Source organism: Halobacillus salinarum (genome assembly GCF_022919095.1).
GTDB classification, from domain to species: domain Bacteria; phylum Bacillota; class Bacilli; order Bacillales; family Halobacillaceae; genus Halobacillus_B; species Halobacillus_B salinarum.
In genome coordinates this window covers 631,983-689,653 of sequence record NZ_CP095073.1, presented here as the reverse complement: position 1 = coordinate 689,653, position 57,671 = coordinate 631,983, and the positions used below count along the sequence as shown (strand labels likewise).

The window sequence follows — 57,671 nt, the reverse complement described above, 5'->3', positions numbered from 1 at the left end:
TGAGGAGCCAGCCCTACATCGTAGGCTTCTGCCATCGTGGCGATTTTTTTGCATTCTGTGATGCCGCCTGCGTGAGAAAGGTCAGGCTGAATCACGTCAACATACCCTTCAGCAAGTACCTTTTTAAAATCCCAACGTGAAAACATCCGCTCCCCTGTAGCGATTGGAATCGAGGTATGAGAAGCAATTTCTTTTAAAGCTTCGTTGTTCTCAGGTAAAACGGGCTCCTCGATAAACATCGGTCTGTAGACTTCTAATTCTTTCGCCAGAATCTTAGCCATAGGTTTATGCACACGGCCATGAAAATCGATGCCTATGCCTACATCTTTTCCTACTGCGTTTCGGACTGCATCCACTCTCTCCAACGTTTCATCCACTTTTTTGTAAGAATCGATATACTGCAGCTCTTCTGTACCATTCATCTTTACCGCACGAAAGCCTCGTTCAACCGCTTCCTTGGCTGCACTGCCTACATCTGAAGGACGATCGCCTCCAATCCAGGAATATACATCAATAGAATCACGGCACTTTCCTCCCATTAGATCGGAAACCGGTGCTTGATAATACTTGCCTTTTATATCCCATAACGCCTGGTCAATTCCAGCAATCGCGCTCATATGGATCGGCCCGCCACGGTAAAATCCTGAGCGGTAGAGAACATTCCAGTGGTCTTCGATAGGCAGAGGATCTTTGCCGATTAAGTAATCTTTCAGCTCATGAACAGCGGCTTCAACTGTAGCGGCTCTGCCTTCGACGACAGGTTCACCCCATCCTTCTAATCCCTCATCTGTTGTTATTTTTAAAAACAGCCACCTCGGGGTACTACAAAAGTTTCAATGTTCGTAATCTTCATGACTGCTGCTCCTCTCTTGCCATTTTTACATTCGCTGTAAACTGTTTTGCGAGAGTCGTAATACCAGCAAAATCCTGTTGTTCCAGTAAACGCTTATTCACGAGTGATCCACCTGCCCCTACAGCCGTGGCTCCGTTCTTAATAAAATCACCCGCATTCTCCGCGGTTACACCACCGGTCGGAATCATCGGGATGTGTCCGAGCGGTCCCTGTAAATCTTTGATATAGGATGGTCCTCCTATGGAAGCAGGAAAAATTTTAACGACGTCAGCTCCCAGTTTATAAGCTTCTACAATCTCAGAAGGCGTCATTACTCCTGGAATAGAGATGACCCCGTAACTATTCGCCATTTGGATGAGGTCTTCATTATAGTTAGGAGAGAAAACAAATTCTGCACCGGCTTGAATGGCAGTACGAGCGGTTTCCGCGTCCAATACCGTTCCTGCACCAACGAGCACGTCTTTGCCTAAACGTTCTTTCGCCTTACGCATTTGGGTAAACGCTTGCTCCGTATCCACGGTAAGTTCCAGTGTTTTCACTCCCCCTTCGACCAGGGCATCTACCAATGGGAGAATATCTTCCGGGCGCGGCTTTCGAATCACAGCTACCACTCCAGATTGCTCGAGCTGCAATAGTTTACTAGCTTTTTCCATAAATAACCCCTCCTCTTTACCTTTCTACATCTGTGCGCGTGTTTTCAGAGTCAATAAATTGATCAAGCTGTGTTCTTGTAGGTACACCTTCCACATCACCATTCATTTGTACAACGAAAGCTCCGACAGCATTTCCTCGTTCAGCTGCTTCTCTTATCGAACCGCCTTCTAGTAAGCGGCTGATCACTCCAGCGGCAAATCCATCTCCTGCACCAATCGGATCGACGACCTGTTTGACAGGGAAGCCTTCCACTTTACCTGACTCGTTTGCAGAATAATAAAAAGCCCCTTCCGCGCCGAGCTTCGTAATGATCGTTTGTTCTTCGTTCGTTAAAAGTGTTTGTGCCGCTTTTTCATAATCTTCTTCACCCGTTAAAAAGTACGATTCTTCGATTCCCGGCAGAATGTAATCAGATAGCGTGGCCATTTCCATCAGTGTCTTTCGTGCTTTGTCTTTGTTCTTCCAAAGCTTAAAACGAAGATTAGGATCAAATACAATTTTCAAACCATTTGCTTTTGCCTGACGGATTGCGTGAAAGATCGTTTCCTGACAGGAGTCGCTTAAAGCTGGAGTTATACCAGTCAAGTGTAAAAACTTTGCCGAAGATAAATAATTCTCATTGATGTCGGCGGGATGAAGCAAACTTGCGGCAGATTGATGACGATAATAATAAACGTTTACTTCTTCAGCCGATAGCTTTTCCTTAAAATATACGGCGGTCGGAGCTTGATTCGTAAATGTAACGGCGCTCGTATCTACGCCTTCCCCTCTAATAAACTTCCGCACATACCTGCCGAAAGGATCGTCTCCCAGTTTACTGATCCACCCTGCTTTAAATCCTAACCGGGAAAGGGCAATTGCCACATTGGACTCAGCTCCACCAATCTGTTTCTGCATCTGGTTGACATACTCTAAGGGGAGTTGGTCAGATGAGCTGAACAACACCATCGTTTCCCCTATGGTTACTACATCTAATGACTTCATCTGCATCCCTGCTTTCTTAGAATTTTTCCCTTTCTATCAAAAACCCCTTGCTGAAAAAAGCAAGGGATTTTTCTTCATTATAAGGGAGGGTGAGGATTCATTCCATTTATTCGGCAAAGCTGATCAGCCATAGAGAGAGCTCTGGTATAAATGTAATCATTAGGAGTGAAAACAACATGGCAAAGAAATAAGGAAGGATCGCTTTTGATAGTTGTTCAATAGACAATCCTGATATTCCTGAACCAACGAATAAATTAACCCCAAGGGGAGGAGTGATAAACCCAATCGCTAAATTCACGACCATAATGATACCAAAATGGATAGGGTCGTAGCCGAGATTGACGGCAATAGGAAGCAGTATTGGAGTTAAAATAATAATAGCTGCCAACGTATCCATAAAACAGCCGACAATGAGCAGCAATACAGTAATCAATAGAATGATAACTATTTCATTCTCAGAGATAGACAGCAGTAGATTCGCTACTTGCGTAGGAATTTGTTCGATTGTTAATAGCCGACCAAAGGCTGTCGCAGAACCGACGATGATTAATACTGTCGCCGTCGTTAAGGAAGCATCTGCTAGCAGCTTAGGTAAATCCTTGATCGCCAGTTCGCGATATAGAAACAACCCGGCGATCATGCCATAGACTACAGCAATAACCGCTGCTTCTGTCGGTGTAAATATTCCGCCATAGATTCCTCCAAGAATGACAACAGGGATAACCAGCGCCCATTTAGCTTCCCAGAAAGTTTTACCAATGTTGGCTAAAGAGGTTTTTTGTTCAGACCCTTTGTAGTTGTGCTTCTTGGAATAGAAGTATGCCCACACCATGAGAGAAAGGCCGACAAGGATTCCAGGGATAATGCCGGCAATGAACATATCACCGATTGAGGCACCGCCGACTACTCCATAAATAACCATCGGAATACTCGGAGGGATAATAACCCCAATTGATCCTGCGGCAGCTACTGTCGCGGTAGCAAACTTTTTATCATAGCCTTGTTTTACCATGGCAGGAATCATGATGCCGCCAATGGCAGCTACTGTTGCAGGTCCTGAACCGGAAATTGCCGCAAAGAACATACAAGTGACGATGGTTGCCATCGCAAATCCGCCCGTCTTATTCCCTACTAATGCGTTAGCGAAGTTAAATAAACGTTCTGAAATACCGCCTTTTCCCATGATTTCTCCAGCAAGGATAAAGAACGGAACAGCCATTAATGGAAAGCTGTCAACAGAAGTTACTAATTCCTTCATCAGGAACGGAAGCGGAATGCCCCCTGAATAAAATAAAGTAAACAATGTGGAAAGACCTAAAGCTATCCCAATTGGAACACTTAAAAGCAGGAGAATGGCGAAGGAACCAAAAAGTACTAATGTTGTCATGATTCATCCTCCTCCCCTTCTTGCTTCAAAATTCGTTCGCGTTCGTCTGCGATCTCCACTTCTTTTTTCCCAATCAGCATTTTAAATTGGGCAATAAGATTTTGGATAAGCCGGATCGCAGACAAGCCAAATCCTATAGGTGTTGCCATATACACAGCCCCCATCGGGATGTGAAGGGCTGGCGATTTCTGTCCAAAACTTAAAAGCTGGCTTGCAATATCAAAACCGTAGTACATAACAAAAAAGCAAAACACTAAGAATAATAGATTTGCAAGCATTGCAACGACCAGTTTTCCTTTTTCTTTTAAAAGAAGCAGCCCGACTTCCACTTTAATATGGCGCTGTTTTTTCACTCCGTAGCTAATGCCTATGTACACTAACCAAATGAAACAGTATCTCCCTAACTCCTCAGACCAAGACAAGGAATTCCCAGAGACACGCATCACGACTTGGAGAAAAATAACCCCGACCATTACAGAAGAGAAAAGGACGAGCAGTACCTCTTCCAGTCTTCGATCTATGGCTCGAATGATGTTCATAATTTCACCTCAACTGACCCTTATAATAAAATCATTAAATAGAAAGAGCGATACGTTGCAAACATGCCTTTGCAACGTACCCTCCTCTAAATCTTGTGTTCTTACTTCGTAGACTCTTCGGCCTCTTCAACCGCTTTATACACTTTTTCTACTGTTTCTTCACCAATTTCACTCTTGTACTTATCAATGACAGGCTGAACGGCTTTCTTCATTTCTTCGCGTGCTTCAGGAGTAATCTCTGTATATTTCATGCCTTCGTCTTGAAGTTTCTTTAGATACTTTTCGTTTGCTTCACGATTCAATTTACGCTCATATTTACCTGCTTCTACTGCAGCATCCTTCACAATTTTCTGCTGCTCATCTGTTAATCCATCATAGAAGGATTTGCTCATTAGGAAAACAAATGGGCTGTAAATATGGTGTGTGTTGGAAACGTATTTCTGAACTTCATAGAACTTCTGAAGATAAATCGTAGCATAAGGATTTTCCTGTCCGTCCACTGTCCCTTGCTGCATGGCAGTAAATAATTCGGTAAATGCCATTGGTGTCGGGTTAGCCCCTAATTTTTTAAACGCATCAAGGTGAAGGTCATTTTCCATTGTACGAAGTTTCAAGCCTTGGAAATCGTCCATTGTCTTAATTGGATGCTTGCTGTTCGTTACGTCACGGAAACCATTTTCCCAATAAGCAAGCCCTACTAAATTCTGGCTTTCCAATTTCTTAAGAATGCCCTGACCTACTTTACCGTCAAGCACCTTATCGGCTACTTCTTCACTCGGGAACAAGAATGGAATATCGAAAACACTGAATTCTGGTACGAAGTTCGCAAGTGGTGCTGTAGAAGGAATCGTTACTTCCTGAGTACCAAGCTGCAGGGCTTCCGTCATAGAACGGTCATCACCAAGCTGTCCGCTGTGATACGTTTCGACTTTGATTTTGCCATCTGTTTTCTCTTCAACGATCTCTTTAAATTTTAATAGTCCTTTATATTGCGGGTGCTTATCATTAAGACCAATTCCAGCTTTGATCACTTTTGCATCCCCGCTGGATGAGTCACCGCCATCTGAACCTCCGCTTGCATCTGAATCACTGTTACCGCAAGCCGCGAGCATAGCAATTAACAAAACTGTAGATAATAGCATTAAAATTTTTTTCATGAATGAAAGCTCCTTTTTATTAATTTAAGATTTTACGACAGCATGGCCGCCGAATTCATTCCTTAAAGCCGCAACTACTTTTCCTGAGAAGGTGTCATCTTCCTGAGAACGATACCGCATCATCAGTGACATTGCGATCACTGGGGCCGCTAATTCAAGCTCCACCGCGGTTTCAACAGTCCACTTGCCTTCCCCGGAGGAATTCATCACTCCCCGAATATCCGCAAGCTTCGCATCCTTGGAAAACGCGTGCTCCATCAGTTCCATCAGCCAGGAACGGATGACTGAGCCATTGTTCCATACTTTTGAGACCGCTTCATAATCATATTCAAAAGGACTCTTATCCAAGATTTCATAGCCTTCTGCAATGGATTGCATCATCCCGTACTCAATGCCGTTATGTACCATTTTCAAGAAATGGCCGCTGCCGGGTGGACCTGAATAGAGGTAACCGCTTTCAACCGCTGTGTCAAAAAAAAGCTGTTCAATGGCCTTAAATTCATCGGCATCTCCGCCGATCATGTAACAGGCTCCATTTCTCGCTCCATCCGTGCCTCCACTCGTACCTACGTCGAAGAAATAAATGCCGTTTCTTTGAAACATCTCTGCATGCTGAAGGCTATTCTTGTAATTTGAATTGCCTCCATCAATGACACGATCTCCCGCTTCTAATAAACGAGAAAGCTTCTCCAGAACTTTAGCAGTGATGTCACCTGCTGGGACCATTACCCAAATCGTCCGCGGCGCTTTCAGCTGATTGACGAGGTCTTCTAAATCTTGAGCCTGATGTGCTCCTTTTGCAGTCATCTGGGCTGACCGTTCCATGTTCACGTCATTTACGTGGACGCTGTGTCCGTTGTCAAGAAGATTTAATCCCAGGTTATATCCCATCTTCCCGAGCCCAATTAACCCTACTTGCATCTCTCAACCCCCTTTTTCCGCCTCAGCAACTCTTTGAAATATTTTTTCTATGTTTCCGATTATACAAGAATTATTTTTTAATACAAGCGTTTTCAAGAAAAAATTTTCACTCTTTTTCGCTTTGTATTGAAATTATTTTCATATACAATAGAGATAACTTGTTAAAGGTAAATAGGAGGAAAATGTATGGCAGATGCTCCGACAAAACACGTAATTAACCGGATAAGGTCTTCTTACAGTCAATTTAGTGAAAAGGAAAAATTGATTGCCGATTATATACTGGAAAATAAAGATGAAATCGTTCATTCGACAATTAATCAAGTGGCCGACGATTTAATGGTCGCGGACGCAACGGTTTTCAGGTTTTGCAAGCGTCTTGGTTTTAAAGGCTATCAAGCAATGAAAATCGCCTTAGCATCAGAAACCGTGAACCCTATTAAAGATATCCATGAAACCATTACTGAAAATGATTCTGAACTGGACATCTCAGAAAAAGTCTTCCAAGCTAATATACGGGCGCTCGAAGCCTCAAGGGATATTCAAAACCAGGATACCCTTGAAAGTGCGTTGAGCTACTTACTTGAAGCTGAACGTGTGTTTTTTTATGGCAGCGGTGGCTCTGGGATCGTTGCCCTCGATGCTCAGCACAAGTTCATCCGTACAGGAATGTCAACTCACGCTTTTGCAGATAACCACCTGCAGTTAATGTCCGCTTCCCAGCTGACGCCTAAAGATCTAGCCGTTATTATTTCCCATACAGGCTCAAACAAAGATGCACTTGATCTGGTTGACGTAGCTAGAGAAAACGGGGCCAAGACGATCGCAATTACCAATTTCGCTAAGTCCCCGCTGACGAAGCTCGTAGATATTTCCCTGTTTACAGTCGCTCAGGAAACCGAATTTCGCTCTGAAGCGTTAACATCGAGAATTGCAGAACTATCGTTAATCGATTCTTTGTTTGTCAGTTACAGCATGAAAACAAAAAACCAATCACAAACGTCCATTCAGAAAATGAGGAAAGCCATTTCCAGGAAGCGTGTATGAAGATAAGGAGGAAATTATGAAGGCCTATGTTATCGGATTAGATTTGGGCACGACCAGTGCTAAATCCATTATTTTTGATCGAAAAGGAAATGTAGTAGCAGAGCATGAAGTCGGCTACCCACTTCATCATCCAGAAGTAGGGTACGCAGAACAAGATCCGCTCGTCATTGAATCCGCAGCTCTTGATGCGATAAAAGGAAGCCTTGCTTCATCCACGGTTTCGAATGAGGAGATTGCCGCCGTAGGAATATCAACAGCCATGCACTCCTTGATATGTATGGATGAAGCCGGTAAACCATTATCCCCTTCCATCATATGGGCAGATGCCAGAAGCGCTAAAGAAGCCGCTGCTTTGAAGAAAAACCGCAGTGATATTTATTTACGAACAGGGACTCCATTACACCCGATGTCCCCTTTATCTAAGCTTGTCTGGATGGACAACCATGACTATGAGCCAGCAGAAAAAGCTGACTTCTTCGTATCAATCAAAGAATTTCTCATCTACCGCTGGTTTAATGAAAAGGTAGTCGATTTTTCCATTGCGGCAGCGACAGGACTGTTTGATATTCATAGTCACGAATGGGATGAGGAGGCATTAAAGCTTGCTTCCATCGAGCAAACACAGTTGTTTACTCCGGTACCTCCGACGTACAGGTTAGACGGTTTATCGAGAGAAAAGGCTTTAGAATCAGGTCTGCTTCCAGAGACCCCGTTTATTATCGGTGCCAGCGACGGGCCGCTTGCCAATCTCGGCATCGGGGCGATTCAGCCAGGAGAGACCGCTATCACTATAGGTACAAGCGGTGCCATCCGCCAATTTTCAAGTGAGCCGCTGTTAAACGACAGTCAGGAGATATTCTCATACAGTTTTACTGAAGATCTATGGATTACAGGAGGTCCTTCAAACAATGGAGGTCTTGTACTTACCTGGCTTCAGCAGCTTTGGCAGAACGGCAGTCATGAAATGGATATTGAAAAATTGAGTGAATTGGCAGATAAAGTGGCTCCAGGAGCCAACAACCTTTTGTTTCTTCCATACTTGAATGGAGAACGAGCACCGTTCTGGAACGCTGAGGCAAAAGGCTCTTTTATCGGTCTTACACCTACCCACAAAAAAGAACACATGACTCGTGCTGCGATGGAGGGCGTTCACTTTTCAATTTTGCACATCGCCAAGGCACTTGAAAGACTAGGCAATCAGCACACGAAAATCTTTGCGAGCGGAGGCTTTGCCAGATCTTCCCTTTGGGTGCAAATGCTCGCTGATATCTTTAACCAGACGATTCATATTCCTCAAAGCCACCAAAGTTCTGCCTGGGGAGCAGCCTGGCTTGCCTTATACGGGATCGGGGAAGTGGACAGCCTGGAAGATATTAAAAATTCTATTCCAATGGATAATTATTACCAGCCGATTAAGGACAATCATACGAAGTACAGAGCGCTCTTCCCTATTTACGAGACAGCATCCGGGCAGATGCAGGATGTTTTCTCCAAACTGCATCAGCTTGATTAAATTAAGAAAACCCACCGAGTAATCGATGGGTTTTTTTAATCTTTTTCAGTTACATATTTTAGGTAGTATTCAAAGATTAGGTCTGCCAGCATGACGAGGGAAGAACGAGCAGATACGTCATAGCCTTCATAGGATGCCTTTTTCACCGGTGCGCTTACGGCTTGTCTGGCAATGGTGTAAAGAGTGCTTGTTGGATCGTTGGTAACAGCAACTGTTGAAATGTTGAGATGGTCAAGCTTGTCTGCTGCTTTCAACAGCGTATCCGTTTCTCCACTCGAAGAAATAAAAATAACGAGGTCATTTTCCCCAATCCAATTGCTGATTAAATCAATCATATGGGATTCATAAATGTAAGTGGATGACCGATTGACCTGCATTAATCGCTTACTTAAGTATTCTCCGATCATTTTAGTTAATCCTACAGAAAGAATGACGATACGATCTGCTTTCTCCACATTTGCCGCAATCGCTTCTAAGTCCTTCGGATGCAAAAGCTTTAAACTTTCATTTATATCATTACGATAGCGTTCAATGGGATTAGGATCATCAGGAAGAACATCGCCTTCCAATCCTCTTAAAAAATACTTAAATTCAGCAAAACCATCCATTCCAAGTTTATGGCACAAACGGACAATGGTTGTTGTGCTGACATTATTTACTTCTGCCATTTTCGTTAATGGCATCGATTTCGATTCTTCCAGGTGCTGTTCCACATAGTAGAGGACATGCTTTTCTGAATGTGTCAGATTCGGAAGGGAAGTTGAAAATGCATCCACCAGTTTTCCCATATGAGGTACTCCTTTGTCTCCATCTAGCTTGAGTATAGCACGAGTGTATGTACAAATGTACATTTCCTGTACAACCGCGCGCGTCATTCCTATGTTACAACTAAATTAAGCAGATGAAAACACTTACAGACAGGAAAGGGTGAAGGGAATTGAAACTAGCACAAATGACGAACCAAGAATTAATCCGGTTCGACCTTACTGAGACGACTAAAGAAGAAGTTATTTGGAAGCTGGCTCAAGAGCTGTATGAACAGGACCATGTGACTTCCACTAAGGAATTTTATGAAACCGTTCTCGAACGAGAGAAAGTTTCTGCAACTGGCATGGAAGCAGGATTAGCGATTCCCCACGGAAAATCAACGGCCGTAAAAAAAGCAGGCTTTGCTGTAGCAAGACTGGAACAGCCGATTACGGACTGGGAAAGCATCGATCCTAATAATCAAGTGGAACTTGTATTTCTTTTGGCGATTCCTGAAGGGGAGGCAGGTTCGACCCACTTAAGCCTGCTTGCTGAGTTAAGCACGAGACTGATGGATAAAGAGTATTATAACGGTCTGATGAAAGCACGAAACCCTAAGCAATTTATCGATGCTTTAGATCATTATGAGAAAGAACAGAAAGAAGAAAATATTCAAGCCGATTCAAAAACTGTGCTGGCTGTCACTGCTTGTGCAGCAGGAATTGCCCATACTTACATGGCTGCCGAAGCATTGGAACAAGCAGGACGTAAATTAGGCGTGAAAGTCTATTCCGAGAAACAAGGCGCAAACGGCCTGGAAGATGAGCATACGTCAGACAGAATTAAACAAGCCGATGCGGTAATCTTTGCCACAGATATCACTCCTAAAGCGAAAGAACGCTTTAAAGGTCTTCCATTCATTCAAACCCGTGTAGCTGCTCCACTTGAACATGGAGAGGAAATGATTGAGCGTGTGCTGAGCAATCCTGACGGTATTGTAGAAGGAAATGGAAGCGACGAGTCTTCTGTACCCTCTCAAAACAAAACTGGCGTATTGGCAGAAATGGGCCAGGCGATCATGACTGGTATTTCTTATATGATCCCCGTAATCGTAGCCGCCGGTTTAATGATGGGAATTGCGAAACTAGGCGCGATTCCATTTGGACTTGTTAATGAGATTAATGATATCAGCTATGCTACTTCCGATAATGAATTCTTTAAGATTCTACACTACTTAGATAAATTTGGTTTTATGATTTTTCAGTTTATGTACCCGATCTTCGCTGCCTTCACTGCCTATTCCCTTGCTGACCGTGTAGGGATTGTATCCGGATTTATTGGAGGCTTGTTTGCTGCCGGGATCCACTATCGTTTCTGGGGAGTGGAAGATGGTGTTCCATCTGGATTCCTTGGTGCTTTAATCCTCGGTTTGGCAGCCGGGTATATCGCCAAATTTTTAAATCAAAAAATCAAGCTTTCGAAGAATTTCCAAGCGATGAAACCGATGCTGATCATTCCAGCCATCAGTGTATTATCTGTTTTCTTATTAAATTTTTATATCGTTGATCCAGTGTTTGGCGGCCTGAACGAACTGCTTCGCACAACCATTGAATCCGCACAGGAGTCAGGAGCCATCGTATTATCGACGATCATTGCAGCAGCTACAGCCTTTGACTTAGGCGGACCGATCAACAAGGCCGCTGGTGCGATTGCTATAGGTCTTGCCGGTGATCAGATTTTCCCACTGACGCCGCGAGTACTCTCTATCGTCATCCCGCCAATTGGACTAGGGCTGGCTACAGTATTGGACCGGTTTGTAGTGGGGCGCCGTGTATTTGATGAAAACCTGCGTATTACAGGGAACACTTCCATTTTACTTGGACTTATTGCCATTAGTGAAGGAGCTATCCCTTTTATGTTGAGAAATCCAATTATTACGATTCCCATCAATATTTTAGGGGCAATTATTGGATCTGTGACAGCTGTTCTTTTAGGAGCTGTGCAGTGGTATCCGCTTCCTGCGTTTTGGGGATGGCCGCTCGTAGAAAATTTGTGGGCTTATATCATCGGTCTTCTCGCTGGTACTTTATTCATTGCTTTTGCGAATATTTTCATACGATTTACGCTGATCAAACGAGGACGAATCAAAATATAAACAAGCTTATGAGCCAGTTCGGGTCCGCTTCGAACTGGCTGTTACCTTAGGAGGGAGATTTTGGTATGACCAAAAAACGTGTCTATGTGGTTCCCCATTCTCATTGGGACAGGGAATGGTATTTTACAATCGAAGATTCAAATATTCTGCTTGCAGAAAATATGGACCATCTCATCCATTTACTTGAAAATAACGAAGACTATCACGGATATGTGTTTGATGCCCAATTATCGATTGTCGAGGAATATTTAAAAGTCCGCCCGCTTCAATTTCAAAGGCTGAGACAGCTCGTAGAAGCGAAAAGGATTTTTGTGGGACCATGGTACACCCAGGCGGACTCTCTACTGGTCCACAAAGAATCGCTCGTGCGTAACCTCCTTTATGGTGTGAAGGGCAGCAAGCGCCTGGGACATTCGATGAACATCGGCTATCTGCCGGATATTTTCGGCCAAAACCGCTATCTGCCTTCCATTTTCAAAGGGTTCGGAATGGATTATGCCATCCTGCAAAGAGGGCTTTATACGGATGAACTTGACGAGAATTTAAACTTTATCTGGGGATCCCCTGATGGAGCACAAGTACAAGCCAATCTGATTCATTTAGGGTATGGACCGGGGAAATTCCTAAGTTCTGATGAGGAATTCCACAAAGGGCGGCTTCAGCCGATGCTTGAAAAATTAGCTAAGCTCAATCGTGATACAAACCACCTGCTTCTTCCGGCAGGAGGAGACCAGGTGCTGGTCAGAGACCACTTTCCGGAAACCATTAATAAGCTGAACGAAAAAGACGACACATATGAATATGTCTTATCAGATTATGAAACGTACATGAATGAAACATGGAACGATCAATCCTTCGACCACATGATCGAAGGAGAATTATTGGCAACAGAAAACTCTCGTATCCACCGTACAATCAAGTCCCAGCGGTACGATATTAAAAAGTTAAACCATATAGCTGAACACAAAATTATCAATCAGCTGGAGCCCTTGGCACTAATCGGCCAGTCTGTCGGGCTGCGCTATCCGCAGGAATGGCTTGATCTTATGTGGAAAGAACTGTTCGACGTCCACGCGCATGACAGCATTGGAGGCTGTAATTCAGATGATACGAATCAAGATATTGTAAAGAGGCTCGTCAAAGTAAATCGCCAGGCAGACGGTTTAATGAACGTCATAAAAAAACAAATGACTTCTGCCGTCAGCGAATCTCAGCAAATGGAGGATATTCTGTTAATTTTTAATACCTTGCCAAAGCCGCATACGACTTCCGTTTCCACGGTACTATTTACGAGGTCTAAAGAATTTTCGATTCAAACAGTCACTCATGAGACTCTTCCATTTACCATAACAAAGCAGGAATATTTAAGCGGCGGCAAAAAAATCGTAGTCACAGCTGATGGAGATAAAGAAGTAGAAATCCCTGGTTACTACCGTACTGAACTCCTTCTCGCTGAAGTGAAAATCCCTTCTTTAGGTTACACGACTCTTCAAGTTGTGAATGACACTAACCCTTCATACCAGCTGGAACAGTCCGAAGACAGCTCCATTCAAAATGAATTTTTTGAGATCAGCCTGGAAAATGGCAGGCTTAATCTGAAAGAATTGGCTGCTGAATTATCCGTTAATGATTTTATACAGTTTGAAGATACAGCTGATGCAGGAGATTCGTATGATTACTCTCCACTTCCGGGAGATCTTCCTATTTTATCCGGAAAAGCTTCTCTTGAATTTGTAAATAAATCAGAGCATGTGGAAAAAATGGTGATCAAACATCACTTATCACTTCCCCCAGACCTTGAGTCCCGGAAGAATAATGGTCCACATGAGACATTGAGCATTGAAACACATGTCGAGCTGAGGAAAGATGAGCCACTTGTCCGTGTCGAACACAAGCTGGACAATCAAATTAAAGATCATAGAGTTCGTGTACTTCTGAAAACCCCTGTTCATGAACCAAAGGAATCGTTCGGCGACCAGGGTTACAGCTTGATTCACCGATCGACCGAAGAACCTAGATTAAAGGATTGGAGGGAAAATGGTTATAAAGAAGCGCCGGTGCCTATTTACACTATTGAACAGTTCGCGGGTGTCTCTGGGGAAGCAGGAACGATGGCTGCTTTTACAAAAGGGTTAAAAGAATATGAAGTGCTTAAACATGAAGGGCAGCTTGCTTTAACTTTGTATCGCAGTGTCGGCTTGCTCGGACGAGATGATCTGCTCTGGCGTCCTGGCAGGGCTTCAGGAATTAATAATAAAGTCGTCACTACACCAGACGCACAGATGCAGGAGACGATGAGCTTTGAATATGCGCTGTCGCTCAGCGGGAATACAGGAACAGAAACGGAATACTTTGAGTTGGCAGACCGTTATTTGGAGCGTTACGTCACTTATCAGCACCAAAGTTTAAATACTTTTGAAGAACGTCTCGATCGGTTCGAGATTCCTCAGCCGCTGAGCTCCCTGCCCTTAGAATATTCTCTGCTGGCAATTGAAAATAAAGATGTTTTTGTGAGTACTGTGAAAAGAGCCCATGAAAAACCATCCGGAATCATGCGCGTATTTAATCCAACATCCAGCCCGGTAGACTTAAAGCTTTCCACAGAACAACCCTTGTCGTTCGATACCGTAAACTTGGCGGAAGAAAAGACAGAAAAAGACGCAGCACCAATTCTTAGCAAAGGTTACCAAACGATCTGTATTCATTTTGAAGAGGAGAATGGAAAATGAACGAACCATTAATGGAGAAGATCAGGCGACATTTAACTGATATTTATGGCCGCGTGGAAGAAAAAGATGTGGAGTTGTTCAGCCAGCTCGTCGATAAGTGGTCCGAAAAAGATTGGCAGCATCCCGCTGTATTAACTGAAAAAAACGTGTATTTAATTGCTTATGGTGACAGCATTTACGAACAAAACACTCCGACGCTACCAACTCTTCACAAATTTTTATCCGAAGAGGTTGGAAACGCGATTACCGATGTCCATCTGCTTCCTATGTTTCCTTTTACATCAGATGACGGATTTTCTGTTTCTGATTATCGTACGATCCATCCTAAATTAGGAGATTGGAGCCATATCCGTTCCTTTTCAGAGGATTACCGGCTGATGTTTGATTTTGTAGCGAACCACATCTCTCAGGAAAGTGAATGGTTTCAACGCTATTTAGCCAACGATTCTAAGTACAAACACTTTTTCATCCCAAAAGAGGATCATTTTGACGCCAGCCGAGTTGTACGTCCGCGCACGTCTCCCTTGTTTCATGAATATGAAGAAGATGGGGGACAAAAACAGCTTGGACGACCTTCAGTAAAGACCAAGTCGATATAAACTTTAAGCACGTTCCTGCCTTAGCAGAAATGACAGATATTCTGCTGGAATATGCCCATCAAGGAGCAACAAGCATCCGCCTTGATGCGATCGGATTTATTTGGAAGGAATCAGGAACTACTTGCATTCATCTGCCCGAAGCTCATTCCATCATTCAGCTTTGGCACACGATTATCAATGCTTTTCAGCCGAATACTCAACTCATTACAGAAACAAACGTGCCGCACAAAGAAAATATCAGTTACTTTGGCAACGGCTTCAATGAAGCCAACATGGTTTATCAGTTTACGCTGCCGCCATTAGTCTTGTTTAGTTTCATCAACCATAATGCAGGAAAATTGACAAAATGGGCGAAATCAATAGACAAGGTGTCTTCTGAAGCCACCTTCTTCAATTTCCTTGCCAGCCATGACGGGATAGGAATGCGCCCTACTGAAGGGATCTTAAATGACGAAGAAAAACAGCAGCTTGTCGATCAAGTGAAAGCCAACGGCGGAGAAGTGTCATACAAAAGTAATCCTGATGGTTCACAGTCTGTCTATGAGTTAAACATCAATTATTCTCAAGCTTTAGTAAATAACGAGGAAGATGTGACTCTTGAGGATGAAATTAGGAAAACCATTGCTGCTCACTCTATTCTTTTTTCAGTTATCGGAGTACCTGCCATCTACTATCATTCTTTACTTGGTTCTACTAACGACGTTCAAGGGTACAAGGAATCCGGCATACCAAGGAGAATCAATCGTGAAAAACTGGAATATTCCCAACTGAAGGCAGAACTTCATAAGAATGGACGACGAGCAGAAATATTTACCCGCTTGAAACAATTGATCCTCTTACGTCAGAATGAGAGTGCCTTTTCCCCTTATGCTGAACAGGAAATCGTAGAATTAGACGACCGTGTATTTTCATTGATTCGAAAGAATAACAAGACGGGGGAAGAATTGTTTTTCGCTGTCAATACTTCACGGAAAGAAGTGACTGTTCCCCTGCCTTTTAATGGACAGGACCTTGTCAATGATCAAGTGGCAGAGAAAACAATCAAACTCCCACTCTATGGATTTACATGGGTAAAACGTCGGTAATTTTTTGGAGGTGTGATTGAGATGAAGGTAGTTTTAGCTCCTGATTCCTTTAAAGGGTCCCTCTCAGCCCAGGAGGTTTGTGAAGCCATGGAGCAAGGAGTCACAGCAGCCGCCCCAGAAGCCGAAACAATCTTAATACCAATGGCTGATGGTGGAGAAGGTTCAATTGACGCATTAACAAAATGGGTTCATAAAGAAGTGCCAATCGCTGTACACGGACCAGACGGGAGTTTAGTAGATACGAGTTATGTCATTCTCTCCCATGAAGGGAAAGAGGTGGCTTTTGTCGAATGCGCCCGCAGTACAGGGCTTGACCTTATACCTGACGAAGGGCGTGATCCGCTCTTGTATAACTCATTTGGACTTGGAGAGCAAATCCGGTCCGCAGTAGAAAAGGGATATCGCGACATAGTCGTATCTCTGGGAGGCAGTGCAACGACTGACGGTGGAACCGGGTTATTGCAGGCTTTAGGCTACAAGCTCTACAATGCAGATGATAAAGAGCTCGAGTGGGATAGGAATATTCTTCTTGAGGCAGATAAAATCGAAGATACTGATTTGGCGGAGAAGTTGAGTAACTGCCAGATCACGATTGCTTCTGACGTCACAAACCCTTTCCATGGAACTAACGGCGCTGCTTATATTTATGGACCTCAAAAAGGAGCATCAAACGAACAAGTCCAACTCTTGGATGAAGGTCTTGTTCGGTTTTCAAAAGCCATTGAAAAATTTAACGGTAGAAATGTACAGGAAATAGAAGGCGCAGGTGCTGCCGGTGGCCTTGGCGGTGCTCTTACCGGAGTACTTAATGCAAAGATGCAGTCCGGATTCGATGTAATAGCTGAACTTGTCGAATTGGAAAAGTTCATAGATGACTCGGATCTTGTCTTTACAGGAGAAGGCAGTCTTGATGCTCAATCTGCCAACGGAAAGGTTCCTGTTTCCATTGGTTTATTAGCCGAAAAGTACAAAAAGCCTGTATTTGCGCTAGCTGGAAAGGTAGATCTCAATGGAGATTACAAAATGTTGACTGCAGTTTTTTCCATTCAATCGGAACCCTTGGATCTAAAAAAAGCTTTGGAGCCTTCACATAGTAAAAAAGCTTTAACCCACACTTCCGAACAGGTTTTACGTACTTTTTTATCCCGATAAATAAAATCCACGCTGCTCCTGCTTGCAGGAAACGCGTGGATTTTCTCTTATACTTTTTCAGCTCTATCTGGACGAATAGTAACCTGTTCTAAGTGCTCTGCCAACTCTTTCTCTAACTCTTTTCTAACTTTTTTCACTACACTCTTATCTTCATCAATTTTTTTACGATGCTTTCGTACTTCTTCTATCCAATTACGCAAATCGTTAATGTCCCGAATTGTCTTTGGAAACTTTTATAATGGTCAGCTTGTTCTTTATAATCCTCGTTATAAATATCGTGAAGATAACGGTAAATATATCGCAAATATTTGGATTCAATTCTCACACGATGCAGCTCATCAAGAGCATCTTCGGAATCTACGCCTTCGTTAGCGGCAGACTGTTGATAGTCTTCTACTTTTTGATTAAATGCCTCTTCATATTCTTCCAGCCTTTTTGTGACGTCGACAATAAACACGTATTTTCTGAATGTACGGTTTTTAAATTCACTCCATAAATCGAGAAACTCCTGATCAATCACTTCAGGTAATTCTTGTTGCATACGTTTTCGGTGCTTCTCTCTTTTTTTAGCTACTTTTTCTGCAACTTGTTGATACACCTTTGCTTTGTCCTCATCTTCTTCATTGTCTGCACGTTTTTCAAATTCTTCGATCAGCACGTCTCTTTCTCTGACCTTGCCTAAAATTCCATGGGCACGGTGTATTTTGTCCATGAGACCGTGATCGCTTGTCAGCCCAATAAATCCTAACAAAGCGCTGAGCCTACGCCCTTTCACTCTCGCCTGATGAACGTCTTCAGTGTTTTCAAAATTTAAGGAAGCAAGGCATTCCTCTTGGTATTCATAGACCAGCTCGTCCACGAAGCTTGTCCATTCATTAGTGTTCTTTTCCAATCCTTCCTGTAAGCACCCCTCGCATATAAATGCTTGCTTTACAGCAAGCAGGGCATCTGTTGATCCACAAATCTGGCACTGGGCCATCTGATCCTGCAGAACAGCTTTATTTTTTTCAAGTGTTATTTCAAGTTCTTTTCCCTGCTCCCATCCAAGCTTTTGTCTTAGTTCTATTGGTATAAGGAGACGGCCATAGTTATCGAGGGATTTCGTATCCTCAGTCTTGTTACCGGTCTTTGCGACACTAATTCCCCGGCTGTCTTTGAAAACTTCAATTGATAACACTTGATTCATAAAATCAAGCTGATCGCGTATTTCCTTAGGAATAACGATTCTTCCCATTTTATCCACCTGTCTGGTAAATACGTCGCCCAATCACGTCACCACCTTCATTCTTTCTTCTTAATATCTTCACTTCCCTTTCTCGCTCCGTTCCTAACTTCATATTACATGTTTCACAAGGTATTGGTAAGAATAACGTGTGGAGGTGTTAAATATGAAACCCTATTTATGTCCCAATTGTAAGACAAACCGCTCCCGCTTTAATATCATTGAGCAAGTGCCAAAAGCGGTGAAATTAGACCCGCAGTCTGGGAACATCGTTAATGAATACGAGAATGGTCAATTGGATGCGTTTCATATTAGCTATCAGGGGCCTGCGAAAAAGATTCAGTGCGGAGCCTGTGGACTAGTAGAGGATGAAAATACTTTTGTTAAGTTTGCTGAATATGATTCCTCACGTTAGTACATCTATGGTAAGGCGGTCTATCTAAGACCGCCTGTATTTTTTTTAGAATATTATGTAAGTTTTAAGTTAAAATGCCCTTAGATAATTAGGGGGGGTTTGGACATGAAACGATTGCTGTTCGTATTGGCTGTAATTTTTATATCCACCGGATGTCAGAACGAACCTCATAAGGAAATGACGATAAAAGAGGCTAAAACAGAGTGTGGTGGTAGAACACAAGGCTCAGTCATTTGATCAAATTGCTCAAGGAGTTTTAAAGGTTAGTCACATTGATCCAATCGTAGACCTGCTTAGTCAACAGAGACACGAAGATCCCATCACCATTGATATCTTTGACCACGATGGTTCCCATTATCAAAATACTATTGCTTATCAAGACGGGTTATTCGAATTTCATAATACATACAATGGATACAAAGGGGCACCACAGGGTAATTTTTCTTGTAAATACATTGAAAAGCGCGGACCATTGGTTTATTTAAGTTCTTGTATTTCTTAAGACGGCGATGCCATTACTACGATGCTCGGATTCATAGGCACAGAAGAAGCCTTTCAGAAAGCCGAAGCCAACTTATCCAGAAAACCCAGTCCATGATTTTGTTTTTATTAGTCCGTGTTTTTGTACTACTAAGTCCGTAATTTTGTTCAAAATTTTGTCCATAAAAAAGCCGAGTGAATACTCTACTCGGCTTTTTACTTATTCATACTGGAAAGAAAGTCCCCTAATAAATCATCGTCGTTCTCTTCTTTTTCTTCGTTCTTCTCTTGCTGTGTATGCAAATCATTTTGCAGGCTGTCCAAGTTTAAATCGTCCAGCTTATCATCAATATCGCCCCAATCAGCTTCATCCTTTTCTTCAGGAAGGGAGGAAGTTGATTCGTTATGACTGACAGGGGAAGGGGAGGGCTCGTGAGACGCAGCCATTTCTTCCTGTAAGTATAATGCTTCATCGATATCATAGGCATTGCTGTTGAGTGAAGCGAGTAATGAAGTGGCTCTCATAGGATCGAGCATGAGCTGATACAATATACTGCCGATAAGTGCCTCTGAGTGTTCATGCTTGATCCAGTTCCGCTGCTCTTTTGTCAGCTTACGGGGGAGAGGGACTGTAATGGTTTCTTTTTCTCTCGCCAGTGAGTCATTTACCCCTTGCAGGACAAATTGAGCGATTTTACTGGAAAAATTCCGCCGTTCCTTATCTTTTAACTCAGAAAGCTGCCTTAATAGATGATCTGGTGTGTCTGAGGGGACACGAAAGGTAATCGATTGTCCCCGTTCCACACTCTTTTTTGAATTTGGCATCTTATCACCTTACTTCGATGAAGCCGTTTTCTCTTTTGAATCTTTTTTGCTGTCTTTTTCTGTTGTCTTGTAATTTTTGCGAATGAAATCAGAGATCAATTTATAGTAAGCATTAGCCATCATCCAAATGCTTTCATTCTCATCTTCAAAAAACTCAATATTGAATCCGTCCAGCTTATTATTCAAGGTTTTAATATAGTCTTTTAAGACTGCAGAACCTCCACCAACAAAATAGCAGATCTCTGATTGAGAATTTTTCTGCCAAACATTCCGCAGGTAACGGTACTGTTTCTTAGCGAGTTCAAGCAGAATACGATCTGTTATATCGTGCACATTCGTGCGGCTGCCTTTCACCATAATATGGTGGCGGTCGTTATTACGCGTGATAATATCCACTACGTCACGGCGGCTGTCCAATTCCACTCCATGCTTCGTTAAGATTTCATCTCGAATAGCTTCAAGCGATTCAGCCACTCCTAAGTTAAAGCCCTGGGCTTTATCGTCATCGACGTTTCGATTGCGGATTACAGCAATATCTGTAGATAATCCACCAATATCCTGAATGAGGATTTGTTTATCAATCAGTTCTTTGTTGATAATATTCAACTCATTATCCATAACAAGGTTCACATAGGCTGCAAATCCTTCTGGATAGACTTTTACTTCGTCAAATTTTAAATTCACTTTAATTCCTTGATACTTAGGCGTGACAAGGAATTCCACCTGGTGGACAGATCCTAGCAGCTGAGAGCGGTAGCCTACATCTTTGCCTTCCTTGACTTCCCGCAAAGGCAGGCCGGTGCCAAGAATATAATCCGCATCGATCACATTGTTTTTGCTGGAGGCTGCATTCTTGCCTGAAACCGCGTCAAGTGCCAGCGCAGCAAACAGCATAACTAAAGTCTGATCTTCTTCTGACTTATAGCTTCCTGGGTCAAGTTCCGTCGAATTGCTCGTTTTTGTTGCCAGTGTACCTACACGATAAATGGCGTTATTTTCTTTCAAGGCAGGTGAATGCACTCGAATATGTATATTATCGAGTGGATCTTTCTCATCTAATTCTTCTATTCCGATCACTGGTCGATCCTCTAAGTCTCTTGCTATTACGTTTGGAATATATAAATCAGATTCCAGTTTCCCGAAATTCGCTTTGAGCGCATCATTTCCTACGTCAATCGCAGCTATTCTAGCAGTTGTCAATATCATCAAACTCCCTTTGGATTTATTTTGCAAGGACAGATATTGTCTCACATTAGTTTAAATCTATTAAATATTCTATTATTAGTCAATGTGTCTTTTTCCGCATTCTTTTTTGCATACATGCCTTCATTTTTGTGTACTTGCATACAAACACGTACACACATTGATTTAACAACTTGTACACATATTTGTATACATGTACACTAAATTGAACACAAAAGCAGTCATTTTTGTAAACATGTACACATTATTGCAAACACAACAAAAATAAAAGCTACACCGGTTGTGCACCAGTGTAGCCAAAAGTGAAAATTTAACCTTTTCTAATGAATAATACTTTTAAATAATTCCCTTCTTTAAAATGAGGGAGAGTAGGAAAATCAGAAGGGAGGGAAAACTCTTTTTCAATTCTGTATGGACAGCCTGATTGCTGAAAAGCTTGCTTAACGAACTGTTTAAATTTATTCATATTAAATTTACTGCAATTGGTAGAAGCAATGATCATGCCCTGATCTTCAGTGATATCGATCGTTTGCTTTAATAAAGAAGGATAGTCTTTTTCAGCTCGAAACATGTGTTTTTTAGAACGGGCAAAACTAGGGGGATCCAATACAACGATATCAAACGACTTCTCTTTGCGTTTCGCGTATTTAAAATACTTAAAGACATCCTCAACAATGATGTCCTGTGCTTCAAAATCAAGAGCATTCATACTGAAATTTTCGATCGTCTTTGCATAACTCCTATTTGCCAAGTCCACACTGGTCGTATGAGAGGCACCTCCTGCAGAAGCAAAGATAGAGAAGGCTCCCGTATAAGAGAACGTATTGAGTACACTGCATCCTTCGGCATATTGATCACGAAGGGTTTTGCGTACCTCCCGCTGATCAAGGAAAACTCCTACCATGGCACCTTCATTAAGATAAACAGCCAGGCGGATTCCATTTTCTTTAACAATTATGGGGAATTCTCCTCTCTCCCCTGCCACAAATTCATCTTCTTCGATATAAGTGCCCTGCTTCCCGAAACGTTTCTTCTGGTAAATCGCTTTGTAATCAGTCATTCTCTTGATTGCATCTATAACCCAAGACTGGAAAGCATAAATGCCTTCACTATAAAAGTTGATTACATAATACCCAGCAAAGTAATCAATTGTAAGTCCACCGATCCCGTCGCCTTCCCCATTAAAAATACGGAAAGCATCCGTGTCCTCATCTAGAAAAAAAGCATGTCTTTTCTCTAAAGCGTGTTGGATTTTCTGATCGAAAAAGGAAGCATCCAACTGATCAGACTCTTGATGGGTAACGATCCAGCCGAGACCTTTGTTCTGCTTCCCGGCAAAGCCTCGTCCAACGAAGTTCCCTTGGTCATCAAGGACTTTAATCACCGCCCCCTCCTGCTTAAGCAACTCAGGTCGGTCAATTGCATCCTTGAGGATAAGTGGATACCCTTTTTTATACTTATTCACATGTGGATAACGAAGTTTTACGGTAAATTCCTGCGCCATTATCTTCCCTGCCTTATATTAAACATTCCGTTTCTCCCATTAACCATATCATAACAAGGAAGTCCAGCATACATTCAGAGCATTACATAAGAAGGGGGAAGCCAATATCCTTCTTCTTCTTTATTAATGGAATAAATCGCACCAGAGTCGGAGAGCCGTCTGTTTATAATCATCTTGGATAAAAAAGCAGCCACTTGTTCTGCTGAACCGATATCCCAGTAACTCTCTTCTTCATCTGTGTGTTTCTGATTCATCTGTTCAACGTGGGGACGGGTCATATCTGTAACCGCGGCAGGCGAAAGAGCGTAGACGATAATATTATCCTTCATCAATTCTTTTGCTAACGTCCAGGTCATCCCGTTTACCGCCCCTTTAGCAGCACTATAATTGACTTGCCCAGGATTCCCAGCTAATCCTGCCAGTGAGGTAATATTAATGATAAAGCCAGGCTTACTCTTGCTTCTTAAGTAATTCGTTACTGCTTTACTGCATATAAAGGATCCTTTCACATGAACATCCAAAACACTTGTAAAACTGTCCAGTTCCATACGATACGAAATCCGATCACTGACAAAACCTGCGTTATTAATCAGTCCCGTTACCTTTCCATATGCGTTAACTGCAGTTTCAACCAATGTATCACCTGCATGCTCGTTAGTTACCGAGACGGCAGTACCAACGGCTCGACCTCCCTTTTGCCGAATCGCACGGACGACTTGCTCTACCTGCTCCTCACTACGGCCATTGATGACCACAGCAGCACCGAGATTCGAAAAATACTCTGCTGCTGCTCTCCCAATACCTCGAGTAGAACCCGTAATGATAATGACTTCATCCTTCATGAACCTTCCTCCTTACTATCGCTCTATTCTTAAGAATGGTACTCCCTTCCTGGTTCACTCCTTCAATCGATATCTCTATATCTACCGCAGTTACAGTGACGACACTTCCGCAAACCAATAAAGAATCGCCGATTATCATTGGGCTGGTAAAACGGCAGGTGAATTCCTTTATAAAGGACTGTGGACCAAACCATCTATGGATAGATGCCGTAACTATTCCCATGGACCACATGCCTTGGACAACTTCTCTGTCAAAACCAGAATGTCGGGCTGCTTCTCTATTTAGATGGATCGTATTCATATCTCCCGAGACATTGGCATAAGTAAGGACTTGTTCTTTTGAAATATTCCTGAATGACTGTACTGGTAAATCGGAACCTTCTTTATAGTTTTCCATAACAGTCCCCTTCTTCGGGAAAAAGTAGTGTGGATGAAGCTGTAGCATGGAGTTCATTTTCCATAAAAACATCAAGCGTTTGTACGACAAACAACATCGGACCTTTCCTGCCTTTTTTTCTAAACACATCCTCAACCCTCGCGTTACATCCATACGTACGACCAGCTAAAAGGTAGTGATAATAGGAAAAATGCTGTTCAGCATGAATAACCCCTTGATCGTTCTTCAACCAAGGCAGATGAAATCTGTGCCAAAATGAAATGATCATAGTTGGAGGGAGAGGAATGTCTTCATACCCTTCTTTTCTTGCGGAGAGTTCATCAAAATAAACAGGATGATCCAGTTCAATAGACTTTGCAAATGCCATTGCCTGGCCTTTATCGACAGAAATTGGAATCGTTTCTGTCTTATAACCAATCCAGGTCTTCAATCATTATTCCTCCTCTATTCGTTCAAATAATCCTGCAATCCCCATACCTCCGCCTATCCCCATCGTAGCGATCCCTCGCGTAAATGAGTGTCTTTTCATTTCTGATACTAACCTTGTAACTAATATGGCTCCCGATGCACCATAGGGATGTCCTAGAGCCAGCGCACCTCCTGATAGATTAACCTTATCCAATGGAATTTCCAGCTCCGTTAAAGAGGCGAGAACTTGTGAAGCAAACGCCTCATTAAATTCCACGGTGTCTACATCTTGAATAGTTAGATTACACCGATTTAAAAGCTTTGAGACAGCCGGAACCGGTCCAATACCTAATAGATGTGGATCCACACCTGCTGTCTGAGCATCTACAAACCGGCACAAATGTGTTAATCCTAACTCACGGCACTTATCCAGTGACATCATTAGTACGAGTGCCGCCCCGTCATTAAGCGGACATGCATTCCCAGCAGTAACTGTGCCTTCCTGGTTAAATACAGGCTTAAGTTTTGCTAATTTATTCAGTGATGTTCCCCTTCGCGGGCACTCATCACGAGTTACGTTTTCTATAGGTACAATTTCTTCTTCAAAATGGAGATGATCCTGAGCATGGACAGCCTTTAAATGACTATGAAGGGCATACTCATCTTGTTGTTCACGCGTAATGCCATACTTCTCTGCTACATTCTCCGCTGAAACGCCCATATCTGGATCGCCTATGGACTCCGGTGAAAAACGTGCTCTCGAATAATACTTGGGACCTCGTTGATCATACAGGGAAGCTGGTTTTTCAAATTTCCATGGGGCAAGACTTGTACTTTCCGCTCCACCGGCTAAATAGATATCGCCGGCACCAGCCTGTATGGATCTCGCTGCCATATGTATGGCTTCTAAACCCGATCCGCATTGGCGATCCACAGTAACCCCCGGTACGTCAAAAGGAAGCCCGGCCTCCAGCGCAGAAAGACGGGCTAAGTTCCCTCCTGGACCTACCACATTGCCTAGCAGGACATCATCAATCGTTTCATTAGCGAGCTGAAATTTTTCTACAAGATGTTGAATTAACGGACTGGCAAGCTTCTCAGGTCTTACGTAACTCAATGTTCCTCCCATTTTGCCGATCGGCGTACGAACCGCTTCTATTATGACGGGAACTGTCATGACAACGCTCCTAACTGATTGACATAAGCTTCTTTCACTTGTTTGCGTGCGACTTTCCCGCTGGAGGTGTAAGGAAATTGGTCTACTTCAATCCAGTGCTTCGGCTGTTTATATGAGGAAAGAGTACGTTCGCATCGAGAAACTAATTCCTGCTGGTTCAACGGTCCGTTTTTCTTGTATAAAGCAACGACTTTCTCTCCCCAGTACTCATCAGGGACACCCACAACCACCGCTTCACTTACCCTAGGAACATCTTTTATGACCTTCTCAACCTCTTCTGGATAAATGTTTAAACCTCCGCTGATAATCATGTTGTGGGCTCTGCCGATTAAAAACGTCTCCCCATAGTCGGTCGTGCAGCCGATGTCTCCGGTGGTGACCCAGCCGTCGTTAAACACTTGAGAAGTAGCAACAGGATCATGATAATAACCTGAAAAGATCCAGGGACTTTTCACATAAATAAACCCTTCTTCATCCGGTGCAGCTGCTTGCCCATTCTTTCTTCTCACTTGAAGTTCAACTAACGGGAAAAGAGTACCAATACTGCCTTCTTCATGCTGATCTCCAACTTTCTGAAAGCTTACAAAACTTAATTCTGATGCCCCATAAAAATCATAGATGGCCGTGTTTGGAAAAAGACGGGCAGCAGAAGCTTTCGATGAGGCTTCCCATTTTGCTCCTGAAGAGATCAATGCCTTTAAATAAAAGGGAAAAGATGCAATGGATCTAAGGGCTTCAAACATCGTAGGTACGATATATACAACGTTTACTTTTTTGTTTTTAACAAGGTCCATGACGAGCGCACTGTTGAAGGAAGACGTTAAAGAAAGCGTGGCACCGATATGCAGGGACTGTAAAGCTGCATAGAGAAAGTGGGAATGCACCAATGGACCTGGAACAAGGATGTGATCTTCTTTTGTGAGAGAAAAAACCCGTCCGCCATACAAGAAGCAATCCGCCCAGGAAGAATGAGTACGCTGATAACCTTTCGGAAGACCTGTAGTTCCTGAAGTGAAACCGATGTAAAACAGATCGCCGCTGTTTGCTTCTGCGTGCATTTTGCCAGGCGCCACCTGGATAAAAGCTTTCCAGGATAGCCCTTTTTTCCTTAGGGAAGGAAATCTAGAAAGAAAGCCTTCCTCATAAACGATAAAATCAACAGCTGCATAAGAAGTGACGCGATCAAATTCCTCTTCCGTCCACTTTGGATCAAAAGGGACTGCGATTGCACCAGCTGAGCTTATGGCAATAAATAATTCCAAAAACGGAGAATCGTTACTAAGCATAAAGCCGACTTTCTTGCCTTTCATGCTGGACATTAAAACCTTCAGTCTTCCCTTATGCCTCTCTACTCGTTGCTGCAGCTCACAGTATGTAATAGAGTGATTTTCAGTAATTAAAGCTTTCTTGTCTGGGAACAACTCTGCAGACTCTGCCAATCTGGCACCAATGACTGCCATACAAATCCTCCTTTCGGCAAAGAAAAAAGGCTCACCTGCTGGTAAACCTTCTATGCTGCTTTAGAAAATTTTGATTTCTTATCCTTTTCAATTATAGGGTAAACGCGATTCACCTGACGAGCAAGCAGGGCTGCCAGTACCATTTTCACAGCATCTCCAGGCACATAGATGAGGGCTGCAAAAGCTGCTTTTGTCCATGGGGTTTCTGTGACAAATGAAAGGTAGCTGATCCCAGCTGCATACACAAGTACAATTCCACCCAGGAAATTAAACAGGATTAACAAAGCAATATTCTGTTTATTCCAAAACATCTCGACTAAATAACCGATGACAAATGCGGCGATTGGCCAGCTCAGGACGTAGCCACCAGAAGCACCTAAAAGGACTCCAAGTCCCCCTCTTCCTCCAGCTAGTAAAGGTGCGCCAACCGCTATTAAAAGGACAAAGACGAGCAGGCTTAATCCGCCGCGTTTCGCTCCTAATATAGATCCCGCAAGCATCACCCCTAACGTCTGAGCAGTAATTGGAACGGGAGTAAACGGCGTTACAATCGGAGGCAGCAAGCCTAAAGCTCCTACGATTGCTGCAAACATCGCTGCATACACCATTGTTTTGAGTTTCACTATGACCACCTACTTCATTTTTATGTAACCATCTGCAACAAACATTATCGGAGTTCTTTCTAACTGTCAACCTTAAAAACATATGGTTCACAATAAAAGCCAGGACTCGAGTCCTGGCTTAATCCGCTGATAAATCATCATCTTTAATCCATCCGCGTGCATGAAGAGCTTTTACGATATGTTTGATTCCTACCATATAAGCTGCCTGCCTCATCCTGCATTGGCGATCTTCACGCATCTTGATAACGTTTTGAAAACCTGTAACCATCTTCTCTTCCAATTGTTTATTTACTTCTTCTTCTTTCCAATAATAATTCATCGCATTTTGAACCCACTCAAAGTAAGATACAGTGACCCCACCCGCGTTGCAGAGGATATCAGGAATGACGAAGATCTCTTTTTCCTCAAGGATTTTATCCCCGGCTGGCGTCGTTGGTCCGTTTGCTGCTTCTGCGAGTATTTTCGCTTTGATCATAGGGGCTGTTTCATCCGTAATTTGGTTTTCAATGGCTGCTGGAATTAAGATATCTACGTCCAAGCCAAACAAATCGTTATTGTTTATAGAAGAAGCTTTGGAATAATCCGATACATATTTTCCTTCTTTTATAAAATCAAGCAGGACAGGAATGTCAAGACCGTTCTCATCATAGATCCCGCCTTTAGCATCCGTTACCCCGACGACCTTAACCCCTTGCTCATGAAGAAATTTAGCTGTCATACTTCCGACATTTCCAAACCCTTGAAGGGCTGCGGTACACTCTTTCAGCTCCATCCCAAGAACTTTTGCAGCTTCTCTAATCATAAACACGACACCCCGGCCGGTAGCTTCGAGCCTGCCTTCTGAACCTCCAATGATAATAGGCTTGCCTGTTAACATTCCCGGAATGTTAAATCCCCTTAATTTATCAAATTCATCAATCATCCACCCCATAATCTTCGGACTTGTATTTACATCAGGGGCTGGAATATCCTTTTGAGGACCGATAATGGAAGCAATCTTTTGGATATAGCTTCGACTGAGTTCCTCCAACTCACGTTCTGAGAGCTCTCTAGGGTTCACGATCACTCCCCCTTACCTCCCCCTAAAGGAAGATCTATGATCGCTGACTTCAGCGACATCCAGATGGAAAGGGCACGCACCTCATCTACATTTACAGATGGATGAAATCGAATCCCACCTTTTGTTGGCCCCAAAATATCGAGATGCTGCGAGCGAAATCCTGTGAAATTTTTGATCGTCCCATCATCCATGCGAATAGGAATACAGACTTCTAATACTCTCATCGGTTTTTTCAAAAGGTGATAGACGTTATCGTGAAGTCCCAGCGTTTCCACGGACTCTTTGAGCAGCTCCTGAACGATTTCATAAGGGTTACGGTCATGAGTTGTAATATCTGCTTCTGTTTTATGCTCTTCTGCCTTTGTCATTGATATCCCTCCAGTGTACATGCCATACATAGGTATAACTTGCCACTGAGAAAGATTTTTTATGTAAAGAAGTGCTGAAAGAAGAATCATCGGGGAGAACAAATTATTTTGATACTCGAAATAACCTTGATAAACTGAAGCTAAGTTTAAGTAATCGCTAAAGAAAGAAGTGGATGGAATGACACAAAAACAACTCTCAGAGATCAACTATTCAGTCTTAGATTTAGCTCCTATCACCGAAGGAGGCGGCCCTGCCGAATCGTATAAGAACACAATTGATTTAGCCAGGTATGCGGAGGATTTGGGCTTTACCCGTTACTGGCTTGCGGAACACCACAGCATGCCGTTTATTGCAAGTTCTGCTACTTCTGTATTAATCGGTCATGTGGCTTCCCATACGAATACCATTCGTGTAGGATCCGGAGGGATTATGCTTCCAAACCATGCACCACTTATGGTAGCTGAACAATTCGGGACACTTGAAACACTTTACCCAGGAAGAATTGATTTAGGACTAGGAAGAGCTCCCGGAACTGACCAGGTCACGGCTCATGCCCTCAGACGCGGTTCAGGAAGCAGCGGTCACAATTTCCCTCAACAATTGGATGAGCTTAGAGGGTATTTTCACGACGGCTTGCGCTCTGGAAACAGTCATGTAAGAGCGATCCCCGGGGAAGGGCTGGATATCCCGATATGGCTGCTGGGCTCCAGTGGTTTTAGTGCTCAGCTTGCAGGGCAGCTTGGACTTCCATTTGCTTTTGCCAGCCATTTTTCTCCGAACGAAACACTTCCGGCGCTCCAACTGTATCGGGACAGCTTTGAGCCTTCTGAGGTGTTACAAGAACCTTATGCTATGGTCGGAGTTAATGTAGTAGCAGCAAAAAATAATGAACAAGCTGAATTCTTATCGACGTCGCTTAAACAGCAATTTATCAATCTGATCCGGAACACAAATCTACCCCTCCAGCCACCTGTAGAAAGCATGGACACTATTTGGACCCACCAGGAAGAAGCCTTACTGCAACAAAAATTAGGTTCTTCTATTATTGGAGGTCCAGAAAAAGTTAAAGATGAATTACAAAGCTTTTTAGACCGGACAGAAGCAGATGAAATGATGGTCATTTCACAAATCTATAACCATAAGGATCGATTAAATTCCTATAAAATCTTAGCAGATATCACGAAGTAAAAAACCAGCTTCTCATTGAGTTGAGAAGCTGGTTTTTCCGCTTTATGATTGTTCATTTTTAAACAAAATTATTTCCCGGGCAATATCGACAAATTTTTAGTTGGCCTTCGTCTGCGTTTGGCTGCCGGCACTTTTCCAGGAACCATTATACACCGTAAGTAATGCTTCTACCTTGTCATTAAGGGCAAGGGATAACAGGCCATTACCTTCAGCCGTTTTTGGATTACCAAGTGGCAGCGTCCGCTTAATCAATTGAGCATAAATTTCCGGCTCTGTTAATTTCCTGTTGAACTGCTGTTCTACTAACGGAATCAACACAGCCAGGCCACCGGACACGTGTGGAGTTGCCATGGAAGTCCCTGATAAACGGGCATATTTACTATCTTTATAAGTCGATAAAATTTTTACACCCGGAGCCACTAAGTCAATTTCGTGATTTGTATTAGTGAAATCGGCGATTTTTCGATTTAAATCAATAGCGCCGACTTCAATTACCTCTGGATATCCGCCTGGATAAGCATACTCATCTGTATCCGCACGTCCATCTCCTTCATTTCCTGCTGCACATACAACTGAGATATCTTTACTGACCGCTTCTTTAATTGCTTCATGAAGCTCTGGAATATCTGTGGGACCGCCTAAGGACATAGAGATTACACGGACCTTCTCTCCGTTTGGCCCTTCCCAATTTGCTGCATAATCAATCGCTTTAATGATCCAGTCAAATTGACCGCTTCCAGAGCCGGATAATACTTTTAAAATAAGTAAGCTTGCCTGGGGTGCTGCCCCTACCACCCCTGTGCCATTTTCGACAGCGGCTATCGTACCCGCCACATGGGTGCCATGCCCATTGTTATCATTATAATTAGATTCGTCTCCACTGTAGTCTGAGGTGAAGTTTTTTCCATCGATCACTCTTCCCTTTAAATCGGGATGATCAATTTGGCAGCCTGTATCAATGATCGCTACCACACTTCCCTTTCCTTGATCTGTCCTATCCCATAACGCTGGAGCTTCAATCATTTGAATACCTTCCGGGACTTCTTCTGTTGCATCTAATACTTCATCCACTTGATAAGGAATCAACTTTACTTCACTCATGATTTCTCCTCCTCCATAAATAAATGGTTTAGACCAATAAAGGGAATCCTTTCCATAATTATAGCATTGTTTCTTTTTTCAGAATAATCCAAATGTATAAATAGTAAAAAAGACAGACTACCGGAAAGTCTGCCTTAACCTTTATGACCTGCACTTATGGAATTTCCTTACTTATTACCGTTGCTTATAAGAAATTCCTGCAATTTGATTTTCAAATCAGTCCATGTTTCTGGGGTCATTGCGGTTATATTTAAAAATAAAATCCACAGTGGCTATAAGTACAATAAATATGATAAAGGAAATAATCGAATGATAAATAATTAAATCAATGCCCCAACCGACGATCTGCTCTATGAAATTCTCCATCTTTATGTACCACCCTTTCAACTAGAAAAATGGGTAACCTCCTATCCAGAACCTTCATGACCATTTATTAAAAAGATCTTACGTTAACCTAAGTAATCTCTCTTCCTCTATGAACAATAAAGAATCTATTTCATTTCGTTTGCTGAGAATTTCCAGCGAAGCGTCTTGCCTTCTCCATCTACGTACCTTAACGCTAATTCATAATTCTGCGTTTTCTCCGTATCAAACGTTAATTCTCCTGATGAAGACTCTCCCGGCTGCAGTTCCCCTTTCCATTCTTTCTGATCACCCAAAAGGAGCCAGGCAACGTCCGATTCTTTCGTATCGTTATACAGACTCATCGAGCTGATGGGATCCTCCACTTTCAAAGGTTCGTCGCCTGTATTCTCAATCTTGAGCTTTGTGATCACATACGTCCCTTGCTGTGTAGGTTCTCCTTGCACCTTATCCTTCATTTCTGCACCAGTCAGCGTCACCTTAAAGCTTCCGACATTGGTATCAAGATCAACTGTATCTCCCATTCCCAGATCTTCAAAATTTGATGAGCCTTCTGATTCTGTTGGTTCTCCATCAGCTTTTTCTTCACTGGAAGAAGGATCATCACTGCTGGAATCATTGCTGTTCCCTTCTGTATTTGAACTGCACGCAGTCAGTACAATCGAAAGCATAAACAATAAAAGAATCGATTTCATCGCTTTTGTCATTTTGAAAACCTCCTGATGGTTATTTAGAATAATAGAATTCTTATCTTTGCTCAGCTCTACTTTGTAATAACCAAAGAGCTATGGATGAATCAATTTCCCTTCCTAACGAATTTTCGATTCATTAACCCTGTACATAATCCTCTGGAATTTTACTGGATTTGTCAAACATTTACATCCTTAGTGATGGGAAAATTAGTTATGTGCTGACCATATTCAGTACTCATGCCCTCAACTTCATAACAGTCTAAATGTAATGTAATAAATTTTAAAAGAACGAAAGGTGGAGAATGAGAGGAAATAGGCGGATTAATGAATAATAGCCGCTTTTGTAATGCAAAATGTCTTATTTTTCTTAATCGACACTTATTTTCCGTCAAGGTTCTTCTTTTTTATCTTATCCACTCTACTTCTTGTAAGCTTTTACAAACATTTTACATCACCAAACTCACCAAAGGTTTCAGGACCAGATAACGGGGTATTTAAAGACTAAGCTGTGCAGGAAAAAATCCCGAAAATCCGCTGATCACGGCTTGCTCCGGTTATTCCCAGCCAATTCCAATTAATGAAAAAACAGCTAAATTAAAGGAGGTCTTTACAGCATTTGTTTGCTTCTTCACAAAATCCCCCTGAAAATGTTCCGAATTGTTTATAATTATCAGAAATCCTAAATATACTTGAGGAATTCTATCCTTATTTCGAATAAGTGTGTCTCACAACCTTAAATCCCGATATAACCGCATTTAATTGGTTTGCTTATTTTTTCCATGCTTTATACCATATATGACGTACCATTAGTTTTACCATTACGTGTGACGAAAGGAGAAACAATGATTAGTTCTACAGCAACAGATTTACCTGGAAAAGCAGAAACCATTACATTTTCCATTCCAACGCTGGAAGACGGAAGAGCAATGTGGGAACTAGTGGACAATTCCACGCTTGATCAGAATTCTGTTTACAAGTACTTGTTAATGAGTGAGTTTTACGCAGAGACTTGTGTAGTAGCTAAAGAGAGAGATAAATTAGTAGGATTTGTAACTGCCTTAATTCCTCCCAATCACCCAGATGTGGTGTTTGTTTGGCAAATAGGTGTAGATTCTTCTCAGAGAGGAAAAGGGATAGCATCAAAATTGTTAAACGAACTAATGAACAGACCTGCTTGTGCAGATGTTCATTATCTTGAGGCCACTGTTACCCCATCGAATGAAGCCTCTCAATCCCTGTTTAAAGGGATGGCCCGCGAACATCAAACGAATTGTAAAATTACAGAAAGATTCTCAGATGAGTTATTTCCTAGTGAAGACCATGAAGAAGAACTGAACTTTAGAATTGGACCTTTTAAAAAATAGGAAAACGATCGACCCCCATTTCAAGGAGGATATTAAAAATGAATCAAAATGACTTACAAGTCTTTTCCCAAATAGAATCAGAAGTACGGAGTTACTACCGCGGCTTTCCTACCGTTTTTACAAAAGCAAAAGGGCATAAGATGTGGGATGAAGCCGGAAAAGAATATATCGACTTTTTCTCTGGGGCCGGCGCTTTGAATTACGGCCATAATGACGAGAAAATGAAGCAGAAGCTGATTGAATATATTACGGATGATGGGATTACCCATTCATTAGACATGGCTTCTTCATCCAAGCGTACCTTTTTAGAGAAATTTAATGAGGTCATTCTTAAACCAAGGGATTTGGATTATAAAATCATGTTCCCTGGACCTACCGGAACGAATACCGTAGAAAGTGCACTTAAGCTTGCCCGCAAAGTAACCGGACGTACGAATGTCATCAGCTTTACGAACGGCTTCCACGGCATGACAATCGGTTCCCTTTCTGTAACAGGGAATTCTATGAAGCGCAAAGGGGCAGGCATTCCATTAAACCATGCGGTTACGATGCCATATGACAATTTTGTGGATGAGGAACGCGATACTCTTGAATACCTCGAAACGTTCCTTGAAAGCAGCGGAAGCGGTGTAGAACTTCCTGCAGCCATGATTCTGGAAACTGTGCAAGGAGAAGGCGGCCTCAATACTGCCCGCATGGAATGGCTGCAGCGCGTAGATAAAATCTGTAAACGTTTCGGCATCCTGCTGATCATTGATGACGTTCAAGCCGGTGTAGGCCGTACTGGAACGTTCTTCAGCTTTGAACCTGCAGGAATCCAGCCTGATATTGTATGCTTGTCTAAATCTCTAAGCGGGTATGGACTGCCATTTGCGATTACGCTTTTCCGTCCGGATCTTGATATTTGGAGTCCAGGAGAGCACAATGGTACATTCCGTGGTTTTAATCACGCATTTACCACTGCAACAGCTGCACTGGAATACTGGGAAGATGAAGACTTTGAAAAGGGGATTAAGGAAAGATCACAGCTTGTTGAAGAATTCCTTACTTCTCTTACAAAACAATACCCTGAATTAGAAGGTACAGTGATGGGCAGAGGGTTAATGATTGGAATCAAGTCTGAAAAAGAAGGCCTTTCTTCAGATATCGCCGCTGAAGCATTCAATCGCGGATTAATTCTTGAGACTGCCGGACCTAACGATGAAGTCTTCAAATTGTTCCCGGCGATCAATATAGATATTGAAGCGTTAAAAGAAGGTTTAGTTATTATTGAAGAGTCCATTAAAACGTTACTCAAACAACCGGTATCAAATTCTAAATAAACCACTTATCAGGAGGAGCACTAGACATGAAAGTAGTAAACTTAAAAGACGTACAAAAAAGCGAACAAAATGTAGACGGTGGAAACTGGGTCAGCCGCAGATTGATCGTTAAAGACGACAACATGGGATATTCCGTCCACGATACAGTCATTAAAGCTGGAACGGAAACTCATATCTGGTACCAGAACCACTTAGAATCTGTTTATTGCATTGAAGGAGAGGGCGAAGTGGTCACTTTAAAAGACAACAAAGTGTGGCCGATTAAAAAAGATACGCTTTATGCACTGAATGAAAATGATGAACATTACCTGCGCGCTAAAACAGATATGCGTATGGTTTGCGTATTCAACCCTCCAATCAAAGGCACAGAAGTTCACGATGAAAACGGGGTATACCCTGTAGCAGAAGATTAATAATAATAAAAAGACTGGTTTCCCTATAGGAAGCCAGTCTTTTTCTATATGTTATTCAGGGCTATGATCCATTTCCAGCTGGACAGGCTGAATAGATTGCGGCACATTCTGCCGGCCGGCCCTGCTTAAAGTAAGAAGCTTATCCCCTGCGTATAAAAACAGGAACATAAGAAATACTGTTAGCGAAAGCAAAAGTAATGAGGTAACCATTTCTTCTTAATCTCCTTTTATCAAAAATCATCAAATCCTTTTATATAATACCAGATATTTAGTAAAAGTAAATATTTTAAGGGTAATTCTTTCGTTTTCTTAATTTTTCTCAATATCCCTTCTTTATCAGCTGAATTTTATAGATATAGAGGATATCTTGTTTTTTACCTGGAAGAATACAACAAAGGATTTGAGGTGAAATGGAGTGCAGGATTTAGTTGGGAACTGTAGATACTGTGGTGCAGAGGTATATTGTCTGGATGGCTTTTTAAACGGGGTAGTAGATGAAGATCAGCTCTTGAGCTGTTATGACTGTGCAGAAGAAGAGTAAACGCCAGATTTTAAAAAAATCTGGCGTTTCTTACTTTTATAAACTTTTGAAGTAATAACAGACGGTTTCGATCCCTTTTGTAAAATTCTCCAATTGGAAATGTTCGTTCGGTGCATGTAAATTTTCTGTTGGGAGACCAAATCCCATCAATACGACAGGGGCCTCCAAGACTCTTGCGAAAACCTCAACAATCGGAATGGAGCCGCCTTCTTTAGGAAATAGGGCCGGCGTGTTATAAACAGCCTCATAGGCTTGAGAAGCTTTTTGAATCATAGGATCTCGGGAGTCTAAAGACACTGGTTTTGCCTTGATGTACTGCTGTAATTGAACCGTCGCTCCAACAGGGGTAAAAGCATCTATATGCTTCTGTATCCGTTCATAAACCTGCCCGGGATCCTGCTCGCCAACTAAACGACAGCTGATTTTCGCACTTGCTTCTCCTGGAACAATCGTTTTCAACCCTTCTCCCTGGAAGCCGCCTGTAATGCCGTTGATTTCCAAAGTCGGCCGAATTCCCGTCCGCTCTTGAAACGTAAACTTCTGTTCTCCTGACATGGCTGTAAGCCCAAATTCACTCTTCACTTTTTCTTCATCAAAAGGAATTTCTGCTACTTCTTTTCTTAACGCCTCAGTTGGTTCCGGAACTCCTTGGTAAAATCCTTCCACCGCTACTTTGCCGTCTTTATGATGAAGGGAATCGAGAATGGCAATTAGTGAATGAACCGCGTTAGGAACCCCTCCACCGTACGATCCCGAATGCAGGTCCGTATTTGCCGTTTTCACGGTCAGCTCCATCGCAAGTGCTCCGCGCAACGATGTACATATTGCCGGCTGTCCCTTCTCGATAAAGGACGTATCAGAGATCAAGACGGTATCACAAGCAAGCTTCTCTGTTTGATCTTCAATAAATGGAGGAAGGTTCGGACTAGCAAGCTCCTCCTCTCCTTCAATGACAAATTTCACATTCACCGGCAGGGTGCCATCCTCTTCCATCAGCATTTGAATGGCTTTTAAGTGAATGAATAACTGTCCTTTATCATCCGTCGCTCCCCTGGCAAACAGTTTGCCGTCCCTGATGACAGGTTCAAACGGGGGCGTTTCCCAGAGCTCATCCGGGTCAGAAGGCTGCACGTCATAGTGGCCGTAAATGAGCACAGTAGGCTTATCCCGAGCATGAAGCCAGTCTGCATAAACAATTGGATGTCCTTCCGTTTCTACGATTTTAATATTGTCCATCCCAATCTCCTCAAAGGCTTTTGCTAACCAGTCCGCGGCTCTGTGAACATCTTCCTTATGCCTGGAAAGAGAAGAGATACTTGGGATTTTTAAAAACTCCTGCAGCTCCTTCAAATATTGTTCCTGTCTTTGTGCTCCAACCTTATACATAAAACGGCCTCCTTAAAGCTCAAATTCCCAGTCTTCTTTTACATTCAAATATAAAGCTATAAGTAAATCTTCTCGTTCCTCCGTCGTTTTCCCTTCATAATCGATCTCGACCAGGGGCAGGAGAATGGATCCGACTTCAAAGCTTATATTTTCTCTTTCTGTCCCACGTAATCTCGGGAAACGCTGCATGTAGGTTTGCAGCAGCTTCCATTCTTTATTCGTGATCCGTCTCCTTACCTGTTCCTCCAGGACTAAGCTGTCTTCCGTAATTCCCCGGCGGCTGATTTCCTTTTCCAATGGCGTTTTCTTTCTGCGTCCTTCATTTTTCTTTTTTCTTTCATAGACAACGAGCGTCCCGCCCACAATATCTCCAATCCTTTTATGATGAGTGTGGAAGAAAACAAATGCCATCCCCAGTAAATAATTGGTGGGAAGCATATCGACAATGCGCAATAGATTTCTAATAAGCAGCGATATCGCCGTCGCACTGCTCCCATTCTCTTGAATGACACGAATGCCGACCAGCATTTTTCCCGGTGTCTTTCCTCCGGTTAACAATTCAAATAGAAAAAAGTATCCCCAGAATATAAGAAACGTGACCACAATAATAACCGCGGTAACATAGGCACTTACTTCTGATAGTAAAAACCATGTGCTGTGGGAATTGATAAACACAGCCGCTAGAAACAGACCGATGTACATAACGGTAAGCAGTACAGAATCAATGATTTGTGCAGCGGCTCTGCTTCCTAATCCCGCTAGGTTAAATTGAAGAGCAACGTGCTCAGGAGTCTTGATGTTCAATTGAGGCTGGTTCATTCCAATCCCCTCTCTAATTTTATTGCTTTATATGTCTTATGGGTTCTTTCCCTATTCATTATCTTTTATAATAGAATTACTTGTAAAAAAATAGAATTCGAAAGGAATGGCTCTATGAATTACCAGCAGTTTATTAAATCTCATCGTCAAGACTGGAAACGGCTTGAAGAGATCCTCCACAAGCTGGATAAGAATACAAAACGGCTCTCCCCTCATGAAGTGGAAGAATTCCAAATGCTTTACCAGAAGGCTGCCCAGCATCTAGCCTATACGCAGACCTATTTCCCTGAAGAAGATGTAGCCGATTACCTTAATGATTTAGCTGCAAAAGCTCATAATCTTTTCTATAAAGATCAAATCTCCAGTCTGAGCCAGATAAAAGCTTTTTTCGGTTCAAGATTTATTCAACTGCTTACGGAGCAGTGGAAGTTCGTAATCGCTGCGATGCTCCTATTCTTAATCGGTGCGGTTGGAGCTTTTTTATCCGTGTGGGGAGATCCGCTTCATTTTTATGCTGTGCTCCCTGAATCCATGGCGAATGCGATTGACCCGGACCGTCTTGGAGAAGGCCATGACCAGGTCAACTCCCCGGTCATGTCCGCCTCGATTATGACCAATAATATTCAAGTCGCTCTGCTGGCATTTGCGGGCGGAGTGACTTTTGGTCTGTTATCGGTCTATCTGCTTCTTTACAACGGAATTATTATTGGGGCTGTCGCAGCTTTTTTCCTGCACTACGGAAAATTTTACGAGTTTTGGGCCTATATCGTTCCGCATGGGATCATTGAATTAACAGCAATTTTCATTGCTGGCGGTGCAGGACTGATGATGGGCTACAAACTCTTTGTACCTGGAGAAACATCGAGGATCTACCAGTTAAAATCCCAAGCTTTTCGATCTGTGCAGCTTCTGCTTGGAACCTTGCCACTATTCGTGATCGCAGGGATTATTGAAGGCTTCATCACGCCTTCACCTCTTCCGCTAAGTGGAAAATACGCGTTTTCGATCGTCACCTTATTAGGACTGGCTGTCTATGTGGGAGTAGGAAAACGGATGTATAGGAAAAAACGCAAGTTAAATCAGCCCGCGGTTTAACATCTGCACATATAAGCTTACGGAGGAGGCGGCAAGCTGCTCTTCCGGAGCTTCCACCCACTGCAGCCCCTGCCTTTCCCACTTTGCCATTTCCCTTTTCTTCAGCAAAATATGCCGCTCTGCCATGCTTTTGACCATTGCTTTTTCAACCGTATCAGGTTCTTCTTTCGTCAATGAGGACGTAACTTCGTCTAGTACGCCAATCATTAAAAATACATGTTTTTTACTGATTCTTTGTAAATAAAAGAGCGGGCTATCCTCATAAATAAAGGAATTCACGTCTGTAAACAATAAAAGAAAACTTCTTTTCTTCTGCATCGTCTGTAAATAGTGAAATACCGCTCCATAGTTTGATTCGTAATCGTCGACTTGAAGATTATACATCTCTTTAATAATGGTTTGAAAATGAGCCATGCCTTTTGCAGGTGGCACGAAAGCCTTTACTTCCTTGGAAAAAGCTAGCAGGGAGACGTAATCCCCGTTTTTCAAAGCAGCGGTTGCAACTGCCAGGGCAGCTTCAAGTGAACGCTCAAGCCGGTTTCCCTTATCGAGCTCCACTCCCATCATTCTGCCGCAATCAATCAGAATCGTGACGTATTTGCCATGCTCCGGCTCATATTCATTTGTCATGAGTTCCTGCAATTTAGCGGTTTGCCGCCAATTGATTTTTCTTAGATCATCCCCCACTACGTAGGAACGAATTTTAGAAAACTCTCCTGAGCCGAGCTTTCTTTTCTTTTGTTTGACCCCTTCATATAAGAGAAATTGCTGAGCATCCAGCAAATACTGCCGGCTCTCTGTCATGTCCGGAAGCACACGGATATGATCCTGCAGCCCGGCTTTCATCTGTTTTTCCCACAGCCCAAACTTCGAACGATAGCGAATATAAATCCCTTCGAGTGAATAATCACCGCGATGATGCGCTTTAAAAGTGAACGAAGTCACTTGCTCTGAGTGGGGATCAATGATTCCTTTTAAAGGAAACGGACGTTCAAAGCTTTCCGGAAAATCATCCACGAGCTTAAAAACAGCGCCCTTATCAGAGCGGTTACCCACTTTAATTTTGCCTTCGACGCTCAAGCCTCTTTCCAGTTCTTCATCGATCATTCTTTCCATCCATAATTGCTTTTTTTTCGGAGAAGAAAGCAGGTCAACAAGGCTTGCTAGAATGTAAGCACCGTCTACAGCAACAATCCATAGCCAGGAGAGCCCGATGGCTCCTGCTGCTATAAGCACAATTGAAACAGCAAGCAAACCTAATAGTAGTCTCGGAGTGGGGAGAATTCCTTTATCGCGGAACAGGAACCGCGCCCATAATGTCTTGAACGATCTGGTCATGAGCTGCTCCCTCCAGTTCCATGTACGGAGCTAAGACGATTCGGTGACGCAAGGCAGGGAGCGCCACGACTTTTACATCATCAGGGGTAACATAATCACGGCCTGAAAGATAAGCCCACGCCCTCGCCCCCTTTGCTATGGAAATACTTGCGCGGGTACTCGCGCCATATCTGAGAGAATCGGATTCCCGGGTTTTTCGGACGATCGTCATAATATAATGATAAACGGAATCCTGAAGCGTGACCTGCTCAATTTCCTTTTTTAAGAGATCAGCTGTTTCCAAACTCATCGCTGCTTCCATATTTTCGGTTATTTCCCTGGCTTCCATATTTTGCTTTAATACTGTTAATTCGTCTTCAAATTCAGGAAAAGTGACATCCAGCTTAAACATAAACCGATCCTGCTGAGCCTCCGGGAGTGGATATGTCCCTTCATATTCAACAGGGTTTTGTGTGGCAACGACGAAAAAAGGATCCGGTAACTGGTACGTATCCCCTTGTATCGTTAACTGTTTCTCCTCCATAGCCTCTAGTAGAGCAGCCTGTGTTTTAGCAGGCGTACGGTTGATTTCGTCTGCAAGCAGGACATTCGTAAAAACCGGTCCTTTCAATGTTTCGAAGGTGCCGGCTTTCATGTTGTAAATCATGCTTCCAGTGATATCACTAGGAAGCAGATCCGGAGTAAATTGAATTCTCTTAAACTCTCCACCTAACAACTTGGCCAGAGTTCTTACCATTTTCGTTTTTCCTGTCCCAGGGACGCCTTCCAAAAGCACGTGACCTCCCACTAAAATCGAAGCCACCAGCAGTTTGACATTATGCTTCTGTCCGATAATTTCCTGCTCGTATTTACGGAGCAGCTCCCTTAGCTGTTCATTCATTCTCTTCCACCTCTTTCCTAACTTCTTCTAATTGTTTGGATGCGGTTAGGTAGCTTTTTGAACGAACACGAGATTCTCCGCTCAGCTCGTCCAGGAATTTTGTGTAATGAGACCACTTCTTAAGCTTATGCTCAGGCAGCTTGTCTCCCATTAACGACTGAACTTCCTTCCAGCTCTTAGTCTTTGAAATTCCCCATCGATCTTTCATAAGTGAACGAACGTAATCCTCCTGGATAGATAAGGATTCTTCATAAAAACCTCCTTTAACGTACCAGGCGGCCAGCGCTCTCAAACGTTCATCTCCAAATCGAACCGTTTCTTCTCTTGGGTTAAAGACCGGGCCATACCGCTTGCCTTTCATCCAAATCCATAACAAACCGAGCAAAAATGCCTGAAACACTAAAGCGAGCAGCCATTTAGGATATAGCTTTAAAAACGTCAGCTTTCGTTCCTTTCCATGTATGAATTCATCAAACAACAAATCTTGAGCGTTCGTCTCGTTCAACATTCCTCCAGCAAGCTGCAGGTGATCCTTTTTCAGGATCTCTCTGTTCGTCAGCCACCCAGGACTTAAGGAAACGATTAATGCTCCTTTACCTACGTTTCTTTTAAGAGCAATGACTCCGCTTTGATCCTTATAAAGCACTTGATCCTGATCGTTCGTCACCAGCCTTGTCCGGGCTGGTACATCACCGTTCATCGTGTCCCCTGCTTCATTTTTTATCACTGGGAAGCTCGTGCTTTCGACCGGTTTCTCCTTGATACCGAAAAATCCAGTGGGGCTGTTGCTCGCAAGCCATATTGTACCGCCTGATTCCATCCACTGGGTATACTCTTCCATCGCCTCCTCGTCCAGGGAATAAGAAGGCTCAATCATCAGCAGCAGATCCTGGCGTTCCTTTGGAAGCCTGTCAGGAGTACTTCTCCACCTGCTTGTTTCATGTTCCTTCTGCAAATAAGTAAAGAAAGCCTTAACTCCCGATGGAGCAGGGGAAGTAGACAGATAGTCGGCATAATCTTTCGGCTTTGAGTAAGAAAGCGCCATTCCAAGCAGGATCACTGCGATCAAGGTAATGGATAAACCAATCCAGGCTCTCTTATTCCTTCTCATCTCCATCCCCCTATTTCGATAGACTGAGTGTTATCCGCTTTGCTCATGATTGGGCAGCCATGACATCGCCTGGTCTGCAAACCTCTGGTACTCGACTGGAGTAACCGTTCGGGTTCCATATGTAACTTCATCAAAGACGACGGCTAATGCTAAAAACCTCTCAGCCGCCTGTTGATCCACTGCTTGCAGTTCTTCATAGTAGTCGAGATTTGTTTTCCATGCCTTTGGAACGACCCATTCTTTTTCTTCAAATAATAAAAGCAAGGCCATAAACAAATGCCTGGCCGCCTCGTTCAGATTGTTTTCTTTTTCTAAACGATCCGCTTCCGCGACATGCTCTTTAAAAGACCATTGCAGTTTACTACTTTGCTGGAAAAGTTCATTCCTGGACTTCATAGAAGTATTTTTGGATAAACCTCTTCGTAAATAAAGGACAACCAGTACAAAGAGGACTACTCCTATAATCCCTATCGCATACCCGAAAAAGGCAGTGGCCTGCTCGGAAAAATGGGCATTAGGAAAAAGCCTTTCAAAAAGGCTTTTCACCCAATCGCCTATCCATTCCTTTATGCGATCAAAAAAGGTCTTATTTTCTTCATAATAGGCCTGATATTCATCTTGATTTAAGATTGCTTTTAATTGTTTTTCAGCCTTATCCGGTGCTATCATTTTGCATCACCTGTGTTTAGGAAAGAGTGGGAGGTGTTTCTTCTTCGTCTTCCTTAAAGGTAGAGATCATCTGCTTCACATCAGACGCTTCGTGACGTGTCTTCAGATCAAAGAATAATACCGTATACCCTACATAAGTGATGAGTGAAACGATGAGGGACACAATATTGGTTAGTAAGCTCGCAAGCACACTTGGGCCGAGAATTAATGTAACAACCCCTTGAATAATGGAGTTAATGATAAAAGAAAAAATGGCAAATACAATAAAAATACCTAATGTGAACCAGAACCGTCCTTTAGTCAGCCGCCAGCTGGTTCCAAGTCCTGGAGCAACTTTATCATAAGCGACACTCGCAAAAAACATACTCCATCTTGTTGCTAGAAAAGCGACCAAGACAACCATCGCGAGCATAAATAGAACAGCTGCGACAATTCCGCCCGGCCCCGGGTTGCTTGAAGCAAAAGTGGCGAAGGAACTAAATACTACACCTAGAATACCAGAAAAGAACAAGCCTCCAATGATTATACCGAAAAGGATTGTGCTTCCTAGAAGCGGCCAGAACCTGGAGAATGCTCGTTTAACTGTGCCCTGCCATTCCCAGTTCTCATTAAGCAGACTGTGCCCTGCCGCGAACATAATAGCTGCTTGGGCCATTGGGTACAACACAATACTGAGGAGTGATGTGATGACCCCTCCGACAACACCTGTCCCGCTATCGAGATCCTGGGCAAATGGGGCCTCCGAGTCCTGACCAAAATCAGAAATGATCGACTGAATAAAAGTGGCTTTCTCCCCAGTCTCTGTCAGTAAATTTACTCCACTGGCAAGCTGAAATAAATAATTAATTAAATAAATGGGACCGATGAGTACGAGCAAAATGATTAATAATTGTGTAAAATGCTGCTTAATAATCGTAAAGGTTTGATCCAGAATTTCCCCAAACGATTTTGGCTTTAAATTTTCCATTGATTTCTCCTCCTTCTGTTATCTCCATACTCATGCATATATGAACCATTCTATCATTATTCAGGATAATTTTGACAAAATTAATGAAGATTAGACAAACATTTCTAAAATTTATGAAATAATGAAGTTTTGCTTTGCATGCAAAAAACCTACCTGAATTCAGATTCAGATAGGTTCCTCCTTCTTTAATTAAGGCAGATCGGTCGCGCCCATTAAATAACGGTCGCATTCTCTTGCGGCTTCGCGTCCTTCATTGATCGCCCACACAATCAAGCTTTGTCCCCGGCGCATATCTCCTGCAGCAAATACGCCTTCTACATTGGTTTTGTATTCTCCGTATTTTGCTTTGATTGTCGATTTCGCTTCTGTTTCAATTTCCATTTTTTCGATTAAATCCTGATCTGGACCAGTAAAACCGATCGCGAGCAGCACGAGGTCTGCTTTCCAGACTTTTTCCGTACCCGGAATTTCTTCACGATAGCGATTACCTTCTTCATCAAATTTCAGTCTGACGTTAACCGTGTGAACCTCTTTTACACGGCCGTTTTCATCTCCTACGAATTTTTTCGTCATCACGGCAAAAGCCCTGGGATCTCTTCCCATGACAGCCGCCGCTTCTTTTTGGCCGTATTCAACACGGTGAACGATTGGATATTGCGGCCAAGGATTCGTAAGATCATCGCGGTCATCCTGCTTTTTATCATAAATGTCAAACTGGGTGAGGCTTCTGCAGTTATGACGTACAGAAGTTGAAATACAGTCTGTTCCTGTATCTCCTCCTCCAATGACGATCACGTCTTTGTCTTTTGCAGAAATATAATTTCCATCTCTGTGCTCTGTATCTAACAAGCTCTTTGTATTCGCATGTAAGAAGTCCATCGCATAATGGATGCCCTTCATGTCTCTGCCTTCAACTTCCACATTCCGCGGAATGGTGGCACCTCCGCAAAGGATGATGGAATCAAACTCGTCCCGCAGACGTGAGACCGGGTAATCTTTTCCTACTTCGGTGTTAGTAATAAACTTGATGCCTTCTTGTTCGAGAATAGTGATACGGCGCTCCACTACGGAATAAGGAAGCTTCATTTCCGGAATACCGTAAGTTAACAAGCCTCCTACACGATCTGCACGTTCAAATACGGTCACTGTGTGCCCGGCTTTGTTCAATTGAGCTGCTGATGCTAACCCGGCAGGACCTGAACCAACTACTGCAACTTTTTTACCTGTCCTCATCTTCGGGGGTTCAGGAACGACCCAGCCTTCTTCAAAGCCTTTTTCAATAATGGAACGTTCGACGGTCCGAATAGCTACCGGTGGTTCGTTGATTCCAAGAACACATGCACCTTCACAAGGTGCCGGACAGGCGATCCCCGTAAACTCCGGAAAGTTATTCTTCTCATGTTCCACCTTTAAGGCTTCTTTCCATTGACCACGATAAACAAGGTCATTCCATTCAGGAATCAAGTGATTAACCGGGCATCCTGTAGTGGAACCATTGATTTCCATTCCTGTATGGCAGGTAGGCACACCACAGTCCATGCAGCGTGCTCCCTGCTTTTGAATTTCCTCGTCTAACATAGGGAGAGTGTAATCCTTCCAATCTTTCGTACGAGTCGATGGATCACGTTCTCGCTGTGTTTGGCGTTCATACTCCATAAATCCAGTTGACTTCCCCATCGTATCCCTCCTTGTGAATTAGACCTCTACCGGTTTTTTGCTTTCTTCAAATGCTGTCATTTCAGCATCGTATTTATTTAATCCGCTTTGAGTTAAGTTTTTAATCCGTTCTTGAATTTCAAGGTATGCTTTTGGAATGACGCGTTTAAACCTTGGCAGGAAGTCGGTCCAGTTATCCAGAATGCGGCGTCCAAGAGGACTGTTCGTATAATCCACATGTTTTTGGATCATCTGGCGTACCTCTTCCATTTCCTCCTGTTCGGTCAGTTCCTGAATAAGGACAAGCTCCCGGTTAACCTTTGTTTCAAAGGGAACTTCCAAATCTTCCAGTACATAGGCGACCCCGCCGGACATTCCTGCGGCAAAGTTACGGCCGGTTGCACCAAGCACGACTACCTTTCCTCCGGTCATATACTCGCATCCGTGGTCCCCGACGCCTTCGACCACTACTTCTGCTCCACTGTTTCTTACACAGAAGCGTTCACCTGCGAAACCATTAATGTAGGCTTGGCCTCCGGAAGCCCCGTAAAAAGAGACATTCCCAATGATGGTATTCTCTTCAGGAACAAACGTCGACCTTGGAGATGGATGGACGATGATTTTTCCGCCGGAAAGCCCTTTGCCGACGTAGTCATTGGCGTCACCGACAAGCTTCAAGGTCATGCCTTTTGGAATGAAAGCGCCAAAGCTTTGACCTGCAGAGCCTTTAAAGGTCAGACGGACCGTATCCTCATCCAACCCGTCAGCCCCGTACCTTCTCGTAATCTCACTTCCGAGGATCGTGCCTGTAACTCGGTGGATGTTCCGAATCGAGCCGGTGCCTTCAACGGGCTCCCGATTTTCAAGGGTTTTCTTACAAAGTGGAAGAAGCTCTTCCATGTCGATCGTTTTATCAAGGCCGTGATCTTGTTCGATCATTGCATAGCGCCCCACATCTTCTCTTACTTCCGGCTGGTAAAGCAATGCTGATAAATCGACACCTTTGGCTTTCCAATGATCAATGGCCTGGTTGGCTTCCAGTACATCTGTACGGCCAACCATTTCATTAATGGTTCTAAAACCAAGCTCAGCCATCAGCTCACGAGCTTCTTCAGCAATAAACCGCATAAAGTTAGCGACATGCTCCGGATCACCCATAAATTTCTTTCTCAATTCCGGATCCTGTGTGGCGACTCCAACAGGGCAGGTATTTAAGTGGCAGACGCGCATCATGACACAGCCAAGGACAACAAGTGGAGCAGTAGAGAAGCCGTATTCTTCTGCACCTAACAATGTGGCTACCACTATGTCTCTTCCTGTCATCATTTTTCCGTCCGTTTCCACAACAATACGATCACGCAGACGGTTTAATAAAAGCGTTTGATGAGTCTCAGCAAGACCGATTTCCCAAGGAAGACCGGCATGTTTAATACTCGTGCGAGGCGCAGCTCCGGTACCTCCATCATACCCGCTGATTAACACGAGATCAGCGCGGCCTTTCGCCACTCCGGCAGCAATCGTTCCTACCCCTACTGCTGATACGAGTTTAACACTGACGCGGGCACGCGGATTCGCGTTTTTCAGGTTGTGGATCAATTCCGCTAAGTCTTCAATCGAATAAATATCGTGGTGCGGTGGAGGAGAGATGAGCTCTACTCCCGGTGTGGATCCACGTACTTCAGCAATCCACGGGTACACTTTCTTTCCTGGCAAGTGTCCGCCTTCCCCAGGCTTAGCACCCTGGGCAATCTTGATTTGAATTTCATCAGCGTTTACAAGGTAATGACTATTAACCCCGAATCGTCCAGATGCCACCTGTTTAATGGAGCTTCGGCGTGAGTCGCCGTTTTCTTCGGGAGTAAAACGATCAGGATTTTCTCCACCTTCTCCTGTATTACTGCGCCCGCCAACACGATTCATCGCAATTGCCAAAGCTTCATGAGCTTCTTCACTAATGGAACCGTAGGACATAGCTCCTGTCTTGAAACGTCTGCATATATCCTCAACGGATTCGACTTCGCTCACAGGAATCGAAGGTCGTTCTTTAAAGGAGATCAGTCCCCGTAAGGATTGGAGATTGCTCGTTTCATCCGTCAGCATTTGGGAATAGTCTTTGTACAGCTCATAGTTATTGGTCCGGCATGCATGCTGAAGCGTATGAATCGTTTTTGGATTGTACTGATGATCTTCTCCATTGCTTCTGTACTGGAATTCATCTCCTGAATCAAGAGCATCCTCTGTAATTCTTTTTTCAGCAAAGGCCCGATCATGCCTCATTAAGACTTCTTTTTCGATAATATCCAAGCCAATACCGCCTAGTCTTGATGCGGTACGGGTAAAGTATTTTTCGATGACGTCCGTTTGAATGCCGACGGCTTCAAATATTTGGGCGCCGCGGTAACTCTGAATAGTGGAAATCCCCATTTTCGAAAGCACTTTAATAACGCCGTCTGTCACGGAGTGAATAAACTGGTCGACCGCATCATCAAGCGTTTCAAAAGGAATCTCTCCTTTCAGAAGTAAATCGTTAAGTGATTCATAAGTTAGATACGGGTTAATCCCTTCTGCGCCATAACCAAGCAGACAAGCAAAGTGATGGACTTCCCTAGGTTCAGCGGATTCCACGAGCAGACTGACTTTCGTCCGCGTGCTCTTCCTGATTAAATGGTGGTGCAGCCCGGAAACGGCCAGCAATGCAGGAATGGCCGCATGCTTGGAATCTACTCCACGGTCGGAAAGAATCAGCAGCGTCGCTCCATTGTTGATGGCTTGATCAGCTTTTTCAAACAACGATTCCAAAGCTGCTTCCATATGGTTGCTGCCTTCCTCTGCTTTGAAAAGGATAGAAAGGGTTTCCGATTGGAAGCCTTCCAAATCCTGCTGACGGAGCTGCTCTAATTGATAGTTTGACAGAATTGGAGAATCAAGTTTGATTTTCCTGCAGCTTTCAGGCTTTGGCTCGACTAAGTTTCCTTCTGCTCCGATCGTCGTTTCCACCATTGTGATCAATTTTTCACGAATCGCATCAATAGGGGGGTTGGTCACCTGGGCAAACAACTGCTTGAAATAGCTGTAAAGGAGCTGGGGCTTTTTAGATAAAACGGCCAGCGGTGAATCATAGCCCATGGAGCCTACAGGATCCTTCTTGCTTGCTACTAAAGGAATTAGAATTTTATTAAGCTCCTCTTTTGTATAGCCAAAAGCAAGCTGGTGCTCAAGCAGGTTCTCTATATTCTTAGCCGGCTCTTCTTTCGGTGCTGGAACGTCGGCAAGGTCCCACTTATGCTCATCCAGCCATTGATCATACGGCTGTTCCTTGGCAACTTCCATCTTGATTTGTTCATCTGGGATAATTTCCCCTTTTTCCAGGTCGACGAGCAGCATTTTACCTGGGTTAAGTCGATCCTTATAAAGGATATCATCAGCAAAAATATCAAGAGCGCCAACTTCAGAACCTAAGACAATCATTCCATCCTTGGTGACGTAATAGCGGGCGGGCCTTAAGCCGTTACGATCAAGGCAGGCGCCTATTTGCTTACCATCTGTATAGACGAGCGCAGCCGGACCGTCCCATGGTTCCATTAAACAACTGTGATATTCATAAAAGTCTTTCTTCTCCCGCTTCATGGATTTATCATTGGCCCATGGCTCTGGAACCATCATCATAGCAGTGTGGGCAAGAGAACGTCCGGACAAATATAAAAATTCAAAAGCGTTGTCAAACATGGAAGAGTCACTTCCGCTTGAATCGATGACAGGTAAAATTTTCTGCAGATCTTCCTCTTTGAAATATCCCGATTTACACAGCTCTTCACGGGCTCTCATCCAGTTAACGTTACCGCGAATCGTATTGAATTCTCCATTGTGGATTGTAAAGCGGTTAGGATGTGACCTTTTCCAGCTAGGGAACGTGTTTGTGCTAAAACGTGAATGGACTAAAGCAAGAGCTGTTTTGAAATCGGGGTGATTGAGGTCGATATAAAAGGAGTCCAATTGTTCCGGAATGAGCATTCCTTTATAAACAATGGTACTGGAGGATAAACTGCTGATATAAAAATCATCGTTTCCTTCCATCCTCGCTATCTCAATCTCGGTACGTTTACGAATAATGTATAGTTTTCGTTCAAAGGTTAATTGATCATTTATGTCATCGGCCGGCGAAACAAATGCCTGGCGGATAAATGGTTTCGTTTTCTTAGCATCTTTCCCGACAAAAGAATCATTAACAGGCACCGTACGCCAGCCAAGAAAGTTCTGGCCTTCCTCCTTTACGATCCGTTCGAAGATCTCCAGGCATTTCACACGGATTTCCTGCACATGTGGGAGGAAAACCATCCCTATTCCATACAATCCTTCGTCTGGAAGTTCAATGTCCTCTTTTTCACATTGCTTTTTGAAAAAATAATGAGGAATCTGGGTCAAGATTCCTGCGCCATCTCCTGTACTCACATCTGCTGCCTGACCGCCGCGGTGTTCTAAGTTACAAAGAATAGTAATCGCATTTTCTACAATGCTATGTGATTTCGATCCATTAATGTTGGCAATCATCCCTATTCCGCAAGCTTCATGTTCATTCTCTGGGTTGTACAATCCCTGTGCGATAGGATAACCATGCTTTTCCATGACGTCTTCCTCCTCTGTTTATCAATAAAGCTGTTTCAGCATGACGAAAAGTGTTAAAATTCTGTCTTTTTCAGTTTTTTACTAGTATATCATGAAAAATAAGAGGAATCACGCCTTCTCACCGCTGTCAGCGCGCCTTTCCCATGAAAATCTCCAAAGATATACAATTATAATGATTTGAAAATACCTTATTTAATAGTAATGAAAGCGCAACCATATTTGGAGCGGATTTTTGCGGATTTTTTTAAAATTTTTTTAGTTTTCCCTCCCTAATTGGAAGTTGTATCTAGTAATGGGAATGATTTTTTTACAATTGAGTAGATATGATAAAGGGACAATTTAAGGAAAATTAACATAAATCCTATTGAATTTTTCTGAAAATTCGGTTATTATATACTATATTTCCCCTTGACCTTCTCTCGATTGGCAATCTCTGCGCCGTACAATTGACTGTCCCTTCAACTTTATTTCCCTAAATAGGATCACTAGTTTTTTATTTATGAATAGGAAAGAGGAGGAATTACTAGTGTGGTTAACAGATTCAGCTGGGAAGCCCGCTATGGAAGGTAAGTCAGCTACCCTTGGCGGAGATGCTTTTATTGGTCGTAAAAACGAACTACGCGTATTTGAAGACCTCCTGCGTAAGAGCAGGCACAATAAGCACCTCCTCCACATTTACGGAGAAGCCGGTATTGGAAAAACCTCACTTCTGCAGGCATTTCAAAAGATCACAGAGCCTATGGATAAGATGGTGTACTTTAACTTGGACAGCGATGACCTCATTCATTCGCCTTCCTGCCTGGCAGAGCAGATGATTCACTTGATTTCGACAAAACTTCACATCAGACCGCCTCATGCGGCTAAGTCATTAGGGCTTGACGACTGCGTGCATATCATTAAAAATGCCGCGAAAATTTACCAGATTGTCATTGCAATCGACCATTTCGAAAAATTCGGCAGCTTAGGCCAACAGTTACGGGAAGGATTCATTGAACAGCTTCCTTCCAATACCCTTGTCGTGATTGCCGGCCGTCACCCGCTGGCAGATGGGTGGGTGGATTCCTCCACATTACATGCATCCATTACCCAGCTGCAGCTTACAGGCTTTAATTACGATGAGAGCTGTACGTATTTACAAGAAGCAGGAGTGGAAGGACAAAAAGCGTTCAAGAATATATGGCATTACACGGATGGGCACCCGTTAGCCCTTTCCTTTTTCCGTATCAGCCATTACGAGGATGCCTACACACGTGCGTATCCTCCCACCTTGGAAGAACGTCTATCCTACTTAATAAAAACTTGGCTGGAAGGAATATCTGATCCGGATTGGCGGCTGCTGATCGAAACCGCTTCTGTTGTCAGGCACTTTAACCAATCGTTGATTTCCAACGTGCTCAAAGAGCGTGTATCAGCTACGGCCATAGCAGAATTGACGTCCCTGCCGTTTGTCAAAAAAACTAATCACGGCTGGACGATCCACGAGCTGGTCCGCTCAAAAATTATTCTATTGCTGAAAGAAGGAGCTCCGCAGAATTACCATCTGCTTCGAAGACAAAGCGCATACCATTTTCTCCATAAAATGAGTGCCAATGAATTAACGGACAGGAACCTTGCCGAATTTCTTTACCATGTAGGAGAAGAAATCACCCGCTCCTCTCTATTTACAAGCACAGCTGATTCGAATAAATATTTAGATCCGATTGGAAAACATAATCTCGAGGAACTGGAAGAATACGTGCAAAAGAAACAACCATTCATGGAAAACATTCTTGAATTATCCAACACTGAGGAAGACTTCAGCCCAAGCGGCTTCCTAAATCCCGGCTGGAATAATGAGCGCAGGCCTTCCTTTCAATTTGTTAAAAACGAGCATGGCCAGAATTTAGGACTTTCCATTGTCGTTCCCATTAACAGGGAGACGATACAACATTTAAAATCTGCGCCGGCGTCAAGAGGATACTTTAAAGATTTGTCCATGATGGACGAAAAGGAATATTCGGTTTCTCAGGATTCCCAATCCGGCTGGTACATTCGAATGCTGAGCTCAAGCAGACATGAAGACGCAGAAACCGGCTACTTTCTGCTTTATCATCTATTTCCGCTCCTGCTCACAGGAGGGAGAATGCTGATTTCTACACCCAATTCAGCATTCCAGGATTTAATCAAATTTTTCGGTTACAAAGAGGTTGAAGGAGCATCCTTCCAAGAAGAGGATGGCATTTCTTCTCCCACCTATTTACTCGACGTTCGCGGGCCGAGACTGGTACCGTATTTGAATCAACTGGCCGACCGCGCCTACTCAAAAAATCATGTGCCGAACAGATAAAAAGAAAGACTGGCGTTAACTCGTCAGTCTTTTCATTTTGCATTACAAATTAAAAACTTGTAGAAAACCCAGAGGTTTCCTACAAGTTGAACGGTTATGATAAAACATATCCAGCTAAGGTCTGCTGCACCTCATGAATAGGACTGTCTTTTTTGAACGTTTTTCCGATCGGTTCACTCGTACCGGAAATCCAAATCTTCAGCTCTGAATCAAGATCAAAGCTTCCTGCTGTTTCCACACGAAAATGAGTGATGCTTTTATACGGGATGGAATGATAATCGACCTTTTTTCCTGTCATCCCCTGCTTATCAATTAAGATCAATCGCTTGTTAGTAAAAATGAACAAGTCTCTAAGCACTTTATAGCCGCTTTGAAAATCCTCTCCAGGAACGAGAATATCCTCCAGCTCACGTTCCACTTTTTCACGGTTCACTTCACTTGCATTGCCCATTAATCCGTCTAGGAATCCCATTTTCTTCACTCCTTTTCCTTATATCGTGCTTCACTCTCTAGAATACAATGGTTTTATTTTCATGCACAATAATCCGGTCTTCCAGGTCCCATTTCATTGCCCGGGCAAGGACGCTCCGCTCGATCGACCTGCCAATTTTCTTGAGGTCCGTCACATGATCCCTGTGGTCGACGCGCATGATATCCTGTTCAATAATCGGTCCTTCATCCAAGTCATTCGTTACATAATGAGAAGTAGCTCCGATTAATTTCACACCGCGTTCATAAGCCCGTTTATGAGGGCTGGCGCCTACAAAAGCAGGCAGGAACGAATGGTGAATATTAATGATACGATGCGGATGCGCCGCTACAAAGTCTGGTGTAAGAATTTGCATATAACGAGCCAGAATGATTAAATCAACGTCATATTGGTCCAATAGGTCAAGCTGCTGCTGTTCGACTTCCTTCCTGATTTCCTTGTTTGCAGGAATGTAGTAAAAAGGGAGATTAAATGACTCCACGATCTCCCGGCCCTCTTCGTGGTTGCTGATGACAAGGGCGATATCGGTCATTAAATCACCACTCTGCCACTCCCACAACAACTCGCGTAAACAATGCAGTTCTTTTGAAACAAAGATCGCCGTTTTTTTCAAATCACATACACACGAAAGCTTCCACTTCATTGAAAATTTTCGGGCCACTTCTTTAAACGCCTCGCTGATGTGAGTTTCCTTAGCTTTCAGGTGATCCGCTCGGAATTCGATCCGCATGAAGAAGGTTCCCTTATCCGGGTCTGTCGTGTACTGGCTGGATTCTATGATATTTGCGTCGTGTTCATAGAGAAAATTGGAAACTGACGCCACAATTCCAGGCTGATCAGGACAGCTGATCAGCAGCCTTCCCTGGTTTTGGTTTTCCTGTTTGAATTCTTCGATAAACTGCTGAGTATATGAGTTCATAAGCATCTCCTTCACTTCGTTGTTTCACATTATAGAGCACTAAAGCAGCCATTTAAACCATTTTATCAACGATCCTCTCTAAAGGAAAAACCAGCCTAAGTGAGCTGGCTGGTCAGTGCATGTGGCGAAGCAGTAAACTTTCCCCTGGCTGAAGCGTCAGTGAAAAAGTTCCTTCGGTCACCTTGATGATTTCTTTACTGCGCATATGCTGCCATTTTCCTTGGCGGAGCGGTAAAGAAACCTCTCTTTTTTCTCTATAGTTCCGATTAATCAAAAACAACAGATGGTCATCTTTCATTTTCTCGCCAAACTCATCCGCCTCGTTTTCGATCGACCTTTCAAATCCATACACATCTTTATGCAGAGCGTGGGATTTCCAAGCTCCCGTTCGTAATGCAGGATGCTTTTTCCTCCATTTTCCCAGTTTTTTATACCACGATAAAAGCTCCTTATCTTCCTTTCCCCAAGGATAAGGCTTGCGGTTATCAGGATCTGCTCCCCCTGTCACCCCTGCCTCATCCCCATAGTATAAAGAAGGAATTCCTGGGAACGTGTACAGCCACAAACTCAATCCTTTCATCTGTTCTTTGACGATTTCTTCCCGTTCTTCAAGAGATAGATCATCAGGCAGATAATCGTTCAGCAGTGTTTTCACCCGCTCCACATCGTGGCTGGAAAGCATATTCATAAGGGCATAAAAGTACTGGGCAGGATAATGTTCACTTAAGGTCAAAAGCCGGCGCTCAATATAATAGGCATCGAGTTCATTCTTAATAAAACCAAGCATGAGCTGACGCAATGGATAATTCATGACTGAATCCAATACGCCGCCAAGAAAGTATTTTCTCCTCGTCCCATAGGCACTTTTGTTGGAAGCATCCTCCCACACTTCCCCGAGCAGGACACTGGATTCGTCGACTTTCTTTAACTGCTGATTTAACTGGCTGATTAAATCATCAGTCAATTCATCCGCTACATCAAGCCGCCAATGTTTCATTCCAGCTTTTTGCCAATACTTAATCACACTGTTCTCTTCATGAATGAGAAAATCGAGGTAGCTTTGTTCGGATTTATTTAAAGTCGGAAGCGTACCTACGCCCCACCACGCTTCATAATCATCAGGATAGTTGTAAAAGGTGTACCATGGGTAATACGGAGATTCTTTGGACTGGTATGCCCCTAAGGAATCGTATTCCCCTTTTTGGTTGAAGTAAATGCTGTTACTTCCTGTATGGCTGAATACACCGTCAAGCATGATTTCCATGCCCCTGCTTTCTGCCTCCTCGATCAGTTTTTCAAAATCCTCTTTCGTTCCAAGCAGGCAGTCAATTTTATGATAATCACCAGTATCATACCGGTGATTGCTTTCCGCTTCAAAAATTGGATTTAAGTAAATAACGGTCGTCCCGAGAGACTCGATATAATCCAATTTATCAATGATCCCCTGCAGTGTTCCGCCAAAGAAATCCCAGCGGATCACCTCTCCTCGTGCATTTCGCACGTAGACAGGATCATTTTCCCAGTGGGTATGCATTAAGCTTGTTTTTGGGGCTTTTTCCAAATCAGGTTCTCCAGAAACGTGGAAGCGGTCGGGAAAAATCTGGTACATCGTCGCGTGCTTCCACCACTTGGGCGTTTTATACTCATCGTCGTACACGGTGATCTGCCAGGAAGGCGGAACCTGGGAGTAAATCAGTCCCTCTCCGCTTTCTTCAATATTTTCCCTACCATAATAATAAGTAGCTTCTTCTGTGTTAATTTCAAAATAGTACCAGACGAGCTGAGGTTCTTCCGGGACGGTAATGGTCGTTTCAAAAGAGTGATGCTGGTGTTCCTCACTGTATAAATCCATTTCTTTTGTATGCTCTTCATCTACAGAATCGAAAATATAGTGGAGAACGACACGTGAAACTTGGTATTGATGATGAATGTCAATCGTTAGGAAGACGTTTGAGCCCTTCGGTGCCGCACCGAAAGGCTCTCTATATTTAAGGTCAAAACTATTGTGGTAAATATCCTGCTGTTTCACATTAACTCCTCCCTTTCCAAGCAGTTACAGCAACGTATGGACCGGCGCGATCTCCCAAATATCGGAAGCATACTCCTGAATGGTCCGATCGCTTGAAAAATGGCCGGATTGAGCAATGTTGACTAAGCTTTTTTTATTCCAAAGTTTTTGGAGCCGGAAGTCCTGGCTGACGAGCTGCTGGGCTTTCATATAGCTTACAAAATCCTTCAAAACAAAGTATTCGTCATTATAGTGAACGAGCGAGTCAAAGATATCCTGAAACTCTGTTTCTCCTCGTGAAAACGGGCTGTAGCGGACAAGCTGATCAAGAGTATTTCTCACACGTTCATCGGATTCATAAATTTCCTTGGAAGAGTAGGCACCATTCCGGTAATATTCAAGCACTTCTTCCGATTCGAGACCGAACAAATAAATGTTATCGTTACCAACACGTTCGTAAATTTCGACATTGGCACCATCCAGCGTACCTATGGTTACTGCTCCATTCATCATCAGTTTCATATTTCCTGTTCCCGAAGCCTCTTTGCTGGCTGTCGAAATTTGTTCACTTACATTCGTTGCGGGAATGATCTTCTCAGCTAATGAAACGGAGTAGTTTTCAAGAAAAACGACTTTTATTTTGTCCTTCACGTCCGGATCATGATTGACAACATTCGCAATCGTGTTAATCAGTTTGATCACTTTTTTGGCGAAGTAATAGCTTGGAGCCGCCTTTGCTCCAAAGATAAAGGTCCTCGGCACCATATCAAACGCTGGTTCCGCCTTAAGCTTAGTATAGAGATACATAATATGAAGTGCATTTAACAACTGGCGTTTATACCCATGTAGTCGTTTGATATGGACATCAAAAATGGAATTCGGATCAATTGTGATGC

General features: G+C 43.2%; 51 protein-coding genes and 2 pseudogenes (2 of these 53 cut by a window edge). 16 read left to right on the top strand and 37 right to left on the bottom strand.

All coding sequences use genetic code 11. The features are described 5' to 3' along the window. From dgoD to gnd, 7 genes and pseudogenes are all read right to left on the bottom strand, one after another. Nucleotides 1–853, bottom strand: a pseudogene (gene dgoD / locus MUN89_RS03705) (galactonate dehydratase); it reaches 295 nt to the left of the window's first position. Continuing rightward, nucleotides 850–1,506 (bottom strand): bifunctional 4-hydroxy-2-oxoglutarate aldolase/2-dehydro-3-deoxy-phosphogluconate aldolase, encoded by a 657-nt coding sequence (locus MUN89_RS03700; RefSeq protein WP_244711515.1) that lies wholly within the window; start codon nt 1,504–1,506, stop codon nt 850–852. Before MUN89_RS03700 ends, dgoD begins: the two are co-directional and overlap by 4 nt. A 16-nt stretch (nt 1,507–1,522) precedes the next feature. Further along, nucleotides 1,523–2,491 (bottom strand): sugar kinase, encoded by a 969-nt coding sequence (locus MUN89_RS03695; RefSeq protein WP_244711514.1) that lies wholly within the window; start codon nt 2,489–2,491, stop codon nt 1,523–1,525. Between the two features lie 106 nt (nt 2,492–2,597). Beyond that, entirely contained in the window at nt 2,598–3,878 is a 1,281-nt protein-coding gene (locus tag MUN89_RS03690; protein ID WP_244711513.1) for a TRAP transporter large permease, read from the bottom strand. Beyond that, a complete protein-coding gene (locus MUN89_RS03685) occupies nt 3,875–4,417 on the bottom strand; it encodes a TRAP transporter small permease (protein WP_244711512.1) in 543 nt (180 codons plus the stop codon). Before MUN89_RS03685 ends, MUN89_RS03690 begins: the two co-directional genes overlap by 4 nt. Before the next feature lie 101 nt (nt 4,418–4,518). Next, entirely contained in the window at nt 4,519–5,574 is a 1,056-nt protein-coding gene (locus tag MUN89_RS03680) for a TRAP transporter substrate-binding protein (RefSeq protein WP_244711511.1), read from the bottom strand. Between the two features lie 24 nt (nt 5,575–5,598). Next, complete coding sequence (gene gnd / locus MUN89_RS03675; protein WP_244711510.1) at nt 5,599–6,495, bottom strand: phosphogluconate dehydrogenase (NAD(+)-dependent, decarboxylating); 897 nt, start codon at nt 6,493–6,495, stop codon at nt 5,599–5,601. A 186-nt stretch (nt 6,496–6,681) separates the two neighbouring features. Here gnd and MUN89_RS03670 point away from each other — a divergent pair, with 186 nt between their 5' ends. Further along, entirely contained in the window at nt 6,682–7,539 is an 858-nt protein-coding gene (locus MUN89_RS03670; protein ID WP_244711509.1) for a MurR/RpiR family transcriptional regulator, read from the top strand. Between the two features lie 16 nt (nt 7,540–7,555). After that, the gene (locus MUN89_RS03665; protein ID WP_244711507.1) at nt 7,556–9,052 is read left to right on the top strand and encodes a gluconokinase; all 1,497 of its coding nucleotides are present in this window, start codon (nt 7,556–7,558) and stop codon (nt 9,050–9,052) included. 35 nt (nt 9,053–9,087) lie between these two features. Here MUN89_RS03665 and MUN89_RS03660 read toward each other — a convergent pair whose 3' ends face one another. Continuing rightward, nucleotides 9,088–9,840 carry a MurR/RpiR family transcriptional regulator gene (locus tag MUN89_RS03660; RefSeq protein ID WP_244711506.1) on the bottom strand — a complete coding sequence of 251 codons (753 nt, stop codon included), beginning with the start codon at nt 9,838–9,840 and terminating at the stop codon, nt 9,088–9,090. A 149-nt stretch (nt 9,841–9,989) separates the two neighbouring features. Here MUN89_RS03660 and MUN89_RS03655 point away from each other — a divergent pair, with 149 nt between their 5' ends. The 5 genes from MUN89_RS03655 to MUN89_RS03635 all read left to right on the top strand — a co-directional run bounded on the left by MUN89_RS03655 (nt 9,990) and on the right by MUN89_RS03635 (nt 17,519). After that, on the top strand, nt 9,990–11,954 hold the full coding sequence (locus tag MUN89_RS03655) for a fructose-specific PTS transporter subunit EIIC (protein ID WP_244711504.1): 1,965 nt from the start codon (nt 9,990–9,992) through the stop codon (nt 11,952–11,954). Between the two features lie 65 nt (nt 11,955–12,019). Further along, a complete protein-coding gene (locus MUN89_RS03650) occupies nt 12,020–14,683 on the top strand; it encodes a glycoside hydrolase family 38 N-terminal domain-containing protein (protein WP_244711502.1) in 2,664 nt (887 codons plus the stop codon). Further along, nucleotides 14,680–15,282 carry an alpha-amylase family glycosyl hydrolase gene (locus tag MUN89_RS03645; protein ID WP_244711500.1) on the top strand — a complete coding sequence of 201 codons (603 nt, stop codon included), beginning with the start codon at nt 14,680–14,682 and terminating at the stop codon, nt 15,280–15,282. The genes MUN89_RS03650 and MUN89_RS03645 overlap by 4 nt, the downstream gene beginning before the upstream one ends. Before the next feature lie 29 nt (nt 15,283–15,311). Beyond that, nucleotides 15,312–16,367, top strand: a complete 1,056-nt coding sequence (locus tag MUN89_RS03640; RefSeq protein ID WP_244711499.1) for a hypothetical protein — start codon at nt 15,312–15,314, stop codon at nt 16,365–16,367. Between the two features lie 21 nt (nt 16,368–16,388). Then, nucleotides 16,389–17,519, top strand: a complete 1,131-nt coding sequence (locus MUN89_RS03635) for a glycerate kinase family protein (RefSeq protein WP_244711497.1) — start codon at nt 16,389–16,391, stop codon at nt 17,517–17,519. A gap of 47 nt (nt 17,520–17,566) precedes the next feature. Here the strand turns inward: MUN89_RS03635 and MUN89_RS03630 are convergent, their stop codons facing one another. Beyond that, nucleotides 17,567–17,719 (bottom strand): hypothetical protein, encoded by a 153-nt coding sequence (locus tag MUN89_RS03630; RefSeq protein ID WP_244711495.1) that lies wholly within the window; start codon nt 17,717–17,719, stop codon nt 17,567–17,569. Next, nucleotides 17,704–18,786, bottom strand: a complete 1,083-nt coding sequence (locus MUN89_RS03625; RefSeq protein WP_244711493.1) for a CHAD domain-containing protein — start codon at nt 18,784–18,786, stop codon at nt 17,704–17,706. Before MUN89_RS03625 ends, MUN89_RS03630 begins: the two co-directional genes overlap by 16 nt. Before the next feature lie 121 nt (nt 18,787–18,907). Between MUN89_RS03625 and MUN89_RS03620 the strand changes: the two genes are divergently transcribed. Both MUN89_RS03620 and MUN89_RS03615 read left to right on the top strand, forming a co-directional pair. Further along, on the top strand, nt 18,908–19,156 hold the full coding sequence (locus MUN89_RS03620; RefSeq protein WP_244711491.1) for a DNA alkylation repair protein: 249 nt from the start codon (nt 18,908–18,910) through the stop codon (nt 19,154–19,156). Nucleotides 19,157–19,364: 208 nt separating this feature from the next. After that, the gene (locus MUN89_RS03615; protein ID WP_244711489.1) at nt 19,365–19,658 is read left to right on the top strand and encodes a hypothetical protein; all 294 of its coding nucleotides are present in this window, start codon (nt 19,365–19,367) and stop codon (nt 19,656–19,658) included. 194 nt (nt 19,659–19,852) lie between these two features. Here MUN89_RS03615 and MUN89_RS03610 read toward each other — a convergent pair whose 3' ends face one another. The 10 genes and pseudogenes from MUN89_RS03610 to MUN89_RS03565 all read right to left on the bottom strand — a co-directional run bounded on the left by MUN89_RS03610 (nt 19,853) and on the right by MUN89_RS03565 (nt 29,503). Then, nucleotides 19,853–20,461: a hypothetical protein gene (locus MUN89_RS03610; RefSeq protein WP_244711487.1), complete on the bottom strand. Its 609-nt coding sequence runs from the start codon at nt 20,459–20,461 to the stop codon at nt 19,853–19,855. Between the two features lie 9 nt (nt 20,462–20,470). Next, the gene (locus MUN89_RS03605) at nt 20,471–21,661 is read right to left on the bottom strand and encodes a ParM/StbA family protein (RefSeq protein WP_244711485.1); all 1,191 of its coding nucleotides are present in this window, start codon (nt 21,659–21,661) and stop codon (nt 20,471–20,473) included. Nucleotides 21,662–21,974: 313 nt separating this feature from the next. After that, nucleotides 21,975–23,168 (bottom strand): class I SAM-dependent rRNA methyltransferase, encoded by a 1,194-nt coding sequence (locus tag MUN89_RS03600; protein WP_244711483.1) that lies wholly within the window; start codon nt 23,166–23,168, stop codon nt 21,975–21,977. A gap of 74 nt (nt 23,169–23,242) precedes the next feature. Continuing rightward, the gene (locus MUN89_RS03595; RefSeq protein WP_244711481.1) at nt 23,243–24,010 is read right to left on the bottom strand and encodes an SDR family NAD(P)-dependent oxidoreductase; all 768 of its coding nucleotides are present in this window, start codon (nt 24,008–24,010) and stop codon (nt 23,243–23,245) included. Next, nucleotides 24,000–24,407: a MaoC/PaaZ C-terminal domain-containing protein gene (locus MUN89_RS03590; protein WP_244711480.1), complete on the bottom strand. Its 408-nt coding sequence runs from the start codon at nt 24,405–24,407 to the stop codon at nt 24,000–24,002. Before MUN89_RS03590 ends, MUN89_RS03595 begins: the two co-directional genes overlap by 11 nt. Then, nucleotides 24,394–24,837, bottom strand: a complete 444-nt coding sequence (locus tag MUN89_RS03585; RefSeq protein ID WP_244711478.1) for an FAS1-like dehydratase domain-containing protein — start codon at nt 24,835–24,837, stop codon at nt 24,394–24,396. The genes MUN89_RS03590 and MUN89_RS03585 overlap by 14 nt, the downstream gene beginning before the upstream one ends. A gap of 3 nt (nt 24,838–24,840) precedes the next feature. Then, nucleotides 24,841–25,992 (bottom strand): thiolase family protein, encoded by a 1,152-nt coding sequence (locus MUN89_RS03580; RefSeq protein WP_244711476.1) that lies wholly within the window; start codon nt 25,990–25,992, stop codon nt 24,841–24,843. Further along, nucleotides 25,989–27,452: an AMP-binding protein gene (locus MUN89_RS03575; RefSeq protein WP_244711474.1), complete on the bottom strand. Its 1,464-nt coding sequence runs from the start codon at nt 27,450–27,452 to the stop codon at nt 25,989–25,991. Before MUN89_RS03575 ends, MUN89_RS03580 begins: the two co-directional genes overlap by 4 nt. A gap of 50 nt (nt 27,453–27,502) precedes the next feature. Further along, a complete protein-coding gene (locus MUN89_RS03570) occupies nt 27,503–28,075 on the bottom strand; it encodes a biotin transporter BioY (RefSeq protein WP_244711472.1) in 573 nt (190 codons plus the stop codon). Between the two features lie 118 nt (nt 28,076–28,193). After that, nucleotides 28,194–29,503, bottom strand: a pseudogene (locus MUN89_RS03565) (Glu/Leu/Phe/Val family dehydrogenase). 178 nt (nt 29,504–29,681) lie between these two features. On the opposite strand from MUN89_RS03565, the gene MUN89_RS03560 reads away from it, so the two are divergent. Beyond that, a complete protein-coding gene (locus MUN89_RS03560) occupies nt 29,682–30,692 on the top strand; it encodes an LLM class flavin-dependent oxidoreductase (RefSeq protein WP_244711471.1) in 1,011 nt (336 codons plus the stop codon). A 96-nt stretch (nt 30,693–30,788) separates the two neighbouring features. Here the strand turns inward: MUN89_RS03560 and MUN89_RS03555 are convergent, their stop codons facing one another. The 3 genes from MUN89_RS03555 to MUN89_RS03545 form a co-directional block, all read right to left on the bottom strand. After that, nucleotides 30,789–31,793 (bottom strand): S8 family peptidase, encoded by a 1,005-nt coding sequence (locus MUN89_RS03555; RefSeq protein WP_244711469.1) that lies wholly within the window; start codon nt 31,791–31,793, stop codon nt 30,789–30,791. Nucleotides 31,794–32,009: 216 nt separating this feature from the next. Then, nucleotides 32,010–32,159, bottom strand: a complete 150-nt coding sequence (locus MUN89_RS03550; protein ID WP_244711467.1) for a hypothetical protein — start codon at nt 32,157–32,159, stop codon at nt 32,010–32,012. 125 nt (nt 32,160–32,284) lie between these two features. Further along, a complete protein-coding gene (locus MUN89_RS03545; protein ID WP_244711465.1) occupies nt 32,285–32,863 on the bottom strand; it encodes a DUF4352 domain-containing protein in 579 nt (192 codons plus the stop codon). Between the two features lie 827 nt (nt 32,864–33,690). Between MUN89_RS03545 and ectA the strand changes: the two genes are divergently transcribed. Genes ectA through MUN89_RS03530 form a run of 3 tightly spaced genes read left to right on the top strand, consistent with a single transcriptional unit; the run spans nt 33,691 to nt 35,947 of the window. After that, nucleotides 33,691–34,212: a diaminobutyrate acetyltransferase gene (gene ectA / locus MUN89_RS03540; protein ID WP_244711464.1), complete on the top strand. Its 522-nt coding sequence runs from the start codon at nt 33,691–33,693 to the stop codon at nt 34,210–34,212. A gap of 38 nt (nt 34,213–34,250) precedes the next feature. Further along, nucleotides 34,251–35,534 (top strand): diaminobutyrate--2-oxoglutarate transaminase, encoded by a 1,284-nt coding sequence (gene ectB, locus MUN89_RS03535; RefSeq protein ID WP_244711463.1) that lies wholly within the window; start codon nt 34,251–34,253, stop codon nt 35,532–35,534. Between the two features lie 26 nt (nt 35,535–35,560). Then, the gene (locus MUN89_RS03530) at nt 35,561–35,947 is read left to right on the top strand and encodes an ectoine synthase (RefSeq protein WP_244711462.1); all 387 of its coding nucleotides are present in this window, start codon (nt 35,561–35,563) and stop codon (nt 35,945–35,947) included. A 51-nt stretch (nt 35,948–35,998) separates the two neighbouring features. On the opposite strand, the gene MUN89_RS03525 is transcribed toward MUN89_RS03530, so the two are convergent. Then, on the bottom strand, nt 35,999–36,157 hold the full coding sequence (locus MUN89_RS03525; protein WP_244711461.1) for a hypothetical protein: 159 nt from the start codon (nt 36,155–36,157) through the stop codon (nt 35,999–36,001). Nucleotides 36,158–36,362: 205 nt separating this feature from the next. Between MUN89_RS03525 and MUN89_RS21795 the strand changes: the two genes are divergently transcribed. Continuing rightward, the gene (locus tag MUN89_RS21795) at nt 36,363–36,488 is read left to right on the top strand and encodes a hypothetical protein (protein ID WP_256464014.1); all 126 of its coding nucleotides are present in this window, start codon (nt 36,363–36,365) and stop codon (nt 36,486–36,488) included. A gap of 36 nt (nt 36,489–36,524) precedes the next feature. On the opposite strand, the gene MUN89_RS03520 is transcribed toward MUN89_RS21795, so the two are convergent. Together MUN89_RS03520 and MUN89_RS03515 are read right to left on the bottom strand one after the other, a co-directional pair. Continuing rightward, nucleotides 36,525–37,874, bottom strand: a complete 1,350-nt coding sequence (locus MUN89_RS03520; protein WP_244711459.1) for a dipeptidase — start codon at nt 37,872–37,874, stop codon at nt 36,525–36,527. A 12-nt stretch (nt 37,875–37,886) separates the two neighbouring features. Further along, nucleotides 37,887–38,693: an RDD family protein gene (locus tag MUN89_RS03515; RefSeq protein WP_244711457.1), complete on the bottom strand. Its 807-nt coding sequence runs from the start codon at nt 38,691–38,693 to the stop codon at nt 37,887–37,889. Between the two features lie 114 nt (nt 38,694–38,807). Between MUN89_RS03515 and MUN89_RS03510 the strand changes: the two genes are divergently transcribed. Then, on the top strand, nt 38,808–39,788 hold the full coding sequence (locus MUN89_RS03510; protein WP_244711455.1) for a stage II sporulation protein M: 981 nt from the start codon (nt 38,808–38,810) through the stop codon (nt 39,786–39,788). Here MUN89_RS03510 and MUN89_RS03505 read toward each other — a convergent pair. The 7 genes from MUN89_RS03505 to gltB all read right to left on the bottom strand — a co-directional run bounded on the left by MUN89_RS03505 (nt 39,768) and on the right by gltB (nt 51,032). Then, nucleotides 39,768–41,126 carry a DUF58 domain-containing protein gene (locus tag MUN89_RS03505; protein ID WP_244711453.1) on the bottom strand — a complete coding sequence of 453 codons (1,359 nt, stop codon included), beginning with the start codon at nt 41,124–41,126 and terminating at the stop codon, nt 39,768–39,770. The genes MUN89_RS03510 and MUN89_RS03505 overlap by 21 nt on opposite strands. Continuing rightward, nucleotides 41,077–42,006, bottom strand: a complete 930-nt coding sequence (locus MUN89_RS03500; protein WP_244711451.1) for an AAA family ATPase — start codon at nt 42,004–42,006, stop codon at nt 41,077–41,079. Before MUN89_RS03500 ends, MUN89_RS03505 begins: the two co-directional genes overlap by 50 nt. Then, on the bottom strand, nt 41,999–43,117 hold the full coding sequence (locus MUN89_RS03495; RefSeq protein ID WP_244711449.1) for a DUF4350 domain-containing protein: 1,119 nt from the start codon (nt 43,115–43,117) through the stop codon (nt 41,999–42,001). Before MUN89_RS03495 ends, MUN89_RS03500 begins: the two co-directional genes overlap by 8 nt. A 30-nt stretch (nt 43,118–43,147) precedes the next feature. Further along, the gene (locus MUN89_RS03490; RefSeq protein WP_244711447.1) at nt 43,148–43,786 is read right to left on the bottom strand and encodes a DUF4129 domain-containing protein; all 639 of its coding nucleotides are present in this window, start codon (nt 43,784–43,786) and stop codon (nt 43,148–43,150) included. A gap of 16 nt (nt 43,787–43,802) precedes the next feature. Further along, complete coding sequence (locus MUN89_RS03485; RefSeq protein ID WP_244711446.1) at nt 43,803–44,753, bottom strand: DUF7847 domain-containing protein; 951 nt, start codon at nt 44,751–44,753, stop codon at nt 43,803–43,805. A 189-nt stretch (nt 44,754–44,942) separates the two neighbouring features. Continuing rightward, nucleotides 44,943–46,430, bottom strand: coding sequence for a glutamate synthase subunit beta (locus MUN89_RS03480; RefSeq protein ID WP_244711444.1), 1,488 nt, complete (start codon nt 46,428–46,430; stop codon nt 44,943–44,945). Nucleotides 46,431–46,448: 18 nt separating this feature from the next. Further along, nucleotides 46,449–51,032 (bottom strand): glutamate synthase large subunit, encoded by a 4,584-nt coding sequence (gene gltB / locus MUN89_RS03475; RefSeq protein ID WP_244711442.1) that lies wholly within the window; start codon nt 51,030–51,032, stop codon nt 46,449–46,451. Nucleotides 51,033–51,558: 526 nt separating this feature from the next. On the opposite strand from gltB, the gene MUN89_RS03470 reads away from it, so the two are divergent. Next, the gene (locus MUN89_RS03470) at nt 51,559–53,358 is read left to right on the top strand and encodes an AAA family ATPase (RefSeq protein WP_244711440.1); all 1,800 of its coding nucleotides are present in this window, start codon (nt 51,559–51,561) and stop codon (nt 53,356–53,358) included. Nucleotides 53,359–53,452: 94 nt separating this feature from the next. Here the strand turns inward: MUN89_RS03470 and MUN89_RS03465 are convergent, their stop codons facing one another. From MUN89_RS03465 to MUN89_RS03450, 4 genes are all read right to left on the bottom strand, one after another. Then, a complete protein-coding gene (locus MUN89_RS03465; protein WP_244711438.1) occupies nt 53,453–53,830 on the bottom strand; it encodes a PH domain-containing protein in 378 nt (125 codons plus the stop codon). 37 nt (nt 53,831–53,867) lie between these two features. Then, on the bottom strand, nt 53,868–54,767 hold the full coding sequence (purU, locus tag MUN89_RS03460; RefSeq protein WP_244711436.1) for a formyltetrahydrofolate deformylase: 900 nt from the start codon (nt 54,765–54,767) through the stop codon (nt 53,868–53,870). A gap of 112 nt (nt 54,768–54,879) precedes the next feature. After that, nucleotides 54,880–56,796: a glycoside hydrolase family 13 protein gene (locus MUN89_RS03455; RefSeq protein WP_244711434.1), complete on the bottom strand. Its 1,917-nt coding sequence runs from the start codon at nt 56,794–56,796 to the stop codon at nt 54,880–54,882. Between the two features lie 24 nt (nt 56,797–56,820). Beyond that, nucleotides 56,821–57,671 carry the end of a glycogen/starch/alpha-glucan phosphorylase gene (locus MUN89_RS03450; protein ID WP_244711433.1) on the bottom strand. It continues 1,591 nt past the right edge of the window, so 851 of the gene's 2,442 nt are visible here — the last part of the coding sequence; the start codon falls outside the window, past its right edge — the gene reads right to left on this strand; the stop codon is at nt 56,821–56,823.

Coding starts and splice junctions, on each gene's coding strand:
- gnd (WP_244711510.1), bottom strand. CDS start 6,495: ATGCAAGTAGGGTTAATTGGGCTCGGGAAGATGGGATATAACCTGGGA.
- MUN89_RS03530 (WP_244711462.1), top strand. CDS start 35,561: ATGAAAGTAGTAAACTTAAAAGACGTACAAAAAAGCGAACAAAATGTA.
- MUN89_RS03595 (WP_244711481.1), bottom strand. CDS start 24,010: ATGAAGGATGAAGTCATTATCATTACGGGTTCTACTCGAGGTATTGGG.
- MUN89_RS03650 (WP_244711502.1), top strand. CDS start 12,020: ATGACCAAAAAACGTGTCTATGTGGTTCCCCATTCTCATTGGGACAGG.
- MUN89_RS03500 (WP_244711451.1), bottom strand. CDS start 42,006: ATGAATGAACAGCTAAGGGAGCTGCTCCGTAAATACGAGCAGGAAATT.
- MUN89_RS03645 (WP_244711500.1), top strand. CDS start 14,680: ATGAACGAACCATTAATGGAGAAGATCAGGCGACATTTAACTGATATT.
- MUN89_RS03635 (WP_244711497.1), top strand. CDS start 16,389: ATGAAGGTAGTTTTAGCTCCTGATTCCTTTAAAGGGTCCCTCTCAGCC.
- MUN89_RS03480 (WP_244711444.1), bottom strand. CDS start 46,430: ATGGGGAAGTCAACTGGATTTATGGAGTATGAACGCCAAACACAGCGA.
- MUN89_RS03465 (WP_244711438.1), bottom strand. CDS start 53,830: ATGGGATTCCTAGACGGATTAATGGGCAATGCAAGTGAAGTGAACCGT.
- MUN89_RS03685 (WP_244711512.1), bottom strand. CDS start 4,417: ATGAACATCATTCGAGCCATAGATCGAAGACTGGAAGAGGTACTGCTC.
- MUN89_RS03575 (WP_244711474.1), bottom strand. CDS start 27,452: ATGGCAGTCATTGGTGCCAGATTGGCAGAGTCTGCAGAGTTGTTCCCA.
- MUN89_RS03620 (WP_244711491.1), top strand. CDS start 18,908: ATGAAACCCTATTTATGTCCCAATTGTAAGACAAACCGCTCCCGCTTT.
- MUN89_RS03515 (WP_244711457.1), bottom strand. CDS start 38,693: ATGAACCAGCCTCAATTGAACATCAAGACTCCTGAGCACGTTGCTCTT.
- MUN89_RS03495 (WP_244711449.1), bottom strand. CDS start 43,117: ATGAGAAGGAATAAGAGAGCCTGGATTGGTTTATCCATTACCTTGATC.
- MUN89_RS03545 (WP_244711465.1), bottom strand. CDS start 32,863: ATGACAAAAGCGATGAAATCGATTCTTTTATTGTTTATGCTTTCGATT.
- purU (WP_244711436.1), bottom strand. CDS start 54,767: ATGAACTCATATACTCAGCAGTTTATCGAAGAATTCAAACAGGAAAAC.
- MUN89_RS03525 (WP_244711461.1), bottom strand. CDS start 36,157: ATGGTTACCTCATTACTTTTGCTTTCGCTAACAGTATTTCTTATGTTC.
- MUN89_RS03490 (WP_244711447.1), bottom strand. CDS start 43,786: ATGATAGCACCGGATAAGGCTGAAAAACAATTAAAAGCAATCTTAAAT.
- MUN89_RS03550 (WP_244711467.1), bottom strand. CDS start 32,159: ATGGAGAATTTCATAGAGCAGATCGTCGGTTGGGGCATTGATTTAATT.
- MUN89_RS03555 (WP_244711469.1), bottom strand. CDS start 31,793: ATGAGTGAAGTAAAGTTGATTCCTTATCAAGTGGATGAAGTATTAGAT.
- MUN89_RS03520 (WP_244711459.1), bottom strand. CDS start 37,874: ATGTATAAGGTTGGAGCACAAAGACAGGAACAATATTTGAAGGAGCTG.
- gltB (WP_244711442.1), bottom strand. CDS start 51,032: ATGGAAAAGCATGGTTATCCTATCGCACAGGGATTGTACAACCCAGAG.
- MUN89_RS03485 (WP_244711446.1), bottom strand. CDS start 44,753: ATGGAAAATTTAAAGCCAAAATCGTTTGGGGAAATTCTGGATCAAACC.
- MUN89_RS03700 (WP_244711515.1), bottom strand. CDS start 1,506: ATGGAAAAAGCTAGTAAACTATTGCAGCTCGAGCAATCTGGAGTGGTA.
- MUN89_RS03510 (WP_244711455.1), top strand. CDS start 38,808: ATGAATTACCAGCAGTTTATTAAATCTCATCGTCAAGACTGGAAACGG.
- ectB (WP_244711463.1), top strand. CDS start 34,251: ATGAATCAAAATGACTTACAAGTCTTTTCCCAAATAGAATCAGAAGTA.
- MUN89_RS03560 (WP_244711471.1), top strand. CDS start 29,682: ATGACACAAAAACAACTCTCAGAGATCAACTATTCAGTCTTAGATTTA.
- MUN89_RS03680 (WP_244711511.1), bottom strand. CDS start 5,574: ATGAAAAAAATTTTAATGCTATTATCTACAGTTTTGTTAATTGCTATG.
- MUN89_RS03690 (WP_244711513.1), bottom strand. CDS start 3,878: ATGACAACATTAGTACTTTTTGGTTCCTTCGCCATTCTCCTGCTTTTA.
- MUN89_RS03665 (WP_244711507.1), top strand. CDS start 7,556: ATGAAGGCCTATGTTATCGGATTAGATTTGGGCACGACCAGTGCTAAA.
- MUN89_RS03640 (WP_244711499.1), top strand. CDS start 15,312: ATGACAGATATTCTGCTGGAATATGCCCATCAAGGAGCAACAAGCATC.
- MUN89_RS03590 (WP_244711480.1), bottom strand. CDS start 24,407: ATGGAAAACTATAAAGAAGGTTCCGATTTACCAGTACAGTCATTCAGG.
- ectA (WP_244711464.1), top strand. CDS start 33,691: ATGATTAGTTCTACAGCAACAGATTTACCTGGAAAAGCAGAAACCATT.
- MUN89_RS03660 (WP_244711506.1), bottom strand. CDS start 9,840: ATGGGAAAACTGGTGGATGCATTTTCAACTTCCCTTCCGAATCTGACA.
- MUN89_RS03610 (WP_244711487.1), bottom strand. CDS start 20,461: ATGCCAAATTCAAAAAAGAGTGTGGAACGGGGACAATCGATTACCTTT.
- MUN89_RS03505 (WP_244711453.1), bottom strand. CDS start 41,126: ATGACCAGATCGTTCAAGACATTATGGGCGCGGTTCCTGTTCCGCGAT.
- MUN89_RS03695 (WP_244711514.1), bottom strand. CDS start 2,491: ATGAAGTCATTAGATGTAGTAACCATAGGGGAAACGATGGTGTTGTTC.
- MUN89_RS03600 (WP_244711483.1), bottom strand. CDS start 23,168: ATGGCGCAGGAATTTACCGTAAAACTTCGTTATCCACATGTGAATAAG.
- MUN89_RS03670 (WP_244711509.1), top strand. CDS start 6,682: ATGGCAGATGCTCCGACAAAACACGTAATTAACCGGATAAGGTCTTCT.
- MUN89_RS03580 (WP_244711476.1), bottom strand. CDS start 25,992: ATGACAGTTCCCGTCATAATAGAAGCGGTTCGTACGCCGATCGGCAAA.